This is a genomic window from Pseudomonas sp. EggHat1, from assembly GCF_014892995.1.
Taxonomy (GTDB): Bacteria; Pseudomonadota; Gammaproteobacteria; order Pseudomonadales; family Pseudomonadaceae; genus Aquipseudomonas; species Aquipseudomonas chaetocerotis.
The window spans coordinates 458,665-512,843 of record NZ_JACKQK010000001.1 but is presented as its reverse complement, the minus strand read 5'-3'; the positions used below and the strand labels follow the sequence as shown (position 1 = coordinate 512,843).

58 protein-coding genes and 1 pseudogene (1 of these 59 running past the window's edge) are annotated in these 54,179 nt (G+C 64.0%); 23 read left to right on the top strand and 36 right to left on the bottom strand.

Annotated elements, in window-relative coordinates; genetic code table 11:
- From INS93_RS02395 to fabR, 3 genes are all read right to left on the bottom strand, one after another.
- A protein-coding gene (locus INS93_RS02395) for an urease accessory protein UreF (protein WP_192980164.1) crosses the window boundary here: on the bottom strand, positions 1-222 show its 5' end (the start). Its footprint begins 453 nt before the window's first position; the window shows 222 of its 675 coding nt (coding positions 1-222); the start codon lies at positions 220-222; its stop codon lies off the left edge, out of view.
- 37 nt (positions 223-259) lie between these two features.
- Positions 260-760 carry an urease accessory protein UreE gene (gene ureE / locus INS93_RS02390; protein ID WP_192980163.1) on the bottom strand — a complete coding sequence of 167 codons (501 nt, stop codon included), beginning with the start codon at positions 758-760 and terminating at the stop codon, positions 260-262.
- Positions 761-923: 163 nt separating this feature from the next.
- The gene (gene fabR, locus INS93_RS02385; protein WP_072423248.1) at positions 924-1,559 is read right to left on the bottom strand and encodes an HTH-type transcriptional repressor FabR; all 636 of its coding nucleotides are present in this window, start codon (positions 1,557-1,559) and stop codon (positions 924-926) included.
- Between the two features lie 146 nt (positions 1,560-1,705).
- Between fabR and INS93_RS02380 the strand changes: the two genes are divergently transcribed.
- Both INS93_RS02380 and INS93_RS02375 read left to right on the top strand, forming a co-directional pair.
- Positions 1,706-2,794, top strand: coding sequence for a ferredoxin reductase (locus tag INS93_RS02380; RefSeq protein ID WP_192980162.1), 1,089 nt, complete (start codon positions 1,706-1,708; stop codon positions 2,792-2,794).
- Entirely contained in the window at positions 2,752-3,873 is a 1,122-nt protein-coding gene (locus INS93_RS02375; RefSeq protein WP_192980161.1) for a fatty acid desaturase family protein, read from the top strand. Before INS93_RS02380 ends, INS93_RS02375 begins: the two co-directional genes overlap by 43 nt.
- A 52-nt stretch (positions 3,874-3,925) precedes the next feature.
- Here INS93_RS02375 and INS93_RS02370 read toward each other — a convergent pair whose 3' ends face one another.
- The gene (locus tag INS93_RS02370) at positions 3,926-4,357 is read right to left on the bottom strand and encodes a hypothetical protein (protein ID WP_192980160.1); all 432 of its coding nucleotides are present in this window, start codon (positions 4,355-4,357) and stop codon (positions 3,926-3,928) included.
- A 273-nt stretch (positions 4,358-4,630) separates the two neighbouring features.
- On the opposite strand from INS93_RS02370, the gene INS93_RS02365 reads away from it, so the two are divergent.
- From INS93_RS02365 to INS93_RS02345, 5 genes are all read left to right on the top strand, one after another.
- Complete coding sequence (locus INS93_RS02365; protein ID WP_192980159.1) at positions 4,631-5,530, top strand: AEC family transporter; 900 nt, start codon at positions 4,631-4,633, stop codon at positions 5,528-5,530.
- A gap of 93 nt (positions 5,531-5,623) precedes the next feature.
- Positions 5,624-6,571 carry an alpha/beta fold hydrolase gene (locus INS93_RS02360; RefSeq protein ID WP_192980158.1) on the top strand — a complete coding sequence of 316 codons (948 nt, stop codon included), beginning with the start codon at positions 5,624-5,626 and terminating at the stop codon, positions 6,569-6,571.
- Positions 6,572-6,730: 159 nt separating this feature from the next.
- Positions 6,731-7,237, top strand: coding sequence for a TRAP transporter small permease subunit (locus INS93_RS02355; RefSeq protein ID WP_192980157.1), 507 nt, complete (start codon positions 6,731-6,733; stop codon positions 7,235-7,237).
- Complete coding sequence (locus tag INS93_RS02350) at positions 7,237-8,562, top strand: TRAP transporter large permease subunit (protein ID WP_192980156.1); 1,326 nt, start codon at positions 7,237-7,239, stop codon at positions 8,560-8,562. Before INS93_RS02355 ends, INS93_RS02350 begins: the two co-directional genes overlap by 1 nt.
- Positions 8,563-8,689: 127 nt before the next feature.
- A complete protein-coding gene (locus tag INS93_RS02345; RefSeq protein ID WP_192980155.1) occupies positions 8,690-9,742 on the top strand; it encodes a twin-arginine translocation signal domain-containing protein in 1,053 nt (350 codons plus the stop codon).
- 28 nt (positions 9,743-9,770) lie between these two features.
- On the opposite strand, the gene INS93_RS02340 is transcribed toward INS93_RS02345, so the two are convergent.
- Complete coding sequence (locus INS93_RS02340) at positions 9,771-10,688, bottom strand: LysR substrate-binding domain-containing protein (protein WP_192980154.1); 918 nt, start codon at positions 10,686-10,688, stop codon at positions 9,771-9,773.
- 116 nt (positions 10,689-10,804) lie between these two features.
- On the opposite strand from INS93_RS02340, the gene INS93_RS02335 reads away from it, so the two are divergent.
- The 5 genes from INS93_RS02335 (at position 10,805) to INS93_RS02315 (ending at position 16,181) form a co-directional block, all read left to right on the top strand.
- Positions 10,805-11,134, top strand: a complete 330-nt coding sequence (locus tag INS93_RS02335; RefSeq protein ID WP_192980153.1) for a nuclear transport factor 2 family protein — start codon at positions 10,805-10,807, stop codon at positions 11,132-11,134.
- Complete coding sequence (locus tag INS93_RS02330; RefSeq protein ID WP_192980152.1) at positions 11,131-11,907, top strand: SDR family oxidoreductase; 777 nt, start codon at positions 11,131-11,133, stop codon at positions 11,905-11,907. The genes INS93_RS02335 and INS93_RS02330 overlap by 4 nt, the downstream gene beginning before the upstream one ends.
- A 231-nt stretch (positions 11,908-12,138) precedes the next feature.
- Positions 12,139-13,512 carry a glutamine synthetase family protein gene (locus INS93_RS02325; protein WP_192980151.1) on the top strand — a complete coding sequence of 458 codons (1,374 nt, stop codon included), beginning with the start codon at positions 12,139-12,141 and terminating at the stop codon, positions 13,510-13,512.
- A gap of 100 nt (positions 13,513-13,612) precedes the next feature.
- Complete coding sequence (locus INS93_RS02320; protein ID WP_192980150.1) at positions 13,613-15,001, top strand: aldehyde dehydrogenase family protein; 1,389 nt, start codon at positions 13,613-13,615, stop codon at positions 14,999-15,001.
- A gap of 10 nt (positions 15,002-15,011) precedes the next feature.
- Positions 15,012-16,181 carry an iron-containing alcohol dehydrogenase gene (locus INS93_RS02315; protein WP_192980149.1) on the top strand — a complete coding sequence of 390 codons (1,170 nt, stop codon included), beginning with the start codon at positions 15,012-15,014 and terminating at the stop codon, positions 16,179-16,181.
- A 77-nt stretch (positions 16,182-16,258) separates the two neighbouring features.
- Here the strand turns inward: INS93_RS02315 and INS93_RS02310 are convergent, their stop codons facing one another.
- The 10 genes from INS93_RS02310 to INS93_RS02265 form a co-directional block, all read right to left on the bottom strand.
- Positions 16,259-16,687 carry a VOC family protein gene (locus INS93_RS02310; RefSeq protein ID WP_319017530.1) on the bottom strand — a complete coding sequence of 143 codons (429 nt, stop codon included), beginning with the start codon at positions 16,685-16,687 and terminating at the stop codon, positions 16,259-16,261.
- On the bottom strand, positions 16,684-17,217 hold the full coding sequence (locus tag INS93_RS02305; RefSeq protein ID WP_192980148.1) for a hypothetical protein: 534 nt from the start codon (positions 17,215-17,217) through the stop codon (positions 16,684-16,686). The genes INS93_RS02310 and INS93_RS02305 overlap by 4 nt, the downstream gene beginning before the upstream one ends.
- A gap of 55 nt (positions 17,218-17,272) precedes the next feature.
- Positions 17,273-17,755 carry a hypothetical protein gene (locus INS93_RS02300; protein ID WP_192980147.1) on the bottom strand — a complete coding sequence of 161 codons (483 nt, stop codon included), beginning with the start codon at positions 17,753-17,755 and terminating at the stop codon, positions 17,273-17,275.
- Entirely contained in the window at positions 17,756-18,112 is a 357-nt protein-coding gene (locus tag INS93_RS02295) for a DUF6152 family protein (RefSeq protein WP_192980146.1), read from the bottom strand. It lies immediately after the preceding gene.
- A gap of 106 nt (positions 18,113-18,218) precedes the next feature.
- Positions 18,219-19,484, bottom strand: a complete 1,266-nt coding sequence (locus tag INS93_RS02290; RefSeq protein ID WP_192980145.1) for an Hsp70 family protein — start codon at positions 19,482-19,484, stop codon at positions 18,219-18,221.
- Positions 19,485-19,749: 265 nt separating this feature from the next.
- Positions 19,750-20,829 (bottom strand): FAD-binding oxidoreductase, encoded by a 1,080-nt coding sequence (locus tag INS93_RS02285; protein ID WP_192980144.1) that lies wholly within the window; start codon positions 20,827-20,829, stop codon positions 19,750-19,752.
- On the bottom strand, positions 20,745-21,059 hold the full coding sequence (locus tag INS93_RS02280) for a ferric reductase-like transmembrane domain-containing protein (RefSeq protein ID WP_192980143.1): 315 nt from the start codon (positions 21,057-21,059) through the stop codon (positions 20,745-20,747). Before INS93_RS02280 ends, INS93_RS02285 begins: the two co-directional genes overlap by 85 nt.
- A 221-nt stretch (positions 21,060-21,280) precedes the next feature.
- Positions 21,281-22,252 carry a lysylphosphatidylglycerol synthase transmembrane domain-containing protein gene (locus INS93_RS02275; protein WP_160019269.1) on the bottom strand — a complete coding sequence of 324 codons (972 nt, stop codon included), beginning with the start codon at positions 22,250-22,252 and terminating at the stop codon, positions 21,281-21,283.
- Positions 22,253-22,433: 181 nt separating this feature from the next.
- Positions 22,434-22,871 (bottom strand): YqaA family protein, encoded by a 438-nt coding sequence (locus INS93_RS02270; RefSeq protein WP_192980142.1) that lies wholly within the window; start codon positions 22,869-22,871, stop codon positions 22,434-22,436.
- 34 nt (positions 22,872-22,905) lie between these two features.
- Entirely contained in the window at positions 22,906-23,634 is a 729-nt protein-coding gene (locus tag INS93_RS02265) for a VC0807 family protein (RefSeq protein WP_160019271.1), read from the bottom strand.
- Between the two features lie 165 nt (positions 23,635-23,799).
- On the opposite strand from INS93_RS02265, the gene INS93_RS02260 reads away from it, so the two are divergent.
- From INS93_RS02260 to INS93_RS02235, 6 genes are all read left to right on the top strand, one after another.
- Positions 23,800-24,723, top strand: coding sequence for a substrate-binding domain-containing protein (locus tag INS93_RS02260; protein ID WP_192980141.1), 924 nt, complete (start codon positions 23,800-23,802; stop codon positions 24,721-24,723).
- A 79-nt stretch (positions 24,724-24,802) separates the two neighbouring features.
- Positions 24,803-25,573: a substrate-binding periplasmic protein gene (locus INS93_RS02255; protein ID WP_192980140.1), complete on the top strand. Its 771-nt coding sequence runs from the start codon at positions 24,803-24,805 to the stop codon at positions 25,571-25,573.
- Between the two features lie 52 nt (positions 25,574-25,625).
- Positions 25,626-26,387 carry a substrate-binding periplasmic protein gene (locus tag INS93_RS02250; RefSeq protein WP_226945273.1) on the top strand — a complete coding sequence of 254 codons (762 nt, stop codon included), beginning with the start codon at positions 25,626-25,628 and terminating at the stop codon, positions 26,385-26,387.
- A gap of 53 nt (positions 26,388-26,440) precedes the next feature.
- Complete coding sequence (locus INS93_RS02245) at positions 26,441-27,442, top strand: type II secretion system F family protein (protein ID WP_192980139.1); 1,002 nt, start codon at positions 26,441-26,443, stop codon at positions 27,440-27,442.
- Between the two features lie 137 nt (positions 27,443-27,579).
- Positions 27,580-28,443, top strand: a complete 864-nt coding sequence (locus INS93_RS02240; protein ID WP_160020176.1) for an isocitrate lyase/PEP mutase family protein — start codon at positions 27,580-27,582, stop codon at positions 28,441-28,443.
- Between the two features lie 212 nt (positions 28,444-28,655).
- Positions 28,656-28,922, top strand: a complete 267-nt coding sequence (locus tag INS93_RS02235) for a DksA/TraR family C4-type zinc finger protein (RefSeq protein WP_021487914.1) — start codon at positions 28,656-28,658, stop codon at positions 28,920-28,922.
- A 4-nt stretch (positions 28,923-28,926) separates the two neighbouring features.
- On the opposite strand, the gene INS93_RS02230 is transcribed toward INS93_RS02235, so the two are convergent.
- Both INS93_RS02230 and INS93_RS02225 read right to left on the bottom strand, forming a co-directional pair.
- The gene (locus INS93_RS02230; protein WP_192980138.1) at positions 28,927-29,517 is read right to left on the bottom strand and encodes a hypothetical protein; all 591 of its coding nucleotides are present in this window, start codon (positions 29,515-29,517) and stop codon (positions 28,927-28,929) included.
- Positions 29,518-29,540: 23 nt separating this feature from the next.
- Positions 29,541-29,954: a DUF3592 domain-containing protein gene (locus INS93_RS02225; protein ID WP_192980416.1), complete on the bottom strand. Its 414-nt coding sequence runs from the start codon at positions 29,952-29,954 to the stop codon at positions 29,541-29,543.
- A 374-nt stretch (positions 29,955-30,328) separates the two neighbouring features.
- Between INS93_RS02225 and INS93_RS02220 the strand changes: the two genes are divergently transcribed.
- Both INS93_RS02220 and INS93_RS02215 read left to right on the top strand, forming a co-directional pair.
- Positions 30,329-30,772, top strand: a complete 444-nt coding sequence (locus tag INS93_RS02220; RefSeq protein ID WP_192980137.1) for a hemerythrin domain-containing protein — start codon at positions 30,329-30,331, stop codon at positions 30,770-30,772.
- 101 nt (positions 30,773-30,873) lie between these two features.
- Positions 30,874-31,420 (top strand): annotated as a pseudogene (locus INS93_RS02215) (REP-associated tyrosine transposase).
- A gap of 111 nt (positions 31,421-31,531) precedes the next feature.
- On the opposite strand, the gene ureC reads toward INS93_RS02215, so the two are convergent.
- The 6 genes from ureC to INS93_RS02185 form a co-directional block, all read right to left on the bottom strand.
- Positions 31,532-33,232: an urease subunit alpha gene (ureC, locus tag INS93_RS02210; RefSeq protein WP_192980136.1), complete on the bottom strand. Its 1,701-nt coding sequence runs from the start codon at positions 33,230-33,232 to the stop codon at positions 31,532-31,534.
- 87 nt (positions 33,233-33,319) lie between these two features.
- Positions 33,320-33,625 carry an urease subunit beta gene (locus INS93_RS02205; RefSeq protein ID WP_192980135.1) on the bottom strand — a complete coding sequence of 102 codons (306 nt, stop codon included), beginning with the start codon at positions 33,623-33,625 and terminating at the stop codon, positions 33,320-33,322.
- A complete protein-coding gene (locus tag INS93_RS02200) occupies positions 33,625-34,155 on the bottom strand; it encodes a GNAT family N-acetyltransferase (protein ID WP_192980134.1) in 531 nt (176 codons plus the stop codon). The genes INS93_RS02205 and INS93_RS02200 overlap by 1 nt, the downstream gene beginning before the upstream one ends.
- Before the next feature lie 4 nt (positions 34,156-34,159).
- Positions 34,160-34,669: a GNAT family N-acetyltransferase gene (locus tag INS93_RS02195; RefSeq protein ID WP_192980133.1), complete on the bottom strand. Its 510-nt coding sequence runs from the start codon at positions 34,667-34,669 to the stop codon at positions 34,160-34,162.
- A 3-nt stretch (positions 34,670-34,672) separates the two neighbouring features.
- Positions 34,673-34,975 carry an urease subunit gamma gene (gene ureA, locus INS93_RS02190; protein WP_017678731.1) on the bottom strand — a complete coding sequence of 101 codons (303 nt, stop codon included), beginning with the start codon at positions 34,973-34,975 and terminating at the stop codon, positions 34,673-34,675.
- Positions 34,976-35,125: 150 nt separating this feature from the next.
- The gene (locus tag INS93_RS02185) at positions 35,126-35,962 is read right to left on the bottom strand and encodes an urease accessory protein UreD (RefSeq protein ID WP_192980132.1); all 837 of its coding nucleotides are present in this window, start codon (positions 35,960-35,962) and stop codon (positions 35,126-35,128) included.
- 180 nt (positions 35,963-36,142) lie between these two features.
- On the opposite strand from INS93_RS02185, the gene INS93_RS02180 reads away from it, so the two are divergent.
- Positions 36,143-36,853 (top strand): sulfite exporter TauE/SafE family protein, encoded by a 711-nt coding sequence (locus tag INS93_RS02180; RefSeq protein ID WP_192980131.1) that lies wholly within the window; start codon positions 36,143-36,145, stop codon positions 36,851-36,853.
- A 140-nt stretch (positions 36,854-36,993) separates the two neighbouring features.
- On the opposite strand, the gene INS93_RS02175 is transcribed toward INS93_RS02180, so the two are convergent.
- From INS93_RS02175 to INS93_RS02155, 5 genes are all read right to left on the bottom strand, one after another.
- Complete coding sequence (locus INS93_RS02175) at positions 36,994-37,752, bottom strand: SDR family NAD(P)-dependent oxidoreductase (RefSeq protein WP_192980130.1); 759 nt, start codon at positions 37,750-37,752, stop codon at positions 36,994-36,996.
- A 138-nt stretch (positions 37,753-37,890) separates the two neighbouring features.
- Complete coding sequence (locus tag INS93_RS02170) at positions 37,891-38,649, bottom strand: amino acid ABC transporter ATP-binding protein (RefSeq protein ID WP_192980129.1); 759 nt, start codon at positions 38,647-38,649, stop codon at positions 37,891-37,893.
- Positions 38,642-39,304 carry an amino acid ABC transporter permease gene (locus INS93_RS02165; RefSeq protein ID WP_192980128.1) on the bottom strand — a complete coding sequence of 221 codons (663 nt, stop codon included), beginning with the start codon at positions 39,302-39,304 and terminating at the stop codon, positions 38,642-38,644. Before INS93_RS02165 ends, INS93_RS02170 begins: the two co-directional genes overlap by 8 nt.
- A 10-nt stretch (positions 39,305-39,314) precedes the next feature.
- On the bottom strand, positions 39,315-39,956 hold the full coding sequence (locus tag INS93_RS02160; protein WP_192980127.1) for an amino acid ABC transporter permease: 642 nt from the start codon (positions 39,954-39,956) through the stop codon (positions 39,315-39,317).
- A 191-nt stretch (positions 39,957-40,147) separates the two neighbouring features.
- Positions 40,148-41,032, bottom strand: a complete 885-nt coding sequence (locus INS93_RS02155) for a transporter substrate-binding domain-containing protein (RefSeq protein ID WP_192980126.1) — start codon at positions 41,030-41,032, stop codon at positions 40,148-40,150.
- Between the two features lie 176 nt (positions 41,033-41,208).
- Between INS93_RS02155 and INS93_RS02150 the strand changes: the two genes are divergently transcribed.
- Entirely contained in the window at positions 41,209-42,705 is a 1,497-nt protein-coding gene (locus INS93_RS02150) for a PLP-dependent aminotransferase family protein (RefSeq protein WP_192980125.1), read from the top strand.
- 383 nt (positions 42,706-43,088) lie between these two features.
- On the opposite strand, the gene INS93_RS02145 is transcribed toward INS93_RS02150, so the two are convergent.
- Positions 43,089-44,408 carry an aspartate aminotransferase family protein gene (locus tag INS93_RS02145; RefSeq protein ID WP_192980124.1) on the bottom strand — a complete coding sequence of 440 codons (1,320 nt, stop codon included), beginning with the start codon at positions 44,406-44,408 and terminating at the stop codon, positions 43,089-43,091.
- Positions 44,409-44,590: 182 nt separating this feature from the next.
- On the opposite strand from INS93_RS02145, the gene INS93_RS02140 reads away from it, so the two are divergent.
- The gene (locus tag INS93_RS02140) at positions 44,591-45,376 is read left to right on the top strand and encodes an aldolase (protein ID WP_192980123.1); all 786 of its coding nucleotides are present in this window, start codon (positions 44,591-44,593) and stop codon (positions 45,374-45,376) included.
- 330 nt (positions 45,377-45,706) lie between these two features.
- Here INS93_RS02140 and urtE read toward each other — a convergent pair whose 3' ends face one another.
- From urtE to atzF, 7 genes are all read right to left on the bottom strand, one after another.
- Positions 45,707-46,405, bottom strand: coding sequence for an urea ABC transporter ATP-binding subunit UrtE (urtE, locus tag INS93_RS02135; protein ID WP_160019289.1), 699 nt, complete (start codon positions 46,403-46,405; stop codon positions 45,707-45,709).
- Positions 46,406-46,514: 109 nt separating this feature from the next.
- Positions 46,515-47,357 (bottom strand): urea ABC transporter ATP-binding protein UrtD, encoded by an 843-nt coding sequence (gene urtD, locus INS93_RS02130; RefSeq protein ID WP_192980122.1) that lies wholly within the window; start codon positions 47,355-47,357, stop codon positions 46,515-46,517.
- Positions 47,354-48,442 carry an urea ABC transporter permease subunit UrtC gene (urtC, locus tag INS93_RS02125; RefSeq protein WP_192980121.1) on the bottom strand — a complete coding sequence of 363 codons (1,089 nt, stop codon included), beginning with the start codon at positions 48,440-48,442 and terminating at the stop codon, positions 47,354-47,356. Before urtC ends, urtD begins: the two co-directional genes overlap by 4 nt.
- A gap of 112 nt (positions 48,443-48,554) precedes the next feature.
- Positions 48,555-50,123, bottom strand: a complete 1,569-nt coding sequence (urtB, locus tag INS93_RS02120) for an urea ABC transporter permease subunit UrtB (protein WP_192980120.1) — start codon at positions 50,121-50,123, stop codon at positions 48,555-48,557.
- Positions 50,124-50,234: 111 nt separating this feature from the next.
- A complete protein-coding gene (gene urtA / locus INS93_RS02115) occupies positions 50,235-51,500 on the bottom strand; it encodes an urea ABC transporter substrate-binding protein (protein ID WP_160019293.1) in 1,266 nt (421 codons plus the stop codon).
- 50 nt (positions 51,501-51,550) lie between these two features.
- The gene (locus INS93_RS02110) at positions 51,551-52,279 is read right to left on the bottom strand and encodes a GntR family transcriptional regulator (RefSeq protein WP_192980119.1); all 729 of its coding nucleotides are present in this window, start codon (positions 52,277-52,279) and stop codon (positions 51,551-51,553) included.
- A gap of 8 nt (positions 52,280-52,287) precedes the next feature.
- Entirely contained in the window at positions 52,288-54,087 is a 1,800-nt protein-coding gene (gene atzF / locus INS93_RS02105) for an allophanate hydrolase (RefSeq protein ID WP_192980118.1), read from the bottom strand.
- Between the last annotated feature and the right edge of the window lie 92 nt (positions 54,088-54,179).

The window sequence follows — 54,179 nt, the reverse complement described above, 5'->3', positions numbered from 1 at the left end:
CGGCCAGTCACCCTCATGCGCAGCGCGACAGTGAGCCAGCAGCAATGGTGCTTCGAAGCGGGCGAGGTTGAGCGTCAGTTGATCGGCCAGCCAGCGTTCAGCGTTTTCGGCATCCTTGACCAGGCCACTGTCGATAGCCCATTCCAGGCCCTGCGAATAGCTGTAGCCGCCGATGGGTAGTTGTGGGCTGGCCAGGCGCAGCAATGCCCAGGCGGGTTTCATGAACTGGCCCCGATACGCGCGGGCGACGGCGCTTGGCTCACTTGCGCACACCGAACTGGTGCAGGCGCGGGCCGTAGTTGAATTCCTCGTCGCCGTGATGGGAGTGATGATGACCGCCGCCATAGGCGCCTTGCTCGGGCTGATAGGGCGCTTCGATGGCATCGACCGTGGCGCCGAGCTGTTCGAGCATGGCCTTGAGCACGTAGTCGTCAGGCAGGCGCAGCCAGCCGTCGCCCAGTTGCAGGGACACGTGGCGGTTACCGAGGTGGTAGGCGGCGCGCATCAGTTCGAACGGGCTGGCGCAGGTGACGTGCAGCAGTGGCTCGGCCTTGGCGCGTACGCGGACGATACGTCCGTCCCTGGCCTGCAGGCATTCGCCGTCGGCCAGTGCTGGCTGGCCTCGCTCGAGAAACAGGCCGACCTCCTCACCGCTGGTGGTGAAACAGTGCAGGCGGCTTTTGCTGCGCGCTTCGAAGGTCAGTTCCAGTTCAGTGTCGCAGGTACTCTGCGCTGCGATTCGGGCGTGGATCACCAGCATGTGTGTTTATTCCGGGGCAATGTGCCCGGAAATAGTGCAAGTGGCTTGCCAAGGCTGGAGAGTGGCGCAAGGAGGCGCATTTCTGCGTGCTGTGGATAACTTGGCGAAGCAGTCAGGATTTATTTGGTGCGTTTTTTCTGTGCGCGCACGGTTGTGGTGCGTGCTACTCGGAGGGCTTGCCCAGGCCCAGCCAGTGCTTGCCACCGACCATGATGAAGCGCAGTTGCTGGATGACCTTGGCCTCTGCCGTGAGGTGCGCCGGCAAGGTTTCGGCGGGCGGATCGATCAGTTCGGGCAAGGTGGCGAATACCGTCTTCACCACCAGATCCGACACCACGTCGAGCGCTGCATCGTCGAGGTGCGGCATCCGGTTCATCAGCTTGAGGTCGGCGGCCAGGTCGCTGGTGATGCGTTCACGCAGGGCCGCAACGGCCTGGCGCACAGGTTGCGAGCCGCCGTACTGCTCGCGGGCGAGGAACAGGAACTGAGCGCGATTGGCGGCCACTTCGGCGAGGAAGATACGCACCGAGGCGTCGATCATGCCGCGCATCTCGAACTCATGGCGGCGCACCTGGCGGATCGCCGCACGGAAGGTTTCGCCCACCTCTGCCACCAGCGCCAGGCCCAGTTCGTCCATGTCGGCGAAGTGGCGATAGAAACCGGTAGGCACGATACCGGCGACGCGCGTCACCTCGCGCAGGCTCAGGCTGCCAAAGCCGCGCCCGCTCTCCATGAGGGTGAGGGCGGCGTCCATCAGGGACTGGCGAGTCTGCTGCTTCTGTTCGGCGCGTGGCGTCATGCGAAATCGGGTCATTGAGCGATGCCGCACTCTAGCAAATGCGCGGCGCCAGCGTCGAACCGTGCGAAGGTAGTTCGGTGAACGACTGTTGACTGAAATGCAGTCGATCTGTCAGCCTTGTGCACAAGTGTTCACTGGATTTTCTCATGGCTCTGCTTTCCCTGTCTCTGACGCGGTATGTCGCTCGCGGCCTGCAACCGCTGCGCCGGCTCTGTGCGGCCGGGTGGCTGCGCGAGGCGGATATCGACCTGTGTTTGCGCTCGCTGCATCCGGCGCTGCGTCTCAACCGCGTATTCGCCAGGGTCGAGGCACGTCGTTGGGTGGCCGACGACATGCTGGCACTGCAACTGCGCTGCAATGGCAATACGCGGGACTGGCGGGCCGGGCAGCATGTCCAGGTTTATCTGGAGCAGGACGGTGTACGTCACGGGCGCAGTTACAGCCTGACGTCGGTGGCGGCCGACGGGCGTATCGAGCTTGCGATCAAGCGCCAGCCGGGTGGGCGCCTGTCCAATCTGCTGCTCGATCATCTGGAGGTGGGTAAGGTGATCGAGCTGGGTCAGGCATTTGGCGAGTTCGTTTGGCCGCAGGAGCAGGGCGCCGTGTTGCTGCTGGCGGCTGGCAGTGGCATCACGCCTTTGCTCGGTTTATTGCGTGATGCACTGGCGCGTGGCTTTTCTGCGCCGGTGACGCTGCTGCATCAGGTACGTCGTCACGGCCAGCAGGCCTTTGCCGAGGAGCTGCAGGCGCTGGCAGCGCGCTACGCCAACTTACAGGTGCGCTGGGCCTTCAGTGCCGAGGCTGGTAGCCGCCTGACGGCCGATCACATCGCTGCCCTGCCTGCCGAACACCTGCTGGTATGCGGTCCGCGCGGTTTCGTCGACACGGCGTGCGGCTGGTGGCGCGATGCCGGGCGCGGCACCAGCCTGCAGTCGGAAAGTTTCAGCCCGTTGCCGGTACTGACCGAGGCGCAGACACCTGAGGTGCTCCTGAGCTTTGCCCGCAGCCGCCAGCAGGCACTGGGTAACGGCAACGCCAGCCTGCTGGAGCAGGCCGAAGCCAATGGTTTGCGTCCAGCCCATGGCTGTCGCCAGGGCATCTGCGCCAGCTGCACCTGCCTGCTGCTGGCCGGCACGGTGCGTGATCTGCGTAGCGGTGAGCTGTTCGCCGAACCCAATCAACCCATACGTCTATGTGTCAGTGCCCCGCATGGGGATGTGGAGGTCGATCTGTGACAGCTCGTCTTGATCGTGAATTGAACCCCGCCGAACTCGAAGCTTTCGGCCAGGAGCTGGATGCTCTGCGCCAGCGCACCCTGGCCGATCTGGGCGAGGCCGATGCGCGTTATATCCGCCGCGTGCGTGGCGTGGTGCGCCTGTGCTGCTGGAGTGGCCGTGCGCTGCTGATGTTCGGTTGGTTCCCGCCGACCTGGCTGCTCGGCACCTTCTTGCTGGGGCTGGGCAAGATTCTCGAGAACATGGAGTTGGGTCACAACGTGATGCACGGCCAGTACGACTGGATGAACGATCCGGAATTCGCTGGCCGCCAGTATGAATGGGACATCGTCGGCCCCGCCGATTTCTGGCGGCACACCCATAACCACGTGCATCACACCTACACCAACGTGCTGGGCATGGACGATGACGTCGGTTATGGCGTGGTGCGCCTGTTTCCCGAGCAGCGCTGGAAACCGTTCTATCGCTGGCAGCCGCTGTGGGTGACGATTCAGGCGCTGCTGTTCCAGTACGCCGTGGCCATCCAGCACCTGCGCCTGGACAAGCTGGTGAAAGGCCGTATCAGCAAGGAAGAGGTGCTTCCGCTGGCGCGTCAGTTCGGTGCCAAGCTGGCGCGGCAGTGGGGCAAGGACTATCTGCTGTTTCCGCTGCTGGCCTTGCTGCTCGGCGCCAATGCACTGGCCGTACTGACCGGCAATCTGGTGGCCAACCTGCTACGCAATCTGTGGACCTTTCTGGTGATCTTCTGCGGCCATTTCACCGAGAAGGCGGCGGTGTTTGCACCCGAGGTTCTGCAGGGGGAGACCCGTGGACACTGGTATCTGCGCCAACTGCGCGGTTCGAGCAACCTCTCCGGTGGGCCGCTGCTGCATATTCTGACCGGCAACCTCAGCCATCAGATCGAGCATCATCTGTTCCCGGACCTGCCCGCGCGGCGCTATGCCGAACTGGCGCGTGAGGTGCGCCTGATCGCCGAGCGCTATGGCCAGCATTACAACTGCGGCACCTTGTGGGGGCAGTTCTCGACCGTGCTGCGGCGGATCTGGATCTACCGCTTGCCCGCTGCCGGGATGGCGTGAAAGGCATAAAAAAGCCCGGCATGCGCCGGGCTTTGGGGTGTGACGACAGGGCTCAGGCCGTATGGCCACGTTGCTTGATCAGGCGATCGGAACCACCCTCGGCCAGTTGAACACGCTGGGCGCCCGGCGTGCGCTCGTAACCGCCTTCGGCCAGCTGAATACGCTGAGCACCAGGAGTACGCTCATATCCACCCTCTACCAGCTGGATGCGCTGGCTGCCGGGAGTGCGGTCAGAACCGTCTTCAGCCAACTGGATGCGTTGAGCACCCGGGGTGCGATCATAGCCATCTTCGGCCAGCTGGATGCGCTGGGCGCCCGGCGTGCGGTCGGAGCCGTCTTCGGCGAGCGGTGCGATGGGTTGCTGTTGTACCTGGCTGTCCTTGGCTTCGCCCACCAGCGGGAAGGGCGCGCTGCTCGAGGCGGCGAATGCGGTGGTGGTGATCAGGCTAAGGGCCAGAGTTGCGAGGGTCAGTTGCGCTTTCATGTCGATGTCTCCTTGGGGAGTAATAAGTGGCGTCGGAGTCAATTCTTGAGGACATGGGCGCAGATAAGAACTTGACTGGCCTGATAGTGAACATCGACCCCCTCAATACTCGACCGAGAGGCTCTATCTCGGTGCTTGTGGCCGGGCGTCAAGCGTCGCGGCGAATGTTCAGCGAAGCATCGCGCTGAATGCCGGGCGCGCGTATGCTTGGCGACCCTTGCGGGTCGTGCTCGATCCGTCCTCTTCTGCAGTTCCCTGGAGGCAGGCTCAGCAATGCTCGCGGCACAGGCAATTTTGCCGATCTTCGCTCTGATCGTTCTCGGCTATCTGCTCGGCTGGCGCCAGTGGCTCACCAGCGAGTCGGCGGCCGGTCTGGCCAACATCACCTTCAAGCTGTTCATGCCGACGCTGCTGTTCGCCGGCATCGCCAAGGCATCGCTGGCCGAAGGCCTGTCGCCGATGCTGCTGTTGGCCTATTACCTGCCGGTACTGCTGGTGTTCGTTGCGGTCAACGCGCTGGCGCACTGGCGTCGCGGTACAGCGACGCCGCTGGGATTGGTGGCGGCGTTCTCCAACAACGTGCTGGTGGGCATTCCGCTGATCGCCAGCCTGATGGGTAACGATGGTCTGCTCTACGTGTTCGCCATCCTGGTGTTCCACAGCCTCACGTTGTTTTCCCTGCACAGTTTCTATGCCGCCTTTGGCAGCCAGGAACGTGTTGACGGTCGCGCGCTGCTGAAGAACCTGGCCAACCCGATGATCATCGGCCTGGGACTGGGCGCACTGCTCAACCTGTCCGGGCTGCAACTGCCGGAAAGTTTGTGGCGGGCAATCACCTGGCTCGGCCAAGCCGCGCTGCCCTGCGCGCTGATCGTGCTCGGCGCCAGCCTGTCGCGTTATCGCCTGCGCCCTACCGGCGAGGCCTGGGGGGTGGCTTTGGCCAAGCTGTTGCTGTTCCCGGCGCTCGTGTGGTGGCTCAGTGGCCAACTCCCCGGCCTGAACGAGACGGCGCGCAGCGTACTGGTCCTGCTCGCTGCCTGCCCCAGTGGGGTCAACGTGATGGCCTTTGCCCGCAGCGCGGAGGACAGTCGTAGTGTCAGCGCTGCTATCTCGCTGTCCACGCTGCTGGCGGCGGTTTCACTGCCGTTGTGGATGCTGCTGGTGGGCTTCTGAGTGCATCGCCTGGCGATTCGTCCTTCCGGGCGATAGGCGTCGACGCGGTGCCTGGCTAGCATCGCGCTTCCCGCTCCGTTCAGGACTGCATCGATGAAACGACTCGCCCACGTGCTGCTCGGCCTGCTGTTGGTGTTCGGGTTGACCCTTGCTGCCTTCGTCACGCTCAACTGGGCTCCGGATCGCCCGCTGGACGAACTCACTGCGCGCTGGGCGCCACCGCCTTCGCAGTTCGTCGAGATCGATGGAATGTCGGTGCACCTGCGTGACCAGGGGCGGCGCGATGACCCCGAGCCCATCCTGCTGTTGCACGGCACCTCCGCCAGCCTGCACACCTGGGAAGGTTGGGTAAAAGAGCTGGCCAGGCAGCGTCGCGTGATCAGCCTGGACTTACCCGGTTTCGGCCTGACCGGGCCATTTCCCGATGGCGATTACCGCGTTGAGCACTACACGCAGTTCCTCCTGGCTATGCTCGATCATCTGCGGGTCAATCGCGTGGTGCTGGTCGGCAACAGTTTCGGCGGCCAGTTGGCCTGGCGTTTTGCCCTGGCTCATCCCGAGCGCAGTGCGCGTCTGGTGCTGGTGGATGCTGCCGGCTACCCGCGCAATGCTGAGTCGGTGCCGATAGGCTTTCGTCTGGCCGGCATTCCTGCCTTGGCGCCATTGATGAGCCGGCTGTTGCCGCGAAGCATGATCGAGTCGAGCGTGCGCAACGTTTATGGCGATCCAGACAAGGTCGATGACGGACTGGTCGAGCGTTACTACCAACTGACCCTGCGTGCCGGCAATCGTCAGGCCTTGCGCCAGCGCTTCGCCCAGGCTCCCAGCGGCGAGCTGCATGAGCGCATCGGCGAACTCGAATTGCCCACGCTGATCATCTGGGGTGGGCGGGACCGGCTGATTCCTGTGAGCAATGCCGAGCGTTTCGCCGCCGATATCGAGGGCAGCCAGTTGGTGCTGTTCGAAGCCCTCGGCCACGTGCCCCAGGAAGAGGAGCCGCAGCGCACCGTCGCGGTGCTTGGCAGCTTCCTGGCACGATGAGGCTCTAGCGCGGTATTTTCCAAGCCTTTGATTTTGTTCGTGGAAGCGCTGGCCGTTAGTGGCTGGCGCGTTTCCTGCTATGGCTCGGCGGGGCGGTTGGCTTTGGCGAATCTTCGTCTAGGCTGACGGGATAACGAACAAAAAAAAGCAGGAAACTGCATGCGCAAGGGCATTAGAGCTTTCGTCCGGGTCGTGGACGCATTCAACCGGAGGGTCGGGCGTTTCGCCATGTACCTGATCTTCGCCATGCTGGCGGTGCTCCTGTACTCCTCCATGAGCAAGACCTTCTTCACACCATCGATCTGGACCCTGGAAAGTGCCCAATTCCTCATGGTCGCCTACTTCCTGCTCGGCGGTGCCTACTCGATGCAGCTCGACGCCCATGTGCGCATGGACCTGGCCTACAGCGCCTGGTCGCCGCGTACGCGCGCCGTGGTCGATGCCATCACCGTGCTCATGCTGATCTTCTACCTGGTGATGCTGCTGGTCGGCGGCATCTCCTCCACCGAGTACGCCATCGAATACAAGGAGACCAGCTACTCGGCGTGGTCGCCTTACATGGCGCCGATCAAGATCGTCATGTGTTTCGGCATCGCCCTGATGCTGTTGCAGGCGATCGCCACCTTCTTCAAGGATCTGTACGCCGCCCGTGGGGAGACGCTCTGATGAGCTACGAGCTGATCGCGCTTCTGATGTTCTCCTCGATGATGTTGCTGCTGCTCACCGGCAAGCGCGTGTTCGGCGCCATCGGCTTCGTCGCTGCAGCTGCTGCGTTGCTGTTGTGGGGCGATGGCGGCTCGGAGATGGCCTTCAGCGCGGCCATGAAACTGATGAAGTGGTACCCGCTGCTGACCCTGCCGATGTTCGTGTTCATGGGCTACATGCTCTCCGAGTCGGGCATCGCCGAAGACCTGTACAAGATGTTCCATGTGTGGATGGGACCGCTGCCGGGCGGCCTGGCCATCGGCACCATCTTCCTGATGGTGGCGATCTCGGCGATGAACGGCCTGAGCGTGGCCGGCATGGCCATCGGCGCCAGCATCGCCTTGCCCGAACTGCTCAGGCGTGGCTACGACAAGATCATGATCACCGGGGTGATTCAGGCGGGCAGCTCGCTCGGTATTCTGATTCCGCCCAGTGTGGTGCTGGTGCTCTACGGCATGATCGCGCGCCAGCCGGTGGGGCAGTTGTGGCTGGCCGGGGCCATTCCGGGGCTGATGATGGCCGGCATGTTCATGCTCTACATCGCCATTCGCTGCCGCCTGCAGCCGCATCTCGGCCCACCGCTGGCGCAGGCCGAGCGTGAGCAGATCAGCATGCAGGAGAAGCTGCGGCTGCTCAGTGCCGGGCTGGTGCCAGTATTCATTTTTCTGTCGATGACCGGGCTGTTCCTGATGGGCTACACCAGCCTGGTGGAAAGCTCGGCTGTCGGTGCCGCAGCGGCGACCCTGGCGGCGCTGTTCAAGGGGCGGCTGAGTGGCAAGGTGATGGAGGAAACGCTGCGCAAGACCCTGGCCATCAGTTGCATGTTCATGTGGATCATTCTCGCCGCGCTGTGCTTCGGCGCGGTGTTCGACGGTCTCGGCGCGGTCAGGGCCATCGAAGGCTTCTTCGTCGACAGCCTGCACCTGGGGCCGTGGCAGATCCTCATCCTGATGCAGATCTCGTTCATCGTGATGGGCATGTTCCTCGACGACACTGCCATGCTGGTGATCGTCGCGCCACTCTACATTCCGCTGGTCGGCGCCCTGGGCTTCGACCTGATCTGGTATGGCGTGCTCTACACCATCACCTGCCAGATCGCCTACATGACCCCGCCGTTCGGCTACAACCTGTTCCTCATGCGCGCGATGGCACCTCCCGAAGTGAGCCTGCGCGACATCTACGTTTCGGTCATACCCTTTGTCTTCATCATGGTCCTGGCGCTGATCCTGGTCATGGTCTTTCCGCAGCTGGCGCTGTGGTTGCCGCAACTGCATTACGGCGGCTGATCAACGGAAATCGGCGCGTGCGCGCGCCAGCAGTCGAGCCGGTTCGTCCGGCCACTGGTAAGGCCGTCAGCTCTGGCGGCATTGAGCGGTTGTATTGCATCTGCATCGACACTATGGAGAGACCAGCATGAGTACGAGACGCGATTTCCTCAAGACCGCCGCGGTCACCACCGGGGCCGTCGGCACCGCTACCCTCGGTTCGTCGCATATCTATGCCGCCGAGCCGAAGAAGATCACCTGGCGATTGCAGACCTACGCCGGCGCGGCGCTGGCCGAGCACGTGATCAAACCCTCGATCGACGCCTTCAACAAGGCCGCCAACGGCCAGATGGAGATCCAACTGTATTTCGCCGACCAGTTGGTGCCGACCGGCGAGCTGTTTCGCGCCATGCAGCGTGGCACCATCGATGCGGTGCAGAGTGATGACGACTCCATTGCCGCGCCAGTGGACGTCTCGGTATTCGGTGGTTACTTCCCCTTCGCCACCCGCTACAGCCTCGACGTGCCGGTGCTGTTCGAGCAGTACGGGCTCAACGAGATCTGGGCCGAGGCCTACGGCGAAGTCGAGGGCGTCACCTGGCTCGGCGCTGGCGCCTGGGACCCTTGCCACTTCGCCACGGTTGAGCCGATCACCAGGCTCGAACACCTCAAGGGCAAGCGCATCTTCACCTTCCCCACCGCCGGCAAGTTCCTTACGCGCTTCGGCGTGATTCCGGTGACCCTGCCCTGGGAAGATGTCGAGGTCGCGATCCAGACCGGTGAGCTGGACGGCATCGCCTGGTCCGGCATCACCGAGGACTACACCGTCGGCTGGGCCAACGTCACCAAGTACTTCCTGACCAATAACATCTCCGGTGCCTGGTGCGGCTCCTACTTCGCCAACTCGGACAAATGGGCGGAAGTGCCGGAGCACCTCAAGACCCTGTTCAAGCTGTGCATGGACAGCTCCAACTACTATCGCCAGCACTGGTACTGGGGCGGTGAGGCGCAACTGCGGGTCGAAGGCGGCAAGCTGGAACTGACCTCCATCCCGGCCGAGGAGTGGGCCACGGTAGAGGCCGAGGCGTTGAAGTTCTGGGACGAAATCGCCAAGACCAGCCCGCGCTGCGCCAAGGTGGTGGACATCTTCAAGAAGTACAACGCACTGATGGCCAAGGCCGGAGCGCCTTATCGCGGTTGATATTGCTCCCCGATTGCCCGCCCGCCGCTCAGCCTGGGGGCGGGCAGCGCTGCAGTTTCTCTCGGGCCAGGTCCGTGAATGCCTTGAGCGCGGCAGACGGATTGCGTCGATTGGGGTAGTACAGACACATTTCATCTCTCGGCGGCGTCCAGTCCTGCAGCACCCGCTGCAGGTCTCCAGCGTCGACTTCCGCCTGGACCTCCTGCTCCAGAAAGAGTCCGAGCGCCACGTTCGCCTGCACGATGGCCTTGGCCACACTCGGCTCGTCCACGGTGAACCGACCCTCGACATCGAGCCTGAGCACTTCGCCCGCCTGTTCGAAGTACCAGGGATAGATGGCGCCGTTGGGCAGCCGGATGCGCAGGCATTCATGCCGCATCAGATCCGCTGGGTTCTGCGGTTCACCGTGCTTGGAGAAATACAGCGGCGTCCCCACCACGGCATAGCGCTGTGTCTGGCCCAGTGGGATGGCAATCATGTCATTGGGGATCAGGTTCGATGCGCGCACGCCCAGATCGAAGCCTTCCGCGACGACGTCCACCAGTCGCTCCTCCGTCACCAGATCGATCTGGACGCGCGGGTAGCGGTCGGCAAACTCCAGGACCAGTGGCAGGAGGGCCGTGCGCGCTGCGCTGGCAAATGCGTTGATTCTTATCACGCCAGCAGGTTCTGCGTTGTGCGAGCGAACCGTTTCCAGCGCGCCGCGCAGAGCCTGCAAGGCTGGTTCCACCTGCTCAAGATAGCTGCTGCCCGCCTCTGTCAGCGACACGCTACGTGTGGTGCGATTGAACAGGCGCGTCTGCAGAGTCGCCTCCAGCTTGGCGATGGTGCTGCTTAGCGCAGTGGTGGAAACATTCAGGTCGATAGCTGCCCGGCGAAACGAGGCGCGGCGGGCCACGGCCAGGACGGCCTCCAGCTCATGAAGGGTAAGACGTGAGTCGGACATCGGATTGTCCTGCTATGCGGGATTGGTCATCAATATCTGTCCCAATTGAGCAGATTATCTGGCGCGAGGCAAGATGGCAGTCCTGCAAGCCTGACAACCCTGAGAGGACCCAGCTTATGAACCTGCAATTGCCGAGCGCCGTTCAGGCCTACTTCGAGATCAGCAACGGTGATGACATCTCACACATGGCGGCGTGTTTCTGCGCGGACGCCCGCGTGATCGATGAAAACCGCAGCCATCAGGGGATCGAGGCCATCGAATCCTGGCAGCGGGCCGTGCGGCAGGCATTCACCTATCGGGTGGAGCCCATCGAGTCGTTTGCCGAGGAGGCTCAACTGAGCATCACGGCAATGGTGAGCGGTGACTTTCCCGGCAGTCCGCTGACGCTCAAGCATGTCTTCACCCTCAGGGACGGGCGGATCAGCTCACTGGAGATTGCGCCATGATGAACCTCGAACTTGCCGGCAAGCGTGTGCTGGTGACCGGTGGGACCAAAGGCGTGGGGCTCGCAGTGGTTCGTTTGTTCCACGCCGAGGGGGCGCAGGTGCTGACCGCGGCGCGACAGGCCGATAGCGCCGTACCGCCAGATATCTTCGTTGAGGCCGATCTTTGTACCCGAGAAGGTTGTGCTGCGCTGGTGGCGGCTGCGGAGCAGCGCTTGGGCGGGGTCGACATTCTCGTGCATGTGCTGGGTGGCTCGTCCGCTCCCGGCGGAGGTTTTGCTGCGCTGGATGACGGGCAGTGGCAGCGCGAGCTCGATCTGAACCTGTTTCCGGCTGTACGTCTGGACCGTGCGCTACTTCCGGGCATGCTGCAGCGCGCAGCGGGCGTGATCATTCATGTGACATCCATCCAGAGTCGTTTGCCACTGCCCGAGGCGACCACCGCATATGCCGCAGCCAAAGCCGCCCTCTCGACTTACAGCAAGAGCCTGTCGAAGGAGGTGTCACCCAAGGGCGTGCGCGTCGTGAGGGTTGCTCCGGGCTGGATCGAAACCGAGGCATCGGTGGCCCTGGCCGAGCGATTGGCAGAGGAGGCGGGCACCGATTACGAAGGCGGCAAGCGCATCATCATGGAGGCGCTGGGAGGCATTCCGCTCGGCCGCCCATCGAAACCGTCGGAAGTCGCTGAACTCATCGCTTTCCTGGCGTCACCTCGGGCAGCCGCCATCACCGGCAGTGAATTCCTGATCGATGGCGGCACGGTGCCGACAGCTTAGTGCGTCGCGGTGGACAGCCTGCGGTTGTCCACCGCCTTGATCGTCATCGCCTATTTTTCTGCCCAGCTCCCTGCCATCCCGGCAATCCTGTACCACACTCTATGAGCCTGAAACGGACGCCGTCACAAGCGTCGTGCTGAGCCCGTGCGTCGTCGGCCTTGCCTGGCCGGTCATGGATGCCCAGCCCTTCGCTTGACCCGCCCGCGATAACAACAAGACACAGGGGTTAGCATGTTCAAACCACGGGATGTAAAGACCGTCGGCGAGGCCCGGCGCATCGTCGAGGAGCGTGGCCTGAGCCACGTCAAGGTCGGTCTGTTCGATAACGACGGGGTGATGCGCGGCAAGTACATGAGCCGCAGCAAGTTCTTCTCCGCCCTCGAGCACGGTTTCGCCTTCTGCGATGTGGTGCTCGGCTGGGACGTCAAGGATCAGCTCTACGACAACGCTCAGTACACCGGCTGGCACAGTGGCTACCCGGACGCGCCGGTGCGCATCCTGCCGCACACCTGCCGCGAGATTCCCTTCGAGAACGGCATGCTGCTGTTTCTCGCCGAATTCGATCAGCAGGCCGAGGCGGTTTGCCCGCGTGGCACGCTGCGGCGGGTGATCCAGCGCTGCCAGGACATGGGGTTCGAGCCCTACGCCGCGCTGGAGTACGAATTCTTCATGTTCGATGAAACCCCGGACTCGGCGCGGGCCAAGGGTTTTCGCGATCTCAAGCCATTTACCCCGGACTGGTTCGGCTACTCGATGATCCGCAACTCGGTGCATGCCGAGCTCTATCACCAGATTCTCGAAATGGGCGAGGCGATGGACTTTCCCATCGAGGGCCTGCACACCGAGACCGGCCCCGGCGTGCTCGAGGCAGCCATTGCCTACGACCGTGCCGACGCCGCAGCGGACAAGGGTGCGCTGTTCAAGACCTTCATGAAGGTGCTGGCCCAGCGCAACGGCCTGATGGCCACCTTCATGGCCAAGTGGTCCGGCAAGTATCCGGGGCAGAGTGGGCACATCCACGTCTCGCTGCGCGACCGCAAGAGCGACAAGTCGGCCTTCTACGACCCCAGCCAGGCGCACAACATGAGCAAGCTGCAGCGACATTTTCTCGCCGGGCAGCAGCGCCTGATGCCGGAATTCCTGTGCATGGTGGCGCCGACGTTGAACAGCTATCGGCGCCTGATCCCCGGCTTCTGGGCGCCGACCGATGCCACCTGGGGCGTGGAGAACCGCACCGCCGCGCTGCGGGTGATCCCCGGCAGCGACAAGTCGCAGCGCCAGGAGTACCGCCTCGGCGCCGCCGACGGTAACCCCTTCCTTGCGCTGTCGGTGGCCATCGGCTCGGGCCTTTACGGTGTCATGCAGGAATGGGAGCCGACCGAGCCGGTCAGCGGCAACGCCTATGCGGTCAAGCATCCCGAGGAGCTGGCGCTGCCGCGCACGCTGTGGGATGCCGCGCAGCGCCTGAAGGGCTCGCAGGCTGCCCGCGAACTGTTCGGCGATGCCTTCGTCGAGCACTTCGCCGCCAGTCGCGAATGGGAAGAGCGCGAGTACCGCCGCCATGTCAGCGATTGGGAGCTGGATCGCTACTTCGAAATCATCTGAGCGCTCCCCCTCTCCCCAACCCTCTCCCCGGAGGGGCGAGGGGGCCGAGTGCGGTACGCGATCCACCGCGTGCGTCGCGATTCCTCTTACGGAGCACCTTATGAGCAAACTGCAATGCATTTCCCCCATCGACGGCTCGGTCTATGTCGAGCGTCATCTGGCGTCCAATCCCGAGGTACTGGTGGCGCTGGCCAAGGCCGAGCTGGCACAGCAGGCCTGGAAGCAGACGCCGCTGCGCGAGCGTATCGCCATCGGCCGGCGCGCCATTGAGATCTTCGCCGCGCGTGAGGCGCAGTTGGCCGAAGAGCTGTGCTGGATGATGGGCCGGCCGATCCGTTATGCCGCTGGCGAAATCCGTGGCTTCGTCGAACGTGCCAGCCATATGGCGGATATCGCCGAGGGCTCGCTGGCCGATATCCGCCTGCCGGACAAGGCTGGCTTCACCCGTTTCATCCGCCGTGAGCCACTGGGCCTGGCCTTGATCATCGCCCCCTGGAATTACCCCTATCTGACCGCCGTCAACGCGGTGATGCCGGCGCTGTTGGCGGGTAACGTGGTGCTGCTCAAGCACTCGGCGCAGACACCGCTGTGCGCTGAGCGCATGGTCGAAGCCTTTGCCGAGGCCGGTCTGCCCGAAGGCGTGTTCCAGTACCTGCACCTGAGCCACGGCGAGACCGAAGCATTGATTCGCTCGCCGAGCATCGACCACGTTGCCTTCACCGGTTCGGTGCCCGGGGGCGCCATGGTCGAGCGCGCGGCTGCAGGACGCTTCATCAGTGTCGGGCTCGAGCTGGGTGGCAAGGACCCGGCCTACGTTCGGGCCGACGCCGATCTGCAGCACGCGGTGGAAACCGCCATCGACGGCGCCTTCTTCAATTCCGGGCAGTCCTGCTGCGGTATCGAGCGTATCTACGTGCACGAGTCGCTATTCGATGAGTTCGTCGAGCGCGCCGTGGCGCTGGTGCGCCAATACAAACTGGGGCGCTCGGACGACCCGCAGACCACCCTTGGCCCGCTGGTGCGCAGCGACGCCGCCGATTTCGTCCGCGCGCAGATCGCCGAAGCGGTCGAGCAGGGCGCCAGGGCGCATATCGACCCGGCCGAGTTTCCCCTGGATGCGCCAGGTACGCCCTACCTGGCGCCGCAGGTGCTGACCAACGTCAACCATGAAATGCGCGTGATGACCGAGGAATCCTTCGGCCCGGTGGTGGGCATTCAGAAGGTCGCCAGCGACGAGGAAGCGCTGGCGCTGATGAACGACAGCGAGTTCGGCCTGACCGCTGCGATCTTCAGCCGCGACGTTGATGCAGCCATGGCCCTGGCTGACCGGGTGGAGGCCGGCACGGTATTTCTCAACCGCTGCGACTACCTCGACCCCGGCCTGGCCTGGACCGGGGTGAAGCACTCCGGGCGCGGCTGCACCCTGTCGCGGGTTGGCTATGAGCAACTGACTCGGCCGAAATCCTTCCACTTCAAGACTCAGCTGTGAGGCGCGCGCCATGGACCTGAATCAGTACCGCATGAACTGGAACTACCCCACCTCGATGCGCGTCGGCGTTGGCCGCATTGCCGAATTGGCCGAGGCCTGTCGTCAGCTCGGCATGCGCGCGCCGCTTCTGTGTACCGACCCCGGCCTGGCGGCGTTGCCGATGATCGACGCGGCGCTGCGTCAGTGTCGTGACGCTGGACTTGATGCCGGGTTGTTCTCGGCGATCAAGGGCAACCCTACCGGCGCCAACGTGATGGATGGAGTCGCCGCGTTCAAGGCGGGCGCGCATGACGGGGTGATCGCCTTCGGCGGTGGCTCGGCGCTGGATGCCGGCAAGGCCATCGCCCTGATGGTCGGCCAGGACCGGCCACTGTGGGACTTCGAGGACATCGGCGACAACGCCAGTCGCGTCAACGTCGCTGGCATGGCGCCAGTGGTGGCGGTGCCGACTACCGCCGGCACCGGATCGGAAGTTGGCCGCGCCTCGGTGATCACCGACGATGCTGCGCATATCAAACGCATCATCTTCCACGCGCGCATGCTGCCGGCGCTGGTGATTCTTGATCCCGAGCTGACGGTCGGTCTGCCGGCGAAAATCACCGCCGCCACCGGCATGGACGCGCTGTCGCACAGCCTGGAGGCGTTCTGTTCGCCACTGTTCCACCCGATGGCCGAGGGCATCGCCCTCGAAGGCATGCGCCTGGTGCAACAGTACCTGCCGCGTGCGGTAAGCCAGGGCACGGATGTCGAGGCGCGGCTGCAGATGCTGGTGGCCTCGAGCATGGGCGCCACCGCCTTCCAGCGCGGCCTTGGCGCGATGCATGCGCTGGCGCATCCGCTGGGGGCGCTGTACGACGCCCACCACGGCTTGCTCAACGCGGTGCTGATGCCTTACGTGCTGGTGGCCAACCGCGGCGCCATCGAGCCGCAGATGGAGAAGATGGCGCGCTATCTGGCGCTACCGGGCAGTGGTTTCGATGCCGTTCTGGACTGGGTGCTGGCGCTGCGCAGCGAGGTGGGCATCGCCCATAGCCTGGGCGAGATTGGCATCGACGATGCCCGCATCGAGCAGGTGGGACGGATGGCCGAAGCCGATCCCTCTGCGGGCACCAACCCCGTCGCCTTCAGCGCCGCGCAGTACAGCGCGTTGTTCGAGAAAGCGCTGCGCGGGACCTTGTAGCCCGGATGCAATCCGGGAGCGGTTGGCCTGCTTTGCCGCAGATTTCATCCGGGCACGGGGCTGAGCCGTCGAGTGCGTCAGCGGTCAAGAACCTGGCTGAAACGTAGCAGGTAACCATCCGGGTCCTGGATCATCAGCTGGCGCACCCTGATCCAGCTGTCGCCAGTGCGGTAGTCCACCGTCTCCAGTGGCAGGCGCAGCGGCACGTCATTGGCGAGCAAAGCCTGATACAGCGGCTGCAGATCGATCACGTCGATCTGCAGATTGATGCCGCGTCCCAGCGGGCGGTCGAGTGGCTGGACCGTCCAGGGATCGTCTGGCCGAGCATGTGGGGCGATCTGTTCCAGCATCAACGCGGCTTCGCCCAGAACGATAGCTGCAAAACCATCCTCGGGGCGTTGGTACAGCAGGTTGAAACCCAGCACTTGTTGGTAGAACGCCAGGCTGGCCTGCAGATCACTGACCTGCAGTTCAGGCGTCAGGGCCGGCAGGCGCGTGCGGCTCACGCCTGGTCCTGCGCCGCCTGCAAGGCTACCAGTGCCGGTGCGGCATAGATGCCCACTTCCACCGCCAGTTCCATCACTCGCGGCAGGTCGCTGGCGTACACCAGTACCGCTTGCAACTGGTCATCCAGCGGTTCACTGAAGTCCAGCAGCACGTAGCCACCGGTTTCTGGCGACAGCGCAGAGAGCTGCACCTGAATGCGGTTGAGCGCCTTGAGCGGCTCGGTCTTGGCCAGTTGTTTGGGCTTGAGCACGAACTGTACCTGCGGGCCGAAGGATTCGGTGATGTGCTGGAACAGTTCTTCATAGCTGTCGGCCTGGAACAGCACGGTGTCCGGCAGGCTGCCGACCACCACCCACTCGCCCAGGGGGATGGGGAATTCGTCGTCGTAGTTGACGTCCGGGTTGGCGGCGAGGAAGGCGGCCGGATCGGCATAGGCCTGGGTGGCTTCATCGGCGATACGGGCGATCTCGTCCTCGGGCAGGCAGCCGGAGCTTATCTTGGCGATCAGTTCTTCCAGCTGGGCTTTCATCGGGGCATTCCTGTTCGGGGGCAAAGGCGCGCAGGATAAGGCAAAGCACGCTGCGCTAGAAGTAGGCCAGCAGGCGGCCGAGGCTCATCACCAGCAGCCAGATCAGCAGCGACAGTGCCGCCTGCATTCGACCGAACAGCGGCGCATACGCATCACAGTCGCTCAGCCGGGCGTTCCACAGGTGGCGAAACAACAGGGCGTTGCCGATGCCCAGGGCGATCAGCAGCAGCTTGAGCTGCAGCAGTCGGTCAACTGCCAGTGGCCCGGCGTCGGCGGCGAACAGGCAGATGCCGCTGCCCAGCAGGAGCAACAGGCCGGCCACCGCCAGTGGCGTCAACGTGCGCGACACCGCTGCCAGCGGGAAACTGCGGCCGGCGCCAAGCAGGCGCGCATCGAGCAGCAGCATGGGCCCAAGCAGCAACACCAGGCCAAGCAGATGCAGCAGGTTGAGCGCCGGGTAGAGCAGTGCCGAGCTGCGCATCTGCTCGCCCAGGGCCGTGGCTTCGAGCCAGGCGGCCCAGGCGATCAGGCTGTCCATCTAGCGCAGTTCGATGGTGCGACCGTCGACGATTATGCGTTCGGCGCGGATCTCCGCAGTGCCGTCCTTGCGTGGGTAGCCGACTATGGTCACGGTCTTGCCCGCCGTCAGGTCGGCTTCCGGCAGGCCGCGTGCCTGCAGACGGTTGATCGGGGCGAGGATCACCTGCCAGGTGCGCCCGTCGTGCTCGATGCTCACATCGGCGTGCGGGTTGCGGTAGTTGACGGTCTGCAGCGGCACTTCCAGGGTCAGGAGCTGATCGGCGTCGTAGGAACTCCAGCCATGGTGGGCCTGGGCAATGGCACCAGCCAGCAGCAGGCCAAGTGTGGTGGTGAGAAGCAGCAGTTTCTTCAGCATGGCGATCACCCGGTGGACTGATTGAACACCGGGTAAACCTAGACCCTGTAACCGATGCTGCGACGCACGGGCAGCATTTGGAAACAGAATGAGGCGGTCAGATGCCTCAGCCGTAGCGCTTCTTCGCTTCGATGGCCAGGCCACTGCCGATGCTGCCGAAGGTATTGCCTTCCACACTGCGCGCGTTGGGCAGCATCGCTGCCACGCTCTGACGTAACGCCGGCACGCCGCTGGAGCCGCCGGTGAAGAACAGTGTGTCGACCTGATCGGCGCTGACTCCGGCATCGGCGAGCAGTTGCGTGAGGCTGGCGCGGATGCGTTCGAGCAGCGGCTCGATGGCGTTCTCGAACAGCGGGCGAGTCAGCTCGGCGACCAGGCCCGGCTCCACGCGTGACAGATCGATGGGACGCGCATCCTGCTCGCTGAGGGCGATCTTGCTCTCTTCCACCTGCATCGCCAGCCAGTGCCCCGCGCGCTGTTCGATCAGACCGAACAGGCGGTCGATGCCGGTGGCGTCGACGATGTCGTAGCGCATGTTCTGCAGGGCCAGCTGGGTCTTCTGCGCGTACAGCGCGTTGATGGTGTGCCAGGTCGCCAGGTTGAGGTGGTAGCTGGTGGGCATGAACGCGTCGCTCTTCATCCGGCTGCCGTAGCCGAACAGCGGCATCACGCCGGCCAGCGATAGCTGCTTGTCGAAGTCGGTCCCGCCGATGTGCACGCCGCCGGTGGCAAGGATGTCTTCCTGGCGCTCGGCCAGGTGGTGGCGCTCGGGTGCCAGGCGCACCAGGGAGAAGTCCGAGGTACCGCCGCCGATGTCGACGATCAGCACCAGCTCCTCGCGGTCCAGGTTCGACTCGTAGTCGAAGGCCGCTGCGATGGGCTCGTACTGGAACGACACGTCCTTGAAACCGAGCTTGTGCGCCACGGCCACCAGGGTGTTCTGCGCTTCCTGATCGGCAGCCGGGTCGTCATCGACAAAGAACACCGGGCGGCCCAGCACCACTTCCTCGAAGGCACGCTCAGCCTGGGCTTCGGCACGCTTCTTCAGCTCCCCGATGAAGAAGCCGAGCAGGTCCTTGAATGGCAGGGCGCTGCCCAGCACGGTGGTTTCGCTCTTCAGCAGCTTGGAGCCCAGCAGGCTTTTCAGCGAGCGCATCAGACGCCCTTCATAGCCTTCCAGATACTCGTGCAGGGCCAGGCGGCCATAAACCGGGCGGCGCTCCTCGATGTTGAAGAAGATCACCGAGGGCAGGGTGATCTTGCCGTCTTCCAGTGCTAGCAAACTGTCCTGGCCGGGGCGCAGCCAGCCGACAGTGGAATTGGAGGTGCCGAAGTCGATGCCGCAAGCGCGGGCGGGCGTGGAAAAGGACATGGAACGCAGGACCAGAGTGATTGCCGGGAAAGTGTTCTGCGTCGCCGGACGACGCCCCAGCGTGCTGCCTGAGGCGGCAGGTCACGAAACGGCCGCGCATTCTATGTCAGTGCGTGGGGTTGTCAAATGTGTGGAGCGCCGGTGGCGGTTGTTCGCTCGCTATGCGCGGCATGCGCGCGGCCCAGCGCCTTTTTCAGGACGCTGGTGTGTCGCGAGGATTGCGTCAATCGCACTGGGCTGGCGCCGGGCGTTCAGCCAGTCGTTGTCAGCGCATTTTGAAGTATTCACGGTGAAACCGTGTTTCGGGCAGGCCGCAGGCCGACCAGTCCCGCAACAGCCGGTCGCCCAGACCGAATGGGCCGCAGAACCACAGGCTGGAGTCATGGAGGCCGCCAGTCGTCGCGCCGATTTTCTCCAGATCGAGATTGCCATCGCGCGATTGATGGATCAGGTGCAGGTGCACGCCTGCGCGCTGGCACAGGTCCGCTACACGCCTGTTCAGGGGCGATTGTTCGGGTGTACAGAAGAAGAAATGCAGGTCGCTGTCTGACCTTTGTGCCGCCGGGTTGGCTGCCAGATGCTCCAGTCGGGAAATAAATGGCGCCACGCCCACGCCACCGCCGACCCACACCTGGGCGCTGTCGCTGTCGGCGAAGGTAAAGCGTCCATAGGGTCCTTCGAGCTGCATGCGACTGCCGACTGCCAGTGATTGCATCAGTCGCAAGGTATCGTCACCCAGCACCTTGACGCAAAAACTGATGGTCCTCGGGTCGGTGTCGGAGGATGCGATGCTGAACGGGTGCGGGTCTTGGGTGTTGGCAAAGCGCACGAAGGCAAACTGACCGGGTTTGAATGTCAGGCGGTCATCATCCATGCGGCAGTGGATTTCCATGACGCCGTCGGCGTGGCGCACGATGTTCTGCACGCTGCCTGTGTAGTGTTTCCCGCGTTGCGCCAGGCCGAACATGATGGCCAGCCCGGCCAGGCAGCCAACCAGCGCTGCGAGCACAACCCAGATCCCGCTCAGCGTTGGCCAGAGGGCATCCGGCAGCAGGACGATGGCGTGGAAAGTGGCGGCAATGAATAGCAGCGGAAAGGCTTTGTGCAGCCGCCGAAACCAGTGGTACGGGATGTATTTGATCAGCGCCAGCAGCACCAGCGTGATGGCGATGTAACCCAGCCACTCGCCGATGTCCTTGGCCGGGTCGCGCAAGAACTCGAAGACACGTTCCGGGGCATTGCCGGACTTCGCCGGTCGGGTCAGCCAGCCTTGGCGATCGACTTCGGGACGATCTCCATCATCCAGTGCACGAATACCAGGACGCCAGCAGTGATGCCCAGCCATTTGTGCAGTCGATAGCTCTGGTCGAGGCCTCCGAGCAGGTCTTCCAGCCACATCGGGCGTGTGGCCAGCAGCGTGATCAAGGCCATCAATGAGTAGGCGACGATGCCGCTGAGGATGATGCTGTTGCCTCGCAGTGTCCAGAAGTCGCTTCCCGGCCCCCCCTGCGGCAGCATGCTTACCAGCCAGATGGCAACAGGCAGGATCAGAGCCAGCCAGAACCAGCGCTTCATGGCATTTACCTTTAGGACGTGAGAAGAATTGCGCGCGTCGGCCCGTCATGGGAAGCCGATTCTTGTCACGAAAACTACAGCGATATCCTTTCGCGCTCTTTGAGTTGGATCAATCCCTTGTGCACTGGGCTGGCCGGAAGGACATTGCGCAGCCGCCATGACGGGCCTCGCCTGCGCGTCAGAGCGGCCTTTTCGACGGTGTCAGGCGCTGCATCGAGCGCTCATGATCCCTTGGCGTCTTGCTGGCGGCGTTGCCATTGGCTCCATTCGAAGCCCAGCACCACCAAGAGCGACAGGCCAAACGGCAGCAGCAGGTAGAACATGCGGAACACGATCAGCGCGGCGAGCACGTCAGCCGCAGGCAGCTCTGGCATGGCGGCGAGGAAGGTCACTTCCAGCACGCCCAGTCCACCCGGCGCATGAGATAGCAGCGCCAACGAGAAAGAGGCGAGGAATACACCGAGCACCACCAGGTAGCCGGGGTGGTTGTCGGCTGGCAGGGCGAAGTAGATGATTGCCGCCGCACAGAGCAACTCCAGCGGGCCGGCCAGCAACTGCCGACCGACGATGGGCAGGCGCGGATATTCCACGTGCAGCTTGCCCAGGGTCCAGGGTTTGAACTGGCGCCAGGAGCCCAGCACGTAGAGACCGACCAGGCTCAGCAGCACGCTGCCAATGACCACCGAGACCAGCGGCGTGATGTTGGCGACCCGGTGGATCAGGTCGGGCTGCGCGATCAGCACGCAGCCGCTGGCCAGCAGGGCGCCCAGAGCGAAGGTGAAGGAGCAGAAGACGATGAGGATGCCGATTTCCTGTGGCGTCAGGCCCTTGCTGCGGTAGGCGCGATAGCGCACCACTGCGCCGGAGAACACCGAGGCACCGATGTTGTGAGCCAGGGCGTAGGTGGTGAAGGAGCACAGGGTGATGAAACGCCAGGGAATCTGCTTGCCGAGATGGGCAACGGCGATGCGGTCGTACCAGGCCAGGGCCCAGTAAGCGCCCAGAGTGGCGCCGGCAGCCAGCAGCCAGTTCAGATGGCTGATCGCGCGCAGACTATCGGCGATCTCGTCAAGGGAGATGGTGCGCAACTCGCGGTAAAGCAGGAAACAGGACGCCACGACGGCGACCAGACCGATCAGCGTCCAGATCAGGTCGCTGCGTTTCAGCTTGGGTTTGGCTTCGACAACGGACACTGCAACTCCTCGCTCTACAGGCCCGGTAGGCGATCTTGCCGGTCAGGGAGCCTGTCGAGGCTAATGTTCACGACCTTGTAGGTCGGCTCGCGACGGCCGCCGACTGATGCTGCTCTTCGCGGCGCGCTGCGCAGTATCAGCGAGGCACTGCTTTCGCTCAACAGGCAAGCACGTATCCGATTCATACCCAGGCCAGTGTGATGGCTGCCAGCGCGGCGTAGCGACCGGCTTTGGCCAGGGTGACGATGGCAACGAATATCCACAGGCGCTCACGCATCACTCCCGCGACCAGGGTCAGTGGATCGCCGATCACCGGCATCCAGCTCAGCAGCAGCGACCAGCGCCCATAGCGCGCGTACCAGCCCTGTGCCTGCTGCAGCCGAGCCGGGCTGACCGGGAACCAGCGGCGCTCGCGATAGTGCTCGATGGAACGACCCAGTAGCCAGTTGATCCAGGAGCCCAGCACATTGCCCAGGGTCGCCACCAGCAGCAAGGCCCAGAGTGGATGCTGGCCTGCCAGCAGGAGGGCGACCAGCACCGCTTCTGACTGCAGTGGTAGTAGCGTCGCTGCGCCGAAGGCAGAGATAAACAATGCTGGATAGGCGGACAGACTCAGCATGGCAGGAGCACGCCGGCCGTTGGGCCGGCGGGGGTCAGGACTGCGATTCCTGGCCGCTGTTGGCCATGATCTCTTCCAGGCTCAGGCCGGTCAGGCCGTGAATGGTCTTCCACAGGTAGTAGAAGATGGCCATCAGCATGATCATCGAGGGAATGGCGATCATCGGGTAGCTGAGCAGGGTCATGCGCCCCAGTTCGTCATTGAACGCCTCGGTGCCGGCCGGACTGACCACGATCCACTTGGCCAGCACATAGTTCATGAACGAGGAAAAAAAGAAGGTGCCGCTGAGCCAGTAGGTCGCGCGCATCAGGCGCGTCTCGAAGTGCTCGACATGACCGCCTTGCTCCAGACGGTCGTGGATCTTGTCGATGTTGAGCACCGTCTTGTTGAACAGCAGGGTGCGAATCAGCGGGTAGCGGGTGCGTGTCGAAACCAGCACGGCAACGCCGATCAGGCCGGGAATCAGTGCTTCCTTGACTGCCAGCCACTGGGTGTCGAGTTTGAGCAGGCCGATACCACCGGTCAGCGCGACGCTGATCAGGCCGAGCAGGGCGATGAAGTTGAATTTGCGGTATCGGATCAGCTCGAACGCGCCCCAGCCCAGTGGGAACGCCAGGGCCAGGATCAGCGCGCCATCGGCGCCGAGGCGGTGCTCGCCACTGAGCTTCATCAGGATGAACGAGGGGATCAGGATGCTGATGGCCAGGTCGATCAGCGGGCGGGGCTTGTGCGTCGGGGTACGGCTGTCAGTAGTGGCGGTCATGGTAGCTGGAGTCTGCGTAGGAACGCCGATGATCGCCTGCCCGGCTCGCCAGGGCTAGTCCGACCGTCGGTTTTGAATGTGAAAAAGTATGAGTCGACAGCCATCTGACAGGAGAGAAGAGCTGGCTGGCGATGCTAGAGTGATGGCAGGGCCTGGGAGTCGAACATGCCAAGAATCATCCCTTTCATTTGCCTGCTGCTGACGGTTTTTTTCCTGACGCCTGTGCCGTCCTGGGCGCGGGACTGCATCGGTATGGTGCCGGCCGGCACTTCGGCGTTCTGGAGCGAGCTGGAGGCCGGTGCGAGGCGCACCGCTGACGATCTGCAATTGGAACTCTACACGCGCGGCCCGACCCAGGAAGGTAGCGTCGAGGTGCAGTTGCAACTGATAGATCGTGTGCTTGCACGGGGTTGCAAGGCACTGATCATCGCCCCGGCTGGCGATGCCATCGATACCCGGATCGCGGCCTTGCGTGCCGAAGGTATTCCCACCGTCTATGTCGACCGTGGCGTTGCGGGGGATGGCGCCTACGCGCTGGTGGCGACCGACAACTTCCTCGCAGGTCAGTTGGCCGGGCAACAGCTGGCCGAGCGCCTTGGGCAGGGTGGCAGAGTCGGGTTATTGCGTTTACGTCCCGGGCTGCAATCGACCGAGGAGCGTGAGCGCGGCTTTCTGCTGGCGGCACAGGCGTCCGGGCTGCAGGTGGTGTTCGACACCTACCTGGGTGATGACCGCCAGCGCATCGTCGATGCCCTGAGCGAACAGTTGCCCAGGCTCGACGGCCTGTTCAGCCCCAACGGCACCAGCACCCGAGCGACCCTCGCGGCTCTGCGCCAACTGGGCAAGGCCGGAGCGGTGGACTTCGTCGGCTTCGATGGAGGCGACCTGCTCTTCGATGCCGTGCGCGAAGGACATATTCACGCCCTGTTGCTTCAGCAGCCGCAGGCCATGGGCGATCATGCGGTGCGCCTGGTGCATCGGGCCCTGAGTGGCGAACGCGCCATTTCACGCCTGCAACTGTTGCTCGAACCACGGGTACTGACTGCCAGGGATTTGGCCGATATGACCGCGCCGCAACAGCCTTGGTGATGGGCAAAGCGTGGGTTTATGATCCTTGTCCTGGCCGCCCTGAATTCGCTGTAGGGCGCGCTCTAGACGGTGGCGTGCAATGAATCTGAAGTACCTGCTCGCAGTTCTGTTGTTCTGCAGCTTCTGCGTCCACGTGACGGCTGCCGAGTTGCGGCTGTATACCGAAGACTATCGACCCTTCAGCTATCTCGAGAATGGCGAGCCGAGTGGCATGGCTGTGGCGGTGGTCGAAGAATTGATCCGCCGTACCGGCGAGCGAGCGCGCATCGAACTGGTGCCCTGGACGCGCGGCTATCATCAGGTTCGTCATCAGGCCGACACGGCATTGTTCTCCACCGTGCGCACGGCGCAGCGCGAAGCTGAATTTCAGTGGGTCGGGCCGATCGCGCAAGGCTATACGCGTTTCTACACGTACAAGGATGCCGGGCTGCGAGTCACCAGCCTGGACGACGTGCGCCAGCTCGGCACTCTTGCGGTGCCCAAGCAGTGGTACAGCTACGAACTGCTGCGCGAACAGAAACTGGATAACCTGTATGGCGTGCCGACGCCTCAGGACATGCTGCGCATGTTTCGCCATGGTCGGGTCAAGCTGCTGCTGGCCAACACCCTGACCCTCGACGGCATGCTTGCCGAACAGGGCATGAATGCCGGGCAGCTGCAGGCGCAGTTCGACCTGATGACCAATGACTCCTATATCGCCTTTTCCCTGCAGACGGATGCCGAACGTGTCGCGCGATGGCAGCAGGCGCTGCAGCAGATGCGCCAGGACGGCAGCCTGGAGCGGATCTATCGACACTGGTTACCGACGGCCGATGAGCGGACGTTGGTCGATTTGTTGCGCCTCGAGTGAAGCGGCCGCATGGCGCTCCACGGCTTGCTAGGCTGCAAGCGGGAGGGGGGCGATGATGATGGGCAAGCGTATGTATCGATGCTTGTGTGCCTTGCTGGTGGCGCTATGCGTGCCGGCGCAGGCCCAGTTGCGTCTGCTCACCGAGGATGCGCCGCCGATGAGCTTCATGCGCGAGGGCGAGCCCAGCGGCTTCTCCGTCGAGGTGGTCAGAGCGTTGCTGGCGCGCACCGGCGACAGCGGTCAGATCGAATTGATGCCCTGGACGCGAGCATTGCATCTGGCTCAACAGGAGGAAGATGTCGCGCTGTTTTCCACCGTGCGCACAACCGAGCGCGAGAACAGGTTCCAGTGGGTCGGGCCCATCGTGGTCGGCACCACCAGCTTCTACTCGCTCAAGTCCCGTGAGCTCGTCATCGATACGTTGGAGCAGGCCGCGGCCAGCGGGCCACTGGCCCTGCCCAAGCAGTGGTACACCTTCGAGACCCTCAGTGCGAGGGGCTTTACCAACCTCTATGGCGTGCCCGGTTCGAAGCAGATGGTGACCATGCTCAAGCATGGCCGGGTCAATCTGATCGCCACTGAAGACCTGACTCTGGCTGGCGAGCTGGCCGCTGCCGACCTCAAGCCGCAGGACGTCACCGCGCATGTGCCGTTCATGCGCTCGGCCTACTACATCGCCTTCTCCCCGCAGACGTCGGTGGTGCGTGTGGTGCGCTGGCAGCGCGCGTTACAGCAGATGCATGAGGACGGCAGTCTCGAGGCGATCCTCAGGCGCTGGCTGCCGCATGCGCCGATGCCGCCCATCGCTCCGTAGCGCCCCTCGTGGCGACTGGTTAATCTGAGCGCTGAAATCCATCGAGTCCGATCATGTCGCGTCGTCATCTCACTCTCGATCTGCGCAGTCGCGCCGGCTTGTTCGCTCACCTTGGTGCGATGGAACGGGCCGGTGTGCCCATTGATCGGGCGCTGGCCAGTCTGGATCTCGGTACGCGCCACGAAGCCGCCGTGAAGCGCTTGCGGCAGATGATCGGCGGTGGACGGGACATGGCGAGTTCCGGCCAGTTGAGTGGCGTGTTCACGCCACTGGAAAGTGGTCTGGTGCGCGCCGCGCAGGACGCCGGCGCACTGGCGCATATCTACGAGCAACTGGCGCAGCGCTACGACGAACAGGCGCGCCACGCGGCAGAATTGACGTCACGGCTGCTGCTGCCGGCCGGTGTGTTGTTACTGGCACTGGCGGTCAAGCCCTTGCCCGCTTTGGTCGCGGGAAGCCTGAGCGGTGCAGGTTACCTGGCGGCCGTGTTGCTGCCGGTGTTCTGGCTGTCAGCACTGCTGTTTGGCGCGCGCGCGTTGTGGCGTCGCTGGCAGCAGCGGCGAAGCGATCAGCCGGGCCCGCTAGACGATCTGCTCCTGGCGCTGCCGGTGCTGGGCAGCCTGCAGCGGCGTGCGGATATCCGTAACTTCTGCGACAGCCTCGGGCTGTTGCTGGAGGCAGGCATGCCGGTGCTCGATGCCTTGCCGCGTGCCTGCAATGCGGTCAGCAACGCACGGCTGCGGCGGGATTTCGCCAATCTGGCGCCACGCGTAGCCGCAGGGCAGTCGCTGGTGCGTGCCTTCGACGGGCTGAGTTTTCATGGCAAAGCCATGCTCATCGGCGTGCTCAATACTGGTGAAGCGACCGGCCGACCGGGCGAGGCGCTGCTGCGTTTCGCCCGCCTGCAGGCGCAGCAGCTGGCTGCGAGCCAACAGGCGCTGGCGAGCTGGGCACCACGCTTGTTCTATCTGGCCGTCGCCGTGTGGATGGCGTACGGCCTGCTGACCGGTGGCGGATTCTTCCCGGCCCTGCCCGCGGAGCTGGCTGGCCGATAATTTGCTGGTTATCGACCACGGCGGTCCGTTTGAAAGCTGGCAGCAAGTGCCTTGCGCTAGCATTCGTCACGTCTACGCCATGACTAAAAAGAGAAAAAAGCGATTCAACCGACTTTGGAATACGCCCCATGCCCATCTTGCAACGTGCATCCCACCATGAGCTACGCAGTGCCTTTCGTGCTCTGCTGGCCTCCGACCGCTGCTATCACACGGCTTCGGTCTTCGATCCCATGTCCGCCCGCATCGCCGCTGATCTCGACTTCGAGGTCGGCATCCTCGGAGGCTCCGTCGCTTCCCTGCAGGTGCTCGGCGCGCCGGACTTCGCCCTGATCACTCTGAGTGAATTCGTCGAGCAGGCCGCGCGCATCGGCCGCGTCTCGCGTTTGCCGGTGATCGCCGACGCCGACCACGGCTACGGCAATGCGCTCAATGTGATGCGCACCGTGGTCGAGCTGGAACGCGCCGGCGTTGCCGCGCTGACCATCGAAGACACCCTGCTGCCGGCTCAGTTCGGCCGCAAGTCCACCGACCTGATTTCCATCGAGGAAGGCGTCGGCAAGATCCTCGCCGCGCTGGAGGCGCGTGTCGATCCGGAGCTCTCGATCATCGCCCGTACTCATGCCGGCGTACTGGAGGTGGACGAAGTGATCCGCCGCACTCGCGCCTACGAGGCGGCCGGCGCCGACGCTATCTGCCTGGTCGGGGTCAGGGATTTCGCCCATCTGGAGCAGATCGCCGCAGGCCTCAAGGTGCCGCTGATGCTGGTCACCTACGGCAACCCCGAACTGCGCGACAATCAGCGCCTGGCGCGCCTGGGTGTACGCATCGTGGTCAACGGCCACGCCGCCTACTTCGCTGCGATCAAGGCCACCTACGACTGCCTGCGCGAACAGCGCGGTGCGCAGCCGTGCGACCTCAACGCCACCGAGCTGACCCACAAGTACACCATGCCCGAGGATTACATCGTCTGGGCCAAGGAGTTCATGGAAGTGCGCGAGTAAGAGCCTGTTCACGATCTGCTGCGCGTCGACCCTACGGCGTTAAAAACAGGCTCGGACTGCTCATTTACAGCACGTAAACTCCGCGTCCTCGCCTGTTTTTGCCTTGTAGGCTTCTAGCTCGCAATATCGTGAACAGGCTCCTAGCAAGAACAGCACTTGCACTTCGCATTCCTCGGGCGCATATCTGTCCGGTGGGTGCGAGGAGGTGCAGCATGGCAGGCGGATGGGCAAGTGACGACGCGGTACAGGAGCAGATCGACAGCAGCATCGAGGATGCCGTTGCGCGTGCTCGCAGCCAACTGCCGAAGGGCGAGAGCCTGCGTCATTGCGAGGAATGCGATGCTGTCATTCCCGAGGCCCGTCGCCAGGCGATTCCCGGCGTGCGCCTGTGCGTCAATTGCCAGGCCGAGCACGACCGGGAGAATGCCGCCTACAGCGGCTACAACCGCCGGGGCAGCAAGGACAGTCAGTTGCGTTGAACTCTCAGAACAGCGCGCCGATATAGACTGCGCCGCCGATACCGGCCTGGATGCCGAGATTGGCTCCTGCCATCAACAGGGCGCCACTCGCGGACTGCATCAGCTTGCGGGTGAGGATCGGCGAGAGGGTGAGGTTGGCTGCTGGAGTTGTATTGGCCAGCGTTACCGCCGCCAGCAGCTTCGGGTCCAGGCCGAACAGCATGGCCGTTGCGGATACACCCAGCGCAACACCACCGCCCGCTTCCACGTACATGCAGGGGCCGACGATATCGTCGCGGGTGAGGTCGCCAGCCACCAGGTCGTCTGCGACGAACACCGCTCCGTCGCTGGGGAAGGCTTCTGCTGCCCCGACTCCGCCGACGCTCTTGCCCTTGATCTTGATATCCACTTTGCCGAAGCGCGGCAGTTTGGCCCCCATGCCAAGGCCTGCACCGATACCGCTGTAATGTAGTTTGACGTTCTCGCCGGTTGGCGAACGCAGGGTTATCGAACCGCCGCTACCGGCAACAAAGGCCAGAGTCAGGCCGCCACCACTGGCCGTGACGTAGTCCCAGCGGCTGGGGTTGACGGGCAGGGGGATGGGTATCTTCGGCATTATCGCTTCCTTGTGAATGTTGCTCAGACGCTTTGCTGAGGAGCGCGTCTGAAGAGGGTCAGCAGCCCGCTGACCATGAAGATGGAGCCCAGCAGCCCGAGAAAGATCGAGGTTCCCCAAAGCGCGCCGAAGTCATCGATCACGGCAGAGGTGGCCTGCGCCTCGGCCCGGTAGTAGACCTTGACCGGCATGCCGACCTGATAGCCGTAAATCCAACCGCCCTGGGGGTAGGAAATACGGGCTCCGTTGTTGTCGGTGAAGGCTATCTCCGGGTGGGAGCCGCCCGCATTGAGGGCGACGACATTGCCTTCGGCCTGAAGAGCGGATTTCAGGAAACCCACGCGAGAAGAGGTCTGCACGACCGTTGCTGTGATCAGCGCGAGGCCCACCAGAGCAAAGAGGCCGCCCTTGAACAGGCGAGATGGAGTTGCGGGCATCCTGCGGTATTCCTGATCTTCCATGGAAATGGCCAGGGAATCCTGGGCCGGGTGTTAGGGCAAGCATCATCCTTTGAGAGTCCCTGGTATTGCAACAAAGCCTGAGATAGAGGGTCTTTCGCTGATACCGGCCCGCATTTACGCATGTGACGAAGCAGGATCATAAGGCCTCGTGGAGAGGACTCACATGATGAGGCTCGCGTTTTGGCGAGTTTTTACAATTGGCGTTCACCGGGCCATGTCACAGGCTTACGGAGTCGAAGTATTTCTTCCCCATAGAGCTTCGTGAGGCCGGGTTGATTGGTTGGTACGGCACCTATTCGAGTCCTGATGGTCTAGTGCTACTAGACCGTGACTCAGGAAGAGGTGCCTGCATGACGATTTTCGAAGCCTTGCGCATCAGCCACGACATCCAGCGCGAACTGGCGCAGAAGCTGATCGCCACCCAGGGCGACAGCGCCGAGCGCCACGCCTTGTTCTCTCAGCTCAAGCAGGAGCTGGCCGTGCATTCGGTGGCCGAAGAACGCCATTTCTATATCCCCCTGATGCAGCAGGACGCAGGTGTCGATCTGTCGCGCCATGCGATTGCCGAGCATCACCAGATGGATGAAATGATCGAGGATCTGGAAGAAACCGACCCCAGCAGCCCGAGCTGGCTGGCGCAAGCCAAGGCGCTGGCGGAAAAGGTCGAGCACCACCTCAGGGAAGAAGAACGCACCTTCTTCCAGATGGCCGGCAAGCTGCTTCGCGACAAGGAGAAGCAGCAACTGGCTGGCGACTATCTAAGCGCTTACGACGAGATGAAGCAGGCGTCCTGAATCAGCTAGCCTGAGTGGTAATGGCGGTTTGCACCCGCTCTACACATGATCGTAGGGCGGGTGAAACCCGCCACAGCCAACTCCGCAACAGGGACGTTGCCATGTCTGACTACCGCCGCGCCGCCGCTCCCGGGGGCACCTATTTCTTCACCTTGGTCAGCGAACGGCGTCAGCCGATTCTTACCCATCCCGATATCCGCCAGGCTTTGCGCGAAGCCATTCAAACGGTACGCCTTAGCCAGCCCTTCGCCATCGACGCCTGGGTATTGTTGCCCGATGCATCTGCATGCCATCTGGCGCTTGCCGCCAGGTGATGCGGACTTTTCCAATCGCTGGCGGTTGATCAAACGGCATGTCACGCATTCGTGTGGCAGCCGCTGTAACCGCTCGAATTTGTTGAGCCACCGACGTCAGACGAAGGGCCAGGGCACGCTCTGGCAACAGCGCTTCTGGGAGCATCTGATCCACGATGAGCGCGACTACGCCCGGCACTTCGACTACCTGCACGGCAACCCGCTCAAGCATGGGCTGGTAGCGCGTGTGGGGGATTGGCCCTGGTCGTCGTTTCACCGTTGGGTGAAGGAGGGTATTTACCCCGTCGATTGGGGCGGGGATGCGAGCCTTGATGAGCTGGGTGTCGGGGAATGAACCGGAGAATGAATTGGCGGGTTGCACCCGCCCTACAGGTTTGGGCAGGCGGGGCAATCGCCTACCCCATAGGGCGGGTGAAACCCGCCACTGTCGTCTCAGCCTGCGATGTCAGAACAGGAAATAGCGCTGCGCCATCGGTAGCACTTCGGCCGGCTCGCACCAGAGCAGTTGGCCGTCGGCCTTGACCTGGTAGTTCTGCGGATCGACCTCGATATCCGGCAGGTAGCCGTTGTGGATCAGATCGGTCTTCTGCACTTCGCGGCAGCCTTTGACCACACCGATTTTCTTCTTCAGACCGAGCTGCTCGGGCACGCCGGCATCGAACGCCGCCTGGCTGATGAAGGTGATGCTGGTGGCATGTCGGCTGCCACCATAGCTGGCGAACATCGGCCGGTAGTGCACCGGCTGCGGCGTCGGGATCGAGGCGTTGGCGTCGCCCATCAGGCTGGCGGCGATGGCGCCGCCCTTGAGGATCAGCGTCGGTTTGACGCCGAAGAAGGCCGGGCGCCAGAGCACCAGGTCGGCCCACTTGCCCGCTTCGATGGAACCCACCTCGTGGCTGATGCCGTGAGTGATCGCCGGGTTGATGGTGTACTTGGCGATGTAGCGCTTGGCGCGGAAGTTGTCGTTACCGGGCTCGTCTTCGGGCAGCGGGCCACGTTGCTTCTTCATCTTGTCGGCGGTTTGCCAGGTGCGGGTGATCACCTCGCCGACGCGGCCCATGGCTTGGCTGTCGGAGCTGATCATGGAGAACGCGCCGAGGTCATGCAGGATGTCTTCGGCGGCGATGGTCTCGCGGCGGATGCGGCTCTCGGCGAAAGCCACGTCCTCGGCGATGCTCGGGTCGAGGTGGTGGCAGACCATCAGCATGTCCAGGTGTTCGTCGATGGTGTTGCGGGTGAAGGGCCGGGTTGGGTTGGTCGAGGACGGCAATACATTGGGAAAGCCGCAGGCCTTGATGATGTCTGGCGCATGGCCGCCGCCGGCACCCTCGGTGTGGTAGGTGTGGATGGTGCGGCCCTTGAACGCACCGAGGGTGGTTTCGACAAAGCCGGACTCGTTCAGGGTGTCAGTGTGGATCGCGACCTGCACGTCGTACTGATCAGCGACCGACAGGCAGTTGTCGATGGCCGCCGGGGTGGTGCCCCAGTCCTCATGCAGCTTGAGGCCGATGGCACCGGCTTTCACCTGCTCGATCAACGGCTCCGGCAGTGAGGCGTTGCCCTTGCCGGTGAAGCCCAGGTTCATCGGGAAGGCGTCGGCGGCCTGGAGCATGCGCGCCATGTGCCAGGGGCCAGAAGTGCAGGTGGTTGCGTTGGTGCCGGTAGCCGGCCCGGTACCGCCGCCGATCATGGTGGTGACGCCACTCATCAGGGCCTCTTCGATCTGCTGCGGGCAGATGAAGTGGATGTGGGTGTCGATGCCGCCGGCGGTGAGGATCATGCCTTCACCAGCGATCACCTCGGTGCCGGCGCCAATCGCAATCGTGACATCGGGCTGGATATCCGGGTTGCCGGCCTTGCCGATGGCGGCGATGCGGCCGTCCTTGAGGCCGACGTCGGCCTTGACAATGCCCCAGTGGTCGATGATCAGCGCGTTGGTGATCAGGGTGTCGACCACATCGGCCGCGCACAGCTGGCCCTGACCCATACCGTCGCGGATCACCTTGCCGCCGCCGAATTTCACTTCTTCGCCGTAGGTGGTGAAGTCCTTTTCCACTTCGATCCACAGGTCGGTATCGGCCAGGCGCACTTTGTCGCCGACGGTGGGGCCGAACATGTCGGCGTAGGCTTGTCTGCTGATCTTCATTGGCTCGTCCCGTAGGGTGCGCCGTGCGCACCGTTGTTATCTGCGTTGCTTGTGGTGCGCATGGCGCACCCTACGAAAATCTGTGTCTCAAAGATCGCCCATGACCCGTCCGGCGAATCCGAACACCCGGCGCGCGCCGGCCAGATCGACCAGCTCCACCTCGCGGCTCTGCCCCGGCTCGAAACGCACCGCGGTACCGGCCGGGATGTTCAGGCGCATACCGCGCGTGGCCGCGCGGTCGAACAGCAGAGCATCGTTGGTCTCGAAGAAGTGGTAGTGCGAGCCGACCTGGATGGGCCGGTCGCCGCTGTTGGCCACGGACAGGGTCAGGGTGCGGCGACCGGCATTGAGCTCGATCTCGCCGTCGGCAATCTGGTATTCGCCGGGAATCATCAGTCAGGCCTCGCAAGCGTCTTGTAGTAGATGGCATTGGCCCGGTAGGTGCCGTCCGGGCCACAGGCGTAATCGGGTAGGCCACCAATGCTGACGTAGCCCAGGTTTCGATAGAGGTGCTCCGCGTCGCTGCCGGCCTCGGTGTCGAGATAGAGCAGGCCGCGTTTGCGGGCAGCTGCTTCCTGTTCGACAGCTAGCATCAACAGGCGAGCAACGCCACGACGGCGCGCCGTGCTGAGCACCAGCAGTTTCTGTACTTCCGCGCGGTTCAGCCCATTGGGCTTCTGGCACAGGCTCAGTTGCACGCTGCCCAGAACGCGGCCTTGTTCATGGGCCACCCAGAGCAGCAGTGAGCCGTCCGTCATGGCCGCATGCACCTGGGCGAAATATTCAGCGGCTTCTCGTTCGTCGAGATCGGCGAGAAAGCCTATCGATGCGCCATGGCTGACGGCATCGAGCAGCAGGACGATCAAGCCTTCGCGATAGGTGGCGAAGTTGGCGCTGTCGAGTCGCTGTAGCCTCAGGTCCACGGGGTCACTCCTTGGCGCCGAGGATCAGTTGCATGAAGGTCAGATCCAGCCAGCGCCCGAACTTGCGGCCGACCTGGGGCATCTGTCCGCTGGTGACGAAGCCGAGGCGCTGGTGCAGACGGATCGACGCGATATTCTCCGACTCGATGGCGGCGACCATGACGTGCAGGTTGGCGGCGCGGGCGCGCTCGATCAATGCCTGCATCAGCAGCGGGCCGAGGCCCTGGCCGCGTTGGTCGGTGCGTACGTAGACCGAATGCTCGACGGTCTGACGGAAGCCTTCGATGGTGCGCCAGGTGCCGTAGCTGGCGTAGCCAACTACCTCGCCGGCGGCGTCATGCGCCACCAGCACCGGGAAGCCGGCCGCCGTGCGCTCTGCCAGCCAGGCGCGACGGTTGGCCAGATCCACCAGGGTCTCGTTCCAGATTGCCGTGGTGTGCTGTACTGCGTCGTTGTAGATGGCCAGGATGCCGGGCAGGTCGGTGTCGTTGGCGTCTTGAATCGAATAGGTCATGGCTCAGGCAATCGGCTGATGGACGGTCACCAGCTTGGTGCCGTCGGGGAAGGTGGCTTCGATCTGGATCTCCGGGATCATCTCCGGTACGCCCTCCATCACCTGATCACGGCTCAGCAGGGTGGTGCCGAAGTGCATCAGCTCGGCCACTGTCTGGCCGTCGCGCGCGCCTTCGAGCAGGGCGGCGGAGATATAGGCCATGGCCTCCGGGTAGTTCAGCTTGACCCCGCGCGCCAGACGACGCTCGGCCACCAGGCCGGCGGTGAAGATCAGCAGCTTGTCTTTTTCTCTTGGTGACAAATCCATGACGGCTCCAGTCTGGAGGGGCAAGGCTGTGCCTTGTCCGCAATAGTGCTTCGGTCGCTGGGTGGAACGCGGCGTGCGCTGTTCCACTCTGGCGTGGCTGTACTGCAATTTGTAGGGGCCGGCTGGCCGGCCCCTAGATGTCCATTGTGCTCATGTGCTCCAGATTCGGGGTGGCACCGCCTCGCGCCCCAGCATTGCCGGGCGCAGCAGGCGCCAGAGTTCGATCAGCCAGGCACGCGCCTTGAGTGCCTCGCTGGCCAGGCAACGCGCGACCAGCAGCCCCGACAGTTGGCTGAGATCACCACGCACACCTTCAATTTTTAACTCGCGGCAGCGCTCCAGCAGTTCGCTGTCCACTTCGCCGCTGACCAGCAGGGTGGCGAACACCGGTTGGCCGTTCAGTCCGATGGCCGAATCGAGCAGGCCATCGCCGCCGGCAACGCGCTGGCGCTCGTGCCAGAGCAGCTTGCCGTCACAGCGAATATCCAGCGCGGCCTGGAAGTGACCACTGGAAAAGCGCTCGTCGGCGGCGGGGCGGCCGAGGGCGACGATATCCCAGTAGAACAGGCGGGCGTCACCGTGCAGTTCGATCTGCGTGTGCAGTTCGGCCTGGGCGCCGGCGTAGACGATGGTTTCCTGCGGCAGCCATTCCAGAGTGGCGCCGGCTTCGATGCTCAGGCGCAGATCCTGCCGGGCGACGCCAGCGGCGCGATACCACTTGGCTGCGCCGGGACTGGTGAGCTGTACCCAGGTGTTTTCGCCGGCATGGGCCGAGATGTCCAGAACGTCACCGCCAGCGATGCCGCCGGGCGGGTGGATGATGATGTGCTGGCACACCTGCGGACCTTCGGCATACAGGTGCTTCTGCACTCTAAGAGGGCCGAGGTGGCGCCTGCGCACCGGTGTGGTGCGTTCGCCGTGGTGCGCGTAGGCCAGCTCCAGCTCGGCAGACCAGCTTGGCGTGAACAGGGCGGCAGGCAGATTCATGGTGGGGCAGCGGTTCCGCAGGATAGTTGACCGAGTGGGCAAGCAAGAGGCGTGCCCTGAACCAATTCGGTGCGACTTCTTGCCTGCCTGCATCTGTGGCCAGTCGCGGTGCTTCATCTGGCTCTGCCGGTCGCGCCCGGCCAGCTCTAGAGTCGGGCGTACGATTCGTATGGAGCGCTCATGTTCACCTTTATCGCCTTCGCCGCCGGCCTGGTGCGCGGCTACAGCGGCTTCGGTTTTGCCATGCTGATGGCGCTCGGATTGATGCAGCAGCTGCCACCTGCAGAGGCGGTGCCGGTGGCGCTGATTCTCGACGTGGCTTGCAGCGTGACACTCTGGCCGGCGGCGTTGCGCGCCGTTCATGGGCGTGTGCTGGTGCGCCTGCTGATGGGCATGCTGCTGGCTGTGCCGCTGGGCGCGTGGCTGCTGCTGTGGTTGCCTGCTCACGTCATGGCGCCGCTGGTGGCTGTGCTTTGTTTGTGTGGTGGCGTGCTGGTGTTATGGCTTCCGTCTATTGCCACGCCGCTGGGCCAGGGCATGGCCTGGTTGGCGGGGCTGGCATCTGGTCTGGCGACCACCATGGCTTCGGCCGGCGGCCCGCCATTGATGATCTACCTGCTGCGTAGTGGCCTCGACGCACGTCAGTTGCGCGGCACGGCGGTGCTGTTCTTCCTGGCCAGCAGTTCCTTCGCGCTGATCGGGCTGGGCGTCGCAGGTGTGCTGACCGGCGCGCAGTGGTGGCTGGCGCTGGAGCTTGCACTGCCGGCGCTGGCCGGCAATCTGCTCGGCCAGTGGCTGCTCCCGCGTTGGCAGCCGCTGTCGCTGCGGGTGCTGGTCGGCGGGCTGTTGGTACTGCTGTCGGCGGGGAGCCTGCTAAAGGCGATCTGGTAGGGTGCGCCGCGCGCACCGAGAACGCGTGCTATGGCTGCTGATCTGCAGGGCGTATCCGGTGTTGCGAAATTGCTGTGGTGCGCATGGCGCACCCTACGGGCGGGTTCGGTGTCGGTGACCCGCCCTGCGAGGCGCGTTCTTCAATCGCGGTCGATGGCGAAGGGTGACCAGGCCTGGCGGCTCGGCATGATTTCCAGGCGGTTGATGTTGATGTGATCCGGCAGGGTGGCGACGTAGAAGATCTGCTCGGCGATGTCCTCGGCGGTCAGCGGTGTGGTAGTGCCGTACAGCGCGTCGGAGGCAGCCTGGTTGCCCTTGGTGCGCACCAGGGTGAACTCGGTTTCGGCCATGCCGGGGGCGATGTCGGTGACGCGCACGCCGGTGGATACCAGGTCGCAACGCAGGTTGAAGCTGAACTGTTTGACGAAGGCCTTGGTGGCACCGTACACGTGGCCGCCCGGGTAGGGCCATTCGCCGGCCACCGAGCCGATGTTGATGATGCTGGTGCCTTTGCCGATGGCCAGCAGCTTGGGCAGCACCGCGTGGGTGACGTTGACCAGGCCGGTGACGTTGGTGTCGATCATGGTGTGCCAGTCTTCCAGGGCGACCTTCTGCGCGGCCTCCGGGGCCAGCGCCAGGCCTGCGTTGTTGACCAGCACATCGATGCGCTCGAAGGGCGCCGGCAGGCCGTCGACCAGCGCCTTCACCGCAGCAGCATCACGCACGTCGAGCGTGGCGACATGCACCGGCACCTTGTCCTGCAGTTCTGCCTTCAGTTCTTCCAGGCGTTCCAGGCGTCGGCCGCTGAGTACCAGAGCCCAGCCGGCCTCGGCGAAGCGTCGTGCCGTGGCGCGGCCGAAGCCGGATGTCGCGCCTGTGATGAATGCCACCTTGCTCATGGATAACCTCATTTTGCTGTTAGGGGTCATGGCTTGCTCCTGCGTCCGCTGTCGAGCGCACGAAGAGCAGTCCCAGTGGGGCGGTGCGCAAGTCTAAGGCCTTGGCCGCAAGGCTGCGCTCCACAGCTGGCTGCGGATTCACGCGGACAGTTCGAGGAACTTGCGCACGCGTTCTGTTTCCGGGTTGGTGAAGAACTTCTCCGGCGCGGATTTTTCGATCAGCAGGCCCTTTTCCAGGAACACCACCTGGTCCGACACCGCGCGGGCGAATTCCATCTCATGGGTGACCACGATCATGGTGTAGCCCTCGCTGGAGAGGTTCTTCATCACGGTCAATACTTCGCCGACCCGCTCCGGGTCGAGTGCCGAGGTCGGCTCGTCGAACAGGATCACCTCCGGGCTCATGGCCAGGGCGCGGGCAATTGCCACACGCTGCTTCTGCCCGCCGGAGAGGGTGTAGGGAAAGGCCTCGGCCTTCTGTTCCATGCCGACCTTTTCCAGCAGCGTCTGGGCGATGGCACGGGCCTCGTCCTTGCGCATCTTCTTCACCTGCATCGGTGCTTCCATGACGTTCTGCAGCACGTTCAGGTGCGGCCACAGGTTGAAGCTCTGGAACACCATGCCGGTACGTGCGCGAATCGCCGCGAGGTCGCGGTTGTTCATGCGCTTGCCCTGGGCGTCGACGCCAATGCGCTGGCCGGCAATGTGAATGCTGCCGCGATCCGGCTCTTCGAGCCAGTTGATGCAGCGCAGCAAGGTGGATTTGCCCGACCCGGAGGAGCCCAGCACGCTGACCACCTCGCCCTTGTTCACGGTCAGCGAGATGTCGCGCAGCACCTCGACGCCGTCGAAGCTCTTGGAAAGATTGTCGATCTGGACCGCAGGGATGTCAGGCATGTTCGAAACCTCGTTTGGCGCCGAACCGGCTCGCCCACTTGAGCGCCAGTTCCAGGCAGATGCTGATGATCCAGTACAGGGCGATGACCACGATGAACGCCTCGCTGGGGATGAAGTAGGTGGCCTGCACCGAGTTGGCCGCAGCGGTCAGTTCCTGCACGGTGATGATGGTGAGAAAGGCGGTGTCCTTCAGCGCGTAGATCAGCTGGTTGCCGAGCAGCGGGCGAGTACGGATCACCAGTTGCGGCAGGATGATCCGCCAGTACAGACGGCCTGGGCGAAAGCCGTGGGCCTTGGCCGCCTCGACCTGGCCGAGCGGCAGCACCAGGCGGGCACCACGCAGGATCTCGGCGAAGTAGGCAGCGTGATAAATGGCCAGCGCCACCAGGCCCGCGCCCCAGGCGCTGGGCTTCACCCCCAGGGCCGGCAGGCCGTAGTAGAGCAGGTAGGCCAGCACCAGGAAGGGCAGCATGCGCATCAGGTTGATCGCCCCACGCAGCAGTGTCGACAGCCAGTTGCGGCCCTCCAGCAGGTAGACGGTGAAGCAGCCGATGACGAAGGCCGCCAACACCGACAGGACGAACAGGATCAGGGTGTTGAGTGCGCCGTTGAGGAAGGCGCCGCGGGCCTCCCAGATGATGTTCCATTCGCTCATGGTCGCGTCCTCACATGGCCAGTCGGTTGGCTTTCTTCTCGGCGATGGCCTGCACCTTGAGCAGCACGCCGATGATCAGCATGTACAGCAGGGCGGCGGCGAGAATCGGTGGCAGCGGCTCGTAGGTCACGGCGCTGATGCGATTGGTCACGCGGGTCAGGTCGACGATGCCGATCACCGCGATGGCCGGGCTGCTCTTGATCAGGAAGGACATCTCGTTGACCAGGCCGGGCAGGCTGCTGGTGATCATCTGCGGCAGCATGATGCGGCGGAAGAACACGCCGTTGGTCATGCCGCAGGCCAGCGCCGCCTCCTTCTGCTCGCGGGAGAAACTGATGAAGGCCGTGCGCCAGACCTCGGCATTGAAGGCTGCGGTGTTCAGGGTGAGGGCAAGGATCGCCGCCGTGTTGCGATCCATGGCCAGGCCGAAGGTGGGTGCCGAGAGGAAGATGAACAGCACCAGGGTGACCAGCGGCGTGGCGCGCGCCAGGCTCACGTAGAGCACCAGTGCCTGTTCCACGAAGGGAATGCGCGCCATGCGCAGCAGGGCGATACCCAGGCCGATGACGACGCCCAGGGCGATGGCGATCAAGGAGATCCACAGAGTCGTCCAGGCGCCTTCGAGCAGCAATAACCAGGCTTGTCCGTTCATGTCGGGCTCCTAGAAAAAAGGTGGGGTGTTGCAAGCAAGGTCAGGGCCAGGCGGCTGGCCCTGATAGGCGGCAGTGCACTGCAAATGAGCAGTAGGGTGCGCCGTGCGCACCGAAACGCTGGCGCCGTTGACGCTGGTGCGCACGGCGCACCCTACGGGAACCATGCCAGGCATCTGGCATCAGTCTGTTTTCACTCCATGCCGGCCAGCTTGTGGAACTGCTCTACCTTGGTGATCGGCTCCTTGGGCATGGCCGGGAAGGCTTCGCCGAACCACTTGTTCTGCAACTCGGCCAGGCGACCGCTGTCGCGCACTTCGTTCATGAAACCGGTGAGGAGCTCCAGCAACTCGGGGCTGCTCTTGGGCACTGGCCAGGCGGCGAAACCGTCGCCGGAAACGGCGATGCCCTTGGCGAAGGTGTCGCCACGGGTCTTGACCAGGTCATTGACCGAAATCAGTGCGTTGATCACGTAGTCCAGGCGACCGTTGGCCAGGTCGGCGTAGGCCTCCGGGTAGGACGGGTATTCGGTCACGGTGCCGATCTCGCAGCCTTCGGCAGCCATCATTTTCTTCAGCTCCGGCAGGCGCGCGAGCAGGGCGCTGCCGGCCTGCAGGCCGACGGTCTTGCCGCACAGGCTGGCGATGTCGCTGAGGCTGTCGTCACCGGCGCGCTTGACGTAGAAGTGTTGCGCCGAGGCGAAGGGCGGGGCGAAGTTGAACACGCGCAGGCGGTCGTCGGTGACCAGGGCACCGGTGAAAGCCATGTCGTACTGGCCAGACGAGACCGAGGCGAGCAGGCCGGTCCAGGGCAGGATTTCCTGCTTCACGTCGAAGCCCTGTGCCTTGGCGTAGGTCTTCAGGTCTTCGAGCAGCTCCTTGTGAAAACCCTCGGGCTTGCCGTCGACGATGAAGTTGAACGGCGCGTAATCATCCTCGGTGGCGACGGTCATCACGCCCTTGGACTTGATGTCGTCGAGGTCGGCATGAGCGCTCAGCGAGGCGCCGACCAGGCAACTGGCCAGGGCCAGCTTGCGCAGCAGACCGAAGGATTTGGAATCGGTGTTCGATGGCTTCATGGGCGTGCTCCAGAGGTGTCGACAAGGGTTGTCCAGGCCGCTCGGCGGCGCTTTCGTTTTCACCTTAGAGAGGCCTGGCGAGCCGGCGATAGGGGCAGTTCCGGCCTTTGTTCTGGCCAGTGACAATGGCGCGCTACTTGCTACATCACAGGGTTGTTTGGATGTTGGAGGGCGCCATGATCGATCACTTTTACCATCTTGATTTCGACCGTCAGCGCGGCCTTCAGGAGCAGCTTCGCGAGTCGCTGGTGTCGGCTATTCTCGGTGGCGGCTTCCCAGCCGACGAGCCGCTGCCGTCGTGCCGTAAGCTGTCCCAGCAGCTGTCGGTCTCGCGCAACACCGTGGCGCTGGTCTATGAGAGCTTGCTCGACAACGGTTATCTGGTCAGCCGCCCGCGTAGCGGCTACTACCTGCACCCGGACTATTGCGGACAGGCGGGCGAGGCGGTGCTGCGTATGACGCCGCTGCGCAAGCCTGAGCAGTCCGACGACAGCAGCGCCGCCACTGCCCCGGATTGGGCCACGCGCTTTCGCATGCAGCCCAGTTTGAAGCACGGCGTGCTGCGCCCGAGCAACTGGAGCCGCTTCACCTACCCGTTCATCTACGGCCAGCCGATCAGCGAGCTGTTCCCGCTGGAGCGCTGGCGTGAGGTGTCGCGCAAGAACCTCAGCGGGGAACGCGATCAGGGCTGGCTGGGCGACCGCTTCGACCGTGACGATGAGCAACTGATCGAGCAGTTGCGCACCCGCGTGTTGCCCAAGCGCGGTATCTGGGCGCGTGCCGACGAGATCCTGGTCACCCTGGGTTCGCAGAACGCACTGTATCTGCTGGCCAGCCTGCTGATGGCGCGCGGGGTGCGCGTCGGTGTGGAGAACCCGGGCTTTCGCGATGCGGCGAGCATCTTCGACCTGCACGGCGCCAAGGTGCATCTGCAGGATGTCGACGACCAGGGCCTGGTGGTGGATCGGCGCCTGGATGACTGCCAGTACCTCTACGTGACGCCGGGGCACCAGGTGCCCACCGGTGTGGCGATGAGCGCGGCACGGCGCGAGCAACTGCTGCGGCAAATTCGTGAGCACGACCAGGTGCTGATCGAGGATGACTACGACGCCGAATTCAATCTCGACAACCACCCGCTGCCGGCGCTCAAGGCCAGCGACAGTACTGGCCGGGTGATCTACCTGAGCAGCCTGTCCAAGGCCTTCTCGCCCGGGCTGCGGATCGGCTACATGGTCGCCGACGCCGAGCTGATCGATGAACTCCGCGCACTGCGCCGGCTGATGTACCGTCACCCGCCGCTGAACAACCAGCGAATGCTCGCGGACTTCCTCGCCCAGGGGCACTACGACGCGCACCTGCGGCGTTTTCGCGAGGAGCATTGCCGTCGCCGCGAGTTGCTCTACCAGGCGCTGCGCAGCGACCTGAGCGATTGCCAGCCGATGGGCAGCCCCGGTGCCAGCGCCTGCTGGCTGGCGGCGCCCAGCGGCGTCGATACCCAGCGCCTGGCCTGGGCGGCGGCGCAGCAGAGCGTGCTGATCGAGTCCGGGGCGCAGTTCTTCCTTGGCGACGGCGCGGCGCCAACAAACTTCATGCGCCTGGGTTTCCACGCCATCGATGCCGAGCTCATTCGGCCGGGTGTGCGGAAACTGGGTGAGGTGTTGGCGGGGTTGTAAAGGGCGGTCGCGGCTAAGAACCTGTTCACGATCTGCTGCGCGTCGGCCCTACTGCGTTAAAAACAGGCTCGGACTGCTCATTTACAGCTCGTAAACTCCGCGTCCTCGCCTGTTTTTGCCTTGTATGGCTCTAGCTCGCGAGATCGTGAACAGGTTCTAAAGCCCCTCCCACAAATGCCCCGTGACTCTGTGGGAGGGGCTTCAGCCGCGACGGTTATCAGGCAAGTTCGTAGCCCGGATGAAATCCGGGAAACCATAACCGACCGTGAAGTCCCGGATTTCATCCGGGCTACGGGTGCTGGACGGTGCTGTAGGAGCCGGCTTGCTGGCGATACGTTTGCCCGAATCGCCCGCAAGCGTGCTCCTACGCATATGGCGCGATGTCAGCCAAAGCGCGGCGCGAACAGAGCGAATACTTCATCGAAGACCGCCAGCGCCTCGTTCACCTGGGCCGCGCTGACGATGCACGGCGGCACCACATGGATGCGGTTCTCCACCACGAAGCTGAGCAGCCCACGGGCGGTCAGCGCCGCCTTCATCTCCTGCATCACCGGCGCCGGCATCGGCGTTCTCTGCTGCACGTCACTAACGAATTCCAGCGCCCAGAACAGGCCGACGCCGCGTGCCTCGCCGATCATCGGGTAGCGCTCGGCGAGTTTTTTCAGGCCCGGGCCGAGCACCTGAGCGCCGATATCACGGGCGTTCTCCACCATGCCTTCTTCGCTCATCGCATCCAGCGTGGCGACGATGGCGGCCATGGCCAGCGGGTGCCCGGAGTAGGTCAGGCCGCCGGGGAAGAAGTTCGTGTCGAAGTGCTCGCAGATCGGCTTGGAAATCATCACTCCACCGGCCGGCACGTAGCCGGAGTTGACGCCCTTGGCGAAGACGATCAGATCTGGCACCACGTCGAAGTGCTCCAGCGCCAGCCAACTGCCGGTGCGACCGAAGCCGGCCATCACTTCATCGAGGATGAGCAGGATGCCGAACTCGTCGGCCAGCTTGCGCACACCCTGCATATAGCCCTTGGGTGGCACCAGGATGCCGGCGGTACCGGGAATGCTTTCCAGCAGTATCGCGGCGATTGCGCCCGGCCCTTCGCATTCGATGACCCGGCGAAGATGCTGCAGGGAGCGCTGGCATTCTTCTTCCTCGTTCGCGGCGTTGAACTCGGTGCGGTACAGGTAGGGATTGAAGAAGTGCACATGGCCACGGGCGTATTCGTTGGGCACGCGGCGTGGGTCGCCGGTGGCGACGATGGCCGCGCCGGTGCTGCCATGGTAGGAACGGTAGGCGGAGAGGATCTTGTCGCGACCGGTGTACAGGCGCGCCATGCGCATGGCGTTCTCGTTGGCATCGGCCCCTGCGTTGGTGAAGAACACCTTGGAGAAACCGGCCGGCGCGCGGGCGAGGATGCGCTTGGCCGCTTCGCCACGCATCAGGTTGGCGGTGGCCGGGGCGATGGTCACCAGGCTGCCGGCCTGTTCCTGGATGGCGGCGATGACCTTCGGGTGCTGGTGGCCGATGTTGGTGTTGACCAGTTGGCTGCTGAAGTCGAGGTAGCGTTTGCCGTCGTAGTCCCACAGCGTGCAGCCCTCGCCGCCGGCGACTACCAGCGGGTTGAGGGCGCCCTGGGTCGACCAGGAATGGAAGACGTGCTGGCGATCCAGATCGTGGACGTACTGGTTGCTGATCGGTGTGCTCATGATGACCTCGGGCTGGTCGTTGCGGATGGCTGCACCATAGGAATAAAGCGGCCGTGTGCCGTAGGGCCAGATGCCGGAAGTGGCTGAGTCAGAGCGTCTGGCTCGCCGACGGCGGGCAACTGTCCCTAGGCGCCCTGCGTGCACAGGCTAGGCTGGAGGCATACGTTTTCAGGAGTGAAACCATGGCCCACGCATTCGAGATCAACACCGCCCCCTTGGCGCCCACTGATGGCCTTGATAGCCCCGCGATCGCCCAGGCGCGTATCGACCTGGCCGCCTGTTTTCGCATGGCGGCGCGCCTCGGCATGGGTGAAGGCATCTGCAATCATTTTTCCGTGGTGGTGCCGGGGCGGCCGGAGCTGTTTCTGGTCAACCCTTATGGGCTGGCCTTCGCCGAGGTCACTGCGTCGTCGCTGCTGATCTGCGATTTCGACGGGCGCGTGGTGCTGGGCGATGGCCGCCCGGAGGCCACGGCGTTCTTTATCCATGCTCAGTTGCACCGCCTCAATCCACGCGCCACGGCGGCCTTCCACACGCACATGCCCCATGCCACAGCGCTGTGCATGCTCGAAGGTGAGCCCTTCGTCTGGGCCGGGCAGACGGCGCTGAAATTCTACGAGCGACTGGCAGTGGACGAGGATTACCAGGGCCTGGCGCTGGACTACGCCGAAGGCGAGCGTATCGCCCGTGCGGCAGGTGATGCCGATGTGGTGATGCTGAAAAACCATGGCCCGCTGGTGCTGGGGCCGAGCATTGCCGAGGCCTGGGACGACCTCTACTACCTGGAGCGTGCCGCCGAGGTGCAGCTCAAAGCCATGGCCAGTGGTCGGCCGTTGAAGGCAGTGGCGCCGGCAATTGCCAGCGCGGCGTGCCGGCAGATGCTGCAGGGCAATGCCGAAAGTGCGCACCTGCATCTTGAGAGCGTGAAGCGCCAGTTGCTGCGCGAGGGCTCGGATTTCGCCGAGTAACTGGTTGGTGGGCGGGTGGGGCGTCGCCCACCCTACAGATCGTTCGCCTGCCGTAGGGTGGGCTTTAGCCCACCAACACGGGGACGCGGAGCATCCCTGACTTCATTCCCACGCGGAGCGTGAGGAACGATCTTTGATGGCTCCCACGCTCCAGCGTGGGAGCTCAGTCCAGGGCGCTCTGCGCCCGCTAGTGCAGGCGTACGGGGACGCGGAGCATCCCTGACTTCATTCCCACGCGGAGCGTGAGGAACGATCTTCCAATCCCGTGTGAGGGGAGTAGCGGCGACTGAGGCTGTCGCGGCTAAAGCCCCTCCCACAGAATGGCGCCCGTCAGATCGCCACCAACCCGCGCACGCCCTCGGTTTCCATGTTCTCGCCACGACCCTGCTGGACGATCTCGCCGCGGCTCATCACCAGGTACTGGTCGGCCAGTTCGGCGGCGAAATCGTAGAACTGCTCGACCAGCAGGATGGCCATGTCGCCACGGGCGGCGAGCTTCTTGATCACCGCGCCGATCTCCTTGATCACCGAGGGCTGGATGCCTTCGGTGGGTTCGTCGAGGATCAATAGGCGCGGCTGGCTGGCCAGGGCGCGACCGATGGCCAGCTGTTGTTGCTGGCCGCCGGAGAGGTCGCCGCCACGGCGATGCTTCATTTCGCGCAGCACAGGGAACAGCTCGTAGATGAATTCCGGCACGGCCTTGGCCTGGCTGCCGGGAAAACGCGACAGACCCATCAGCAGGTTTTCCTCTACCGTCAGGCGCCCGAAGATCTCGCGGCCCTGTGGCACGTAGGCGATACCGGCATGTACGCGCTGGTGCGGTTTGAAGCCAGTGATGGCCTTGCCTTCCCATTGCACGTTACCGTCCTTGGCCGGAATCAGGCCCATCAGGCATTTGAGCAGGGTAGTCTTGCCCACGCCGTTGCGGCCGAGCAGGCAGGTGACCTCGCCGACCTTCACGTCGAACGACAGGCCACGGAGGATGTGGCTGCCGCCGTAATACTGGTGGAGTTGTTGGACTTGCAGCATAGAAATGTCCTTCATTCGTAGTGTGGGAGGAGCCGGGCGGCGAACCGATCAGCCGCGAGCTTTTGAAGTACGCAGTCATTGCGGCTAAAGCCCCTCCCACTGGCTGGCGTCAGCGACCCAGATAAACCTCGATCACCCGCTCGTCGTTCTGTACCTGCTCCAGCGAGCCTTCGGCCAGCACGCTACCTTGGTGCAGCACGGTGACGTGGTCGGCGATGGAGCCGACGAAACCCATGTCATGCTCCACCACCATCAGCGAGTGCTTGCGCGCCAGGGACTTGAACAGCTCGGCGGTGAACTCGGTCTCGGCATCGGTCATGCCGGCCACCGGTTCGTCGAGCAGCAGCAGGTGCGGCTCCTGCATCAGCAACATGCCGATCTCGAGGAACTGCTTCTGACCGTGAGAGAGCAGCCCGGCCGGGCGGTTGCGCGAAGCTTCCAGGCGGATGGTGCCCAGCACTTCCTCGATACGATCCTTCTGCTCGCCACTGAGTTTGGCGCGCAGGCTGGCCCATACCGACTTGTTGGTCTTCTGCGCCAGCTCCAGGTTCTCGAACACCGTCAGCGCCTCGAACACCGTCGGCTTCTGGAACTTGCGGCCGATGCCGGCCTGGGCGATTTCCACCTCGCTCATGGCGGTCAGGTCGTACTGCTCGCCGAAGTAGGCGACGCCGTTGTCGGGTCGGGTCTTGCCGGTGATCACGTCCATCATGGTGGTCTTGCCGGCGCCGTTGGGGCCGATGATGCAGCGCAGCTCACCGACGCCGATGTACAGCGTCAGGTTGGTCAGCGCCTTGAAGCCGTCGAAGCTGACGTTGATGTCTTCCAGTGTGAGGATGGTGCCGTGGCGGACGTTGACGCCCTTGCCGACGTTCTTGCCGGTGTCCAGCGCCAGGCCGGTGGGGTCGAAGGCGGCTTCGAGCATGGTTTCAGGTACCGGAGTGGCTCTCATTGATCCTTCTCCTTGCGCAATAGGCCGACGACGCCTCTGGGCAGAAACAGCGTGACGACGATGAACAGCGCGCCCAGTGCGAACAGCCAGTATTCGGGGAAGGCCACGGTGAACCAGCTCTTCATGCCGTTGACCAGACCGGCGCCGAGCAGCGGGCCGATCAGCGTGCCGCGGCCGCCGAGGGCGACCCAGACGGCGGCCTCGATGGACTGCGTCGGCGCCATCTCACTGGGGTTGATGATGCCCACCTGCGGCACGTACAGCGCGCCGGCCAGGCCACACAACACCGCGCTCAGCACCCAGATGAACAGCTTGTAACCGCGCGGATCGTAGCCGCAGAACATCAGGCGGTTCTCGGCGTCACGCAGGGCGGTGAGCACCCGGCCGAACTTGCTGCGTGCCAGGCGAAAGCCCAGGTACAGGCTGCCCATCAGCAGCACCACGGTGGCGAAGAACAGCACGGCGCGGGTGCTCTGCGCCGTGATGTCGAAACCGAGGATGCGGGTGAAGCCGGTAAAGCCATTGTTGCCGCCGAAACCGGTTTCGTTGCGGAAGAACAAGAGCATGCCGGCGAAGGTCAGCGCCTGGGTCATGATCGAGAAGTACACGCCCTTGATCCGCGAGCGGAAGGCGAAGAAGCCGAACACCAGCGCCAGCAGGCCGGGCGCCAGCACCACCAGGCACATTGCCCAGAGGAAGCTGGAGGTGCCGTACCAGTACCAGGGCAGCTCGTTCCAGGCCAGAAAACTCATGAACGCCGGCAGGCCGTCACCGGCGCTCTGGCGCATCAAATACATGCCCATGGCGTAGCCGCCGAGGGCGAAGAACAGGCCGTGGCCCAGCGACAGCATGCCGGCGTAGCCCCAGACCAGATCCAGCGCCAGGGCGACGATGGCGTAGCAGAGGATCTTGCCCACCAGCGTCAGCGAATAGGCCGAGACGTGCAGGGCATGGTCGGCCGGCAACAGGTGCAGCAACGGCATGGCCAGCAGGATCGCCAGCACCACCAGGCCGATGGCGATGGATACCTGCGGGCCGAGCTTGGCGCTGGCGCGGGCCAGCAGCGTTTGATTTATCGCATTCATCAGTCGATCACTCGTCCTATAAGCCCGTAGGGCGGGTACAACCCGCCGCTGCAGTGATGGCGTTCGGTAGATGTGGCGGGTTTCACCCGCCCTACGGTCGATGGCGCACTCATCAATCGATCACCCGGCCTTTGAGCGCGAAGAGGCCTTGCGGGCGTTTCTGGATGAACAGGATGATCAGCGCGAGGATGAGGATCTTGCCGAGCACGGCACCGATCTGCGGTTCGAGGAACTTGTTCACCACGCCCAGGCCGAAGGCGGCCAGTACGCTACCGGCCAGTTGGCCGACGCCGCCGAGCACCACCACCAGGAAGGAGTCGATGATGTAGCTCTGGCCGAGGTCCGGGCCGACGTTGCCGATCTGGCTCAGGGCCACGCCGCCAAGGCCGGCGATGCCCGAACCGAGTCCGAAGGCCAGCATGTCCACGCGGCCGGTGGGCACGCCGCAGCAGGCGGCCATGTTGCGGTTCTGCGTCACTGCGCGCACGTTCAGGCCCAGGCGCGTCTTGTTCAGCAGCAGCCAGGTCAGGACCACGACGAACAGCGCGAAGCCGATGATGACGATGCGGTTGTAGGGCAGCACCAGGTTGGGCAGCACTTGCATGCCGCCGGACAGCCAGGCCGGGTTGGCCACTTCGACGTTCTGTGCGCCGAAGGTGACGCGCACCAGCTGAATCAGGATCAGGCTGATGCCCCAGGTGGCCAGCAGGGTTTCCAGCGGGCGGCCATAGAGGTGGCGGATCACCGTGCGCTCCAGGGCCATGCCGATGCAGGCGGTGACCAGAAAAGCGATGGGCAACGCGGCCAGCGGGTAGAGCGTCAGGTATTCGGGAGCCAGGCGCTGGAAGCTCAGTTGCACCACGTAGGTGGTGTAGGCACCGAGCATCAGCATTTCGCCATGGGCCATGTTGATCACCCCGAGCAGGCCGAAGGTGATGGCCAGGCCGAGGGCGGCGAGCAGCAGGATCGAACCCAGCGACAGGCCACTGAAGGCCTGGCCGAGCAGTTCGCCGATCAGCAGTTTGTTCTTCACCTGGGCCAGGCTCTGCTCGGCAGCGGCGCGCACGGTGGCATCGCTTTCTTCACCATCGAGCAGGCTTTGCAGGCGCGTGCGGGCCTGCGGGTCGCCGGTTTCGCCCAGGCGCTCCACGGCGGCCAGGCGCACGGCCGGGTCGCTGGCCTCCAGCTGCAGGTTGGCCAGGGCCAGGGTGATGGCGTCTCGCACGTTCTCGTCGGCTTCCATACTCAGGCGGTTTTCCAGCAAGGGCAGCAGTGCCGGCGGCGTGTTGCGTTGCAGTTGCTGGGCAGCAGCGAGGCGCACGGCTGCATCGTCATCGAGCAACTGATGGCTGGCCACGGCGAAGGCGATCAGGCCGCGCAGGCGATTGTTAAGGCGCAGTTTGCGTGGCGTGCCATTGGCCTCGGCTGCGCCATCGGCGGCCTGCCAGGTGCCGTCCTGTTCGATGAAGGCGCGTTTGTCGGCATCGCTGCCGACGCGGCCCTGCTGCAGGGCTTGCAGCAGTGGCATGCGTTCGGTTCTGGGCGCGGCGGCCCAGTCCTGCAGCAGTTTGGCCTGCTTGCTGGCGTTGGCGGCGACGAAATCGTCGGCCTCGCCGGCATGCGCCGCCAGTGGCAGCAACAGCAGCAGGCTCAGGAGAGTTCGGGTAAGGGCAGTGAGCATGAGGGGGTCCTTGGCGTAGCCCGGATGCAATCCGGGACAGCTCTCCCCGGATTGCATCCGGGCTACGGTTGTCCCCTCCCTGCGCGGCCAGCGCAGGGAGAGGCTTTTGCCTTAGTTCGATTTCACCGGGGTATCGGCTTTCTTGTCGTTGCCTTCGATGAAGGGGCTCCACGGCTGAGCGCGAACCGGGCCGTCGGTTTCCCAGACCACGGAGAACTGACCGTCTTCCTGGATCTCGCCGATCATCACCGGCTTGTGCAGGTGGTGGTTCTTCTCGTCCATCTTCAGGGTGAAGCCGCTCGGTGCCGCGAACTCCTGGCCAGCCATGGCTTCACGGACCTTGTCGACGTCGGTCGTGCCGGCTTTCTCGACGGCTTGTGCCCACATGTGGATGCCCACATAGGTGGCTTCCATCGGGTCGTTGGTCACCACGGTGTCGGCGTTCGGCAGCTTCTTGGCCTTGGCGTAGGCCTTCCAGTCAGCGACGAACTTCTCGTTGACCGGGTTCTCCACGGACTGGAAGTAGTTCCAGGCCGCCAGGTGGCCGACCAGCGGCTTGGTGTCGATGCCGCGCAGTTCTTCTTCACCCACGGAGAAGGCCACCACCGGCACTTCGGTGGCTTCCAGGCCCTGGTTGGCCAGTTCCTTGTAGAACGGCACGTTGGAGTCGCCGTTCACGGTGGAAACCACTGCAGTCTTGCCGCCAGCGGAGAACTTCTTGATGTTGGCGACGATGGTTTGATAGTCGCTATGACCGAAGGGGGTGTAGACCTCTTCGATGTCCTTGTCGGCGATGCCCTTGCTGTTGAGGAAGGCGCGCAGGATCTTGTTGGTGGTGCGCGGGTAGACGTAGTCGGTGCCGAGCAGGAAGAAGCGCTTGGCGCCGCCGCCGTCTTCGCTGAGCAGGTATTCCACCGCCGGGATGGCCTGCTGGTTTGGCGCCGCACCGGTGTAGAACACGTTCGGCGACATTTCTTCGCCTTCGTACTGCACCGGGTAGAACAGCAGGCCGTTGAGCTCTTCATAGACCGGCAGCACGGACTTGCGCGATACCGAGGTCCAGCAGCCGAAGGTCACCGCGACCTTGTCCTGGGTCAGCAGCTGGCGACCACGCTCGGCGAACAGCGGCCAGTTCGACGCCGGGTCGACCACCACCGCTTCCAGTTGCTTGCCGAGTACACCACCCTTGGCGTTGATCTCGTCGATGGTCATCAGCGCCATGTCTTTCAGCGAGGTTTCGGAAATGGCCATGGTGCCGGACAGCGAGTGCAGGACGCCGACCTTGATGGTCTCGGCGGCCTGGATGGACCAGCTCAGGCCCATGGCGGCGATGGAAGCGGAAAGGGTAAAGGCCTTGATCAGGCTGCGACGTTGCATGGTGCGATCTCCATTCACAAGTGTGATTAAGTGGACAGCGTTGTTATTGGTCATGCGTGAAGGTCATGGCCCGGTTGTTCCGGCATTGGCTCTACGTGCTGGCGAGCGCCGTATAGCTTGTGCAAGGTGATCGAATGCACCTCTGCCTTGCTGACCTCTATATGGCTCTTGAGCAATTGCTGTGCCTCTTCTGAGCGACGAGTCAGGATTGCCTGCAGAATCTGTCCGTGTTCGGCGTAGGTCAGGTCGATGCGTTGTGCCTGAGTGAAATCCAGCCGCCTTAGAATGCGGATCTTTTCACTGACCTCGCGGTGAACGCGGGCCATCTCCTGGTTACCGGCGGCCTCCAGCAGTTGGCAATGGAACGCCTCATCGAGGCGTGAAACGGCGGCGCCGTCTCGCAGTCGCGCCTCTTCTTGCACCAACCAGGTGCGCGCAAGGGCCTGCAGTGCAGGCGGCTGTTCGTCCGTGGGGCGCTGGCAAAGGCGGCGCACGGCGTCCAGTTCGAGAACGATGCGCAGCTCGTACAATTCGTCGAATTGCACGAAGTCGAGCGGGCGCACCTGCCAGCCGCTGCGAAAGTGCACATCGAGAAAACCCTCGCGCTGCAGGCGGTGCAGCGCCTGGCGTACCGGCGTGCGGCTGGCCGCCATGCGCGCGGCGACCTCGCCTTCGGAGAAACGGTCACCGGGCATCAGGCGGAATTCGAAAATATCGTCCTTGAGCCTTGCGTAGATACGCTCAGCCAGGCTCTGCGGGCGCTCAGTGGCACGTGGCATGAGCGGGCTCAGGCCTTGGTGCTGGCGATGAACGCGCGCCAGCCACCGAAACTGGTGATGTCACGCGCGCCATCAAGCGCATAGGGCTCGCAGATGAAGCCCTTGACCCAGCGGCCGTCGGCCAGCTCCAGGTTGCCGATGCCCAGCGGTGGCGGGATCTCGGCGACGAACTCACCGAAGCGCGCCTGCGGCACGTCCCACAGCTCGACGATGATCGCCGCGCCGTCCTCGGCCACACGTGCCAGGCCCGGCTTGGGCGGCACGGTGCCGGGCAGGGCGTAGAGGCGGTAATGCGCGGCGCTGGTGGTCTGCTCGACCAGCACGGCATCGCGCGTGGTGAGCTGGAAGTTCAGCGGCATGCCGGTCAGGTGCGCGCCGACCACAGCAACACGGATGCAACCGGGCGCCGGTTTGTCGTTGGCGGTTTGTGCAGGCAGCGGTTTGCCGGTGGCGCCCAGCGGCAGATCGAGCGCCTGCTGCCAGCGCTGGCCGAAGGCGGCCAGCGCCTGGTCATGCCAGGCCGGGGCGAGCAGGGTGATGCCGGCCGGCAGGCCATCGGCGCGCAGGCCCGCCGGCACGGCCAGGGCGGACAGGTCGGCGAGGTTGGTGAAGTTGGTGTAGGTGCCGAACTGGCTGTTGAACAGCACCGGTTCGGCTGCCATCTCGGCCAGGGTGCGGAGGGTGGGCGAGGTCGGCACCACCATGGCGTCGAAGCCGGCCAGGGCGTCGTTGATCACGCGGCTCAGTTCGGCGCGAATGTATTCGGCCTTGTAGGCGTCGCAGGCGCTGTACCTGTGGCCGTTCTCGACGATGCCGCGCACCACCGGGTTGATGTATTCGGGGTTCACGCCTTCAACCGCAACGGTGCGTTCGGCGACCCAGGGGCCGTAGTAAAGCTGCTCGGCCAGTTGCTGGAAGGGCGCGAAATCGATCTCCACCAGTTCGGCGCCCAGTTCGCGCAGTGTGCCCAGGGCGGCCTCATAGACGGCCTGGTTCTGGCTGTCGTCGAAGAACTCGGGGTTGGCCGGTACGGCCAGGCGCGGCTTGGCCGGCATGCCGATCTTGGCGCTATTCGGGTTCTTGCGGCTGTAGGCATCGGCGGCGTCATAGCCGCCAGCGATGTTGGCCACGGCCAGGGCATCGCTGACGGTCAGGGCGAACACCGAGATGCAGTCGACGGTGCGGCAGGCCGGCACCAGGCCGGTGTTGGGCAGCCAGCCCTTGGTCGGCTTGAGCCCGACGATATTGTTGAAACCGGCCGGCACGCGGCCCGAGCCTGCAGTGTCGGTGCCCAGCGAGAAGGGCACGAGGCCGCGCGCGACCACATTGGCCGAACCGGAGCTGGAACCGCCGCTGACGTAATCCGGGTTGAAGCTGTTAGGCACTGCGCCGTGAGGCGAACGGGTGCCGACCAGGCCGGTGGCGAATTGGTCGAGGTTGGTCTTGCCGATCAGGATGGCGCCGGCGGCGCGCAGGCGCGCGACCACGGTGGCATCGGCCTTGGCCTGGTAGGCGAATTCGGGGCAGGCGGCGGTGGTGGGCCAGCCAGCGGCGTCGATATTGTCCTTGATGGCGAAGGGCACGCCGTACAGCGGCAGCTTGCTCAGGTCACCGGCTGCACCTTGCAGTGCGCTGGTCAGGGTGTCGAGTTGAGCGTTTAGCTGCGCTTCGCTGGCCAGGGCGATCCAGGCGGTATCGGCGGTGCGCAGTTCCAGGCGCAGGGCGTGTAGCAGTTCGGCAGGGGATTGGCCGTCACGGTAGGCCTGTTGCCATTGCGCGAGGGTGAAAGCGATCGGTGCGTTGGACATGCTTCGAGATTCCATCTTGTATCCAAGTTGGAATCGCTAGAGCAATGACGGTGCCAGTTTTGCGCAGGCCTTTATTTTCGGGGGGGTCAGGG

Bases quoted from the DNA above. Each gene is read 5' to 3' on its own strand.
- ureE (WP_192980163.1), bottom strand. From the start codon at position 760: ATGCTGGTGATCCACGCCCGAATCGCAGCGCAGAGTACCTGCGACACT.
- fabR (WP_072423248.1), bottom strand. From the start codon at position 1,559: ATGACGCCACGCGCCGAACAGAAGCAGCAGACTCGCCAGTCCCTGATG.
- INS93_RS02380 (WP_192980162.1), top strand. From the start codon at position 1,706: ATGGCTCTGCTTTCCCTGTCTCTGACGCGGTATGTCGCTCGCGGCCTG.
- INS93_RS02375 (WP_192980161.1), top strand. From the start codon at position 2,752: ATGTGTCAGTGCCCCGCATGGGGATGTGGAGGTCGATCTGTGACAGCT.
- INS93_RS02370 (WP_192980160.1), bottom strand. From the start codon at position 4,357: ATGAAAGCGCAACTGACCCTCGCAACTCTGGCCCTTAGCCTGATCACC.
- INS93_RS02365 (WP_192980159.1), top strand. From the start codon at position 4,631: ATGCTCGCGGCACAGGCAATTTTGCCGATCTTCGCTCTGATCGTTCTC.
- INS93_RS02360 (WP_192980158.1), top strand. From the start codon at position 5,624: ATGAAACGACTCGCCCACGTGCTGCTCGGCCTGCTGTTGGTGTTCGGG.
- INS93_RS02355 (WP_192980157.1), top strand. From the start codon at position 6,731: ATGCGCAAGGGCATTAGAGCTTTCGTCCGGGTCGTGGACGCATTCAAC.
- INS93_RS02350 (WP_192980156.1), top strand. From the start codon at position 7,237: ATGAGCTACGAGCTGATCGCGCTTCTGATGTTCTCCTCGATGATGTTG.
- INS93_RS02345 (WP_192980155.1), top strand. From the start codon at position 8,690: ATGAGTACGAGACGCGATTTCCTCAAGACCGCCGCGGTCACCACCGGG.
- INS93_RS02340 (WP_192980154.1), bottom strand. From the start codon at position 10,688: ATGTCCGACTCACGTCTTACCCTTCATGAGCTGGAGGCCGTCCTGGCC.
- INS93_RS02335 (WP_192980153.1), top strand. From the start codon at position 10,805: ATGAACCTGCAATTGCCGAGCGCCGTTCAGGCCTACTTCGAGATCAGC.
- INS93_RS02330 (WP_192980152.1), top strand. From the start codon at position 11,131: ATGATGAACCTCGAACTTGCCGGCAAGCGTGTGCTGGTGACCGGTGGG.
- INS93_RS02325 (WP_192980151.1), top strand. From the start codon at position 12,139: ATGTTCAAACCACGGGATGTAAAGACCGTCGGCGAGGCCCGGCGCATC.
- INS93_RS02320 (WP_192980150.1), top strand. From the start codon at position 13,613: ATGAGCAAACTGCAATGCATTTCCCCCATCGACGGCTCGGTCTATGTC.
- INS93_RS02315 (WP_192980149.1), top strand. From the start codon at position 15,012: ATGGACCTGAATCAGTACCGCATGAACTGGAACTACCCCACCTCGATG.
- INS93_RS02305 (WP_192980148.1), bottom strand. From the start codon at position 17,217: ATGAAAGCCCAGCTGGAAGAACTGATCGCCAAGATAAGCTCCGGCTGC.
- INS93_RS02300 (WP_192980147.1), bottom strand. From the start codon at position 17,755: ATGGACAGCCTGATCGCCTGGGCCGCCTGGCTCGAAGCCACGGCCCTG.
- INS93_RS02295 (WP_192980146.1), bottom strand. From the start codon at position 18,112: ATGCTGAAGAAACTGCTGCTTCTCACCACCACACTTGGCCTGCTGCTG.
- INS93_RS02290 (WP_192980145.1), bottom strand. From the start codon at position 19,484: ATGTCCTTTTCCACGCCCGCCCGCGCTTGCGGCATCGACTTCGGCACC.
- INS93_RS02285 (WP_192980144.1), bottom strand. From the start codon at position 20,829: ATGGCTGGGCATCACTGCTGGCGTCCTGGTATTCGTGCACTGGATGAT.
- INS93_RS02280 (WP_192980143.1), bottom strand. From the start codon at position 21,059: ATGAAGCGCTGGTTCTGGCTGGCTCTGATCCTGCCTGTTGCCATCTGG.
- INS93_RS02270 (WP_192980142.1), bottom strand. From the start codon at position 22,871: ATGCTGAGTCTGTCCGCCTATCCAGCATTGTTTATCTCTGCCTTCGGC.
- INS93_RS02265 (WP_160019271.1), bottom strand. From the start codon at position 23,634: ATGACCGCCACTACTGACAGCCGTACCCCGACGCACAAGCCCCGCCCG.
- INS93_RS02260 (WP_192980141.1), top strand. From the start codon at position 23,800: ATGCCAAGAATCATCCCTTTCATTTGCCTGCTGCTGACGGTTTTTTTC.
- INS93_RS02255 (WP_192980140.1), top strand. From the start codon at position 24,803: ATGAATCTGAAGTACCTGCTCGCAGTTCTGTTGTTCTGCAGCTTCTGC.
- INS93_RS02250 (WP_226945273.1), top strand. From the start codon at position 25,626: ATGATGATGGGCAAGCGTATGTATCGATGCTTGTGTGCCTTGCTGGTG.
- INS93_RS02245 (WP_192980139.1), top strand. From the start codon at position 26,441: ATGTCGCGTCGTCATCTCACTCTCGATCTGCGCAGTCGCGCCGGCTTG.
- INS93_RS02235 (WP_021487914.1), top strand. From the start codon at position 28,656: ATGGCAGGCGGATGGGCAAGTGACGACGCGGTACAGGAGCAGATCGAC.
- INS93_RS02230 (WP_192980138.1), bottom strand. From the start codon at position 29,517: ATGCCGAAGATACCCATCCCCCTGCCCGTCAACCCCAGCCGCTGGGAC.
- INS93_RS02225 (WP_192980416.1), bottom strand. From the start codon at position 29,954: ATGCCCGCAACTCCATCTCGCCTGTTCAAGGGCGGCCTCTTTGCTCTG.
- INS93_RS02220 (WP_192980137.1), top strand. From the start codon at position 30,329: ATGACGATTTTCGAAGCCTTGCGCATCAGCCACGACATCCAGCGCGAA.
- ureC (WP_192980136.1), bottom strand. From the start codon at position 33,232: ATGAAGATCAGCAGACAAGCCTACGCCGACATGTTCGGCCCCACCGTC.
- INS93_RS02205 (WP_192980135.1), bottom strand. From the start codon at position 33,625: ATGATTCCCGGCGAATACCAGATTGCCGACGGCGAGATCGAGCTCAAT.
- INS93_RS02195 (WP_192980133.1), bottom strand. From the start codon at position 34,669: ATGACCTATTCGATTCAAGACGCCAACGACACCGACCTGCCCGGCATC.
- ureA (WP_017678731.1), bottom strand. From the start codon at position 34,975: ATGGATTTGTCACCAAGAGAAAAAGACAAGCTGCTGATCTTCACCGCC.
- INS93_RS02185 (WP_192980132.1), bottom strand. From the start codon at position 35,962: ATGAATCTGCCTGCCGCCCTGTTCACGCCAAGCTGGTCTGCCGAGCTG.
- INS93_RS02180 (WP_192980131.1), top strand. From the start codon at position 36,143: ATGTTCACCTTTATCGCCTTCGCCGCCGGCCTGGTGCGCGGCTACAGC.
- INS93_RS02175 (WP_192980130.1), bottom strand. From the start codon at position 37,752: ATGAGCAAGGTGGCATTCATCACAGGCGCGACATCCGGCTTCGGCCGC.
- INS93_RS02170 (WP_192980129.1), bottom strand. From the start codon at position 38,649: ATGCCTGACATCCCTGCGGTCCAGATCGACAATCTTTCCAAGAGCTTC.
- INS93_RS02165 (WP_192980128.1), bottom strand. From the start codon at position 39,304: ATGAGCGAATGGAACATCATCTGGGAGGCCCGCGGCGCCTTCCTCAAC.
- INS93_RS02160 (WP_192980127.1), bottom strand. From the start codon at position 39,956: ATGAACGGACAAGCCTGGTTATTGCTGCTCGAAGGCGCCTGGACGACT.
- INS93_RS02155 (WP_192980126.1), bottom strand. From the start codon at position 41,032: ATGAAGCCATCGAACACCGATTCCAAATCCTTCGGTCTGCTGCGCAAG.
- INS93_RS02150 (WP_192980125.1), top strand. From the start codon at position 41,209: ATGATCGATCACTTTTACCATCTTGATTTCGACCGTCAGCGCGGCCTT.
- INS93_RS02145 (WP_192980124.1), bottom strand. From the start codon at position 44,408: ATGAGCACACCGATCAGCAACCAGTACGTCCACGATCTGGATCGCCAG.
- INS93_RS02140 (WP_192980123.1), top strand. From the start codon at position 44,591: ATGGCCCACGCATTCGAGATCAACACCGCCCCCTTGGCGCCCACTGAT.
- urtE (WP_160019289.1), bottom strand. From the start codon at position 46,405: ATGCTGCAAGTCCAACAACTCCACCAGTATTACGGCGGCAGCCACATC.
- urtD (WP_192980122.1), bottom strand. From the start codon at position 47,357: ATGAGAGCCACTCCGGTACCTGAAACCATGCTCGAAGCCGCCTTCGAC.
- urtC (WP_192980121.1), bottom strand. From the start codon at position 48,442: ATGAATGCGATAAATCAAACGCTGCTGGCCCGCGCCAGCGCCAAGCTC.
- urtB (WP_192980120.1), bottom strand. From the start codon at position 50,123: ATGCTCACTGCCCTTACCCGAACTCTCCTGAGCCTGCTGCTGTTGCTG.
- urtA (WP_160019293.1), bottom strand. From the start codon at position 51,500: ATGCAACGTCGCAGCCTGATCAAGGCCTTTACCCTTTCCGCTTCCATC.
- INS93_RS02110 (WP_192980119.1), bottom strand. From the start codon at position 52,279: ATGCCACGTGCCACTGAGCGCCCGCAGAGCCTGGCTGAGCGTATCTAC.
- atzF (WP_192980118.1), bottom strand. From the start codon at position 54,087: ATGTCCAACGCACCGATCGCTTTCACCCTCGCGCAATGGCAACAGGCC.